At 38.3% G+C, this 50,737-nt stretch carries 33 protein-coding genes; 4 read left to right on the top strand and 29 right to left on the bottom strand.

From position 1 onward, the window contains the following. Positions 1-397: 397 nt before the first annotated feature. The 3 genes from AW17_RS09560 to AW17_RS09550 are packed head-to-tail and all read right to left on the bottom strand — an operon-like array spanning position 398 to position 12,850. A complete protein-coding gene (locus AW17_RS09560) occupies positions 398-2,398 on the bottom strand; it encodes an OmpA family protein (RefSeq protein WP_029275913.1) in 2,001 nt (666 codons plus the stop codon). Positions 2,399-2,406: 8 nt separating this feature from the next. Next, positions 2,407-3,408 (bottom strand): PorP/SprF family type IX secretion system membrane protein, encoded by a 1,002-nt coding sequence (locus AW17_RS09555; protein ID WP_029275912.1) that lies wholly within the window; start codon positions 3,406-3,408, stop codon positions 2,407-2,409. Between the two features lie 37 nt (positions 3,409-3,445). Then, positions 3,446-12,850 (bottom strand): gliding motility-associated C-terminal domain-containing protein, encoded by a 9,405-nt coding sequence (locus tag AW17_RS09550; RefSeq protein WP_167343658.1) that lies wholly within the window; start codon positions 12,848-12,850, stop codon positions 3,446-3,448. Between the two features lie 243 nt (positions 12,851-13,093). On the opposite strand from AW17_RS09550, the gene AW17_RS09545 reads away from it, so the two are divergent. Further along, positions 13,094-15,685 carry a hypothetical protein gene (locus AW17_RS09545; protein ID WP_029275910.1) on the top strand — a complete coding sequence of 864 codons (2,592 nt, stop codon included), beginning with the start codon at positions 13,094-13,096 and terminating at the stop codon, positions 15,683-15,685. A 555-nt stretch (positions 15,686-16,240) separates the two neighbouring features. Here AW17_RS09545 and AW17_RS09540 read toward each other — a convergent pair. From AW17_RS09540 to AW17_RS09415, 26 genes are all read right to left on the bottom strand, one after another. Next, entirely contained in the window at positions 16,241-17,080 is an 840-nt protein-coding gene (locus tag AW17_RS09540) for an OmpA/MotB family protein (RefSeq protein WP_029275908.1), read from the bottom strand. Between the two features lie 108 nt (positions 17,081-17,188). Further along, positions 17,189-17,848, bottom strand: coding sequence for a DUF2461 domain-containing protein (locus AW17_RS09535; protein ID WP_029275907.1), 660 nt, complete (start codon positions 17,846-17,848; stop codon positions 17,189-17,191). A gap of 85 nt (positions 17,849-17,933) precedes the next feature. Next, the gene (locus tag AW17_RS09530; protein WP_029275906.1) at positions 17,934-18,332 is read right to left on the bottom strand and encodes a hypothetical protein; all 399 of its coding nucleotides are present in this window, start codon (positions 18,330-18,332) and stop codon (positions 17,934-17,936) included. Between the two features lie 4 nt (positions 18,333-18,336). Next, positions 18,337-18,609, bottom strand: a complete 273-nt coding sequence (locus AW17_RS09525; RefSeq protein ID WP_029275905.1) for a hypothetical protein — start codon at positions 18,607-18,609, stop codon at positions 18,337-18,339. 116 nt (positions 18,610-18,725) lie between these two features. Beyond that, complete coding sequence (locus AW17_RS09520) at positions 18,726-20,096, bottom strand: DUF4302 domain-containing protein (protein ID WP_167343657.1); 1,371 nt, start codon at positions 20,094-20,096, stop codon at positions 18,726-18,728. A gap of 3 nt (positions 20,097-20,099) precedes the next feature. Continuing rightward, positions 20,100-21,488 carry a substrate import-associated zinc metallohydrolase lipoprotein gene (locus AW17_RS09515; protein WP_051691732.1) on the bottom strand — a complete coding sequence of 463 codons (1,389 nt, stop codon included), beginning with the start codon at positions 21,486-21,488 and terminating at the stop codon, positions 20,100-20,102. A 14-nt stretch (positions 21,489-21,502) separates the two neighbouring features. After that, positions 21,503-22,963, bottom strand: a complete 1,461-nt coding sequence (locus tag AW17_RS09510; RefSeq protein WP_029275902.1) for a RagB/SusD family nutrient uptake outer membrane protein — start codon at positions 22,961-22,963, stop codon at positions 21,503-21,505. A gap of 13 nt (positions 22,964-22,976) precedes the next feature. Further along, positions 22,977-26,603, bottom strand: coding sequence for a SusC/RagA family TonB-linked outer membrane protein (locus tag AW17_RS09505; protein ID WP_083488669.1), 3,627 nt, complete (start codon positions 26,601-26,603; stop codon positions 22,977-22,979). Positions 26,604-26,952: 349 nt separating this feature from the next. Then, positions 26,953-28,113: a FecR family protein gene (locus AW17_RS09500; RefSeq protein WP_029275900.1), complete on the bottom strand. Its 1,161-nt coding sequence runs from the start codon at positions 28,111-28,113 to the stop codon at positions 26,953-26,955. 62 nt (positions 28,114-28,175) lie between these two features. Next, the gene (locus AW17_RS09495) at positions 28,176-28,775 is read right to left on the bottom strand and encodes an RNA polymerase sigma-70 factor (protein ID WP_029275899.1); all 600 of its coding nucleotides are present in this window, start codon (positions 28,773-28,775) and stop codon (positions 28,176-28,178) included. Positions 28,776-28,999: 224 nt separating this feature from the next. Continuing rightward, positions 29,000-29,542, bottom strand: coding sequence for a DUF420 domain-containing protein (locus tag AW17_RS09490; RefSeq protein ID WP_029275898.1), 543 nt, complete (start codon positions 29,540-29,542; stop codon positions 29,000-29,002). A gap of 89 nt (positions 29,543-29,631) precedes the next feature. Next, positions 29,632-30,327: an SCO family protein gene (locus AW17_RS09485; protein WP_029275897.1), complete on the bottom strand. Its 696-nt coding sequence runs from the start codon at positions 30,325-30,327 to the stop codon at positions 29,632-29,634. Next, the gene (locus AW17_RS09480; protein WP_029275896.1) at positions 30,327-30,680 is read right to left on the bottom strand and encodes a cytochrome C oxidase subunit IV family protein; all 354 of its coding nucleotides are present in this window, start codon (positions 30,678-30,680) and stop codon (positions 30,327-30,329) included. The genes AW17_RS09485 and AW17_RS09480 overlap by 1 nt, the downstream gene beginning before the upstream one ends. 25 nt (positions 30,681-30,705) lie before the next feature. Then, positions 30,706-31,413, bottom strand: a complete 708-nt coding sequence (locus AW17_RS09475) for a cytochrome c oxidase subunit 3 (RefSeq protein ID WP_029275895.1) — start codon at positions 31,411-31,413, stop codon at positions 30,706-30,708. A gap of 31 nt (positions 31,414-31,444) precedes the next feature. Continuing rightward, on the bottom strand, positions 31,445-32,023 hold the full coding sequence (locus tag AW17_RS09470; protein ID WP_029275894.1) for a cytochrome c oxidase subunit 3: 579 nt from the start codon (positions 32,021-32,023) through the stop codon (positions 31,445-31,447). A 3-nt stretch (positions 32,024-32,026) separates the two neighbouring features. Beyond that, complete coding sequence (gene cyoE, locus AW17_RS09465; protein WP_029275893.1) at positions 32,027-32,935, bottom strand: heme o synthase; 909 nt, start codon at positions 32,933-32,935, stop codon at positions 32,027-32,029. A 12-nt stretch (positions 32,936-32,947) separates the two neighbouring features. After that, complete coding sequence (locus tag AW17_RS09460) at positions 32,948-34,006, bottom strand: COX15/CtaA family protein (protein WP_029275892.1); 1,059 nt, start codon at positions 34,004-34,006, stop codon at positions 32,948-32,950. 83 nt (positions 34,007-34,089) lie between these two features. Next, complete coding sequence (locus AW17_RS09455; RefSeq protein WP_029275891.1) at positions 34,090-35,970, bottom strand: cytochrome c oxidase subunit I; 1,881 nt, start codon at positions 35,968-35,970, stop codon at positions 34,090-34,092. A 23-nt stretch (positions 35,971-35,993) separates the two neighbouring features. After that, positions 35,994-37,226: a cytochrome c oxidase subunit II gene (locus AW17_RS09450; RefSeq protein ID WP_036669515.1), complete on the bottom strand. Its 1,233-nt coding sequence runs from the start codon at positions 37,224-37,226 to the stop codon at positions 35,994-35,996. A gap of 69 nt (positions 37,227-37,295) precedes the next feature. After that, the gene (locus tag AW17_RS09445) at positions 37,296-38,519 is read right to left on the bottom strand and encodes a hypothetical protein (RefSeq protein ID WP_029275889.1); all 1,224 of its coding nucleotides are present in this window, start codon (positions 38,517-38,519) and stop codon (positions 37,296-37,298) included. Between the two features lie 16 nt (positions 38,520-38,535). Next, on the bottom strand, positions 38,536-39,141 hold the full coding sequence (locus tag AW17_RS09440) for a c-type cytochrome (RefSeq protein ID WP_029275888.1): 606 nt from the start codon (positions 39,139-39,141) through the stop codon (positions 38,536-38,538). Then, entirely contained in the window at positions 39,113-39,649 is a 537-nt protein-coding gene (locus AW17_RS09435) for a DUF3341 domain-containing protein (RefSeq protein WP_029275887.1), read from the bottom strand. The genes AW17_RS09440 and AW17_RS09435 overlap by 29 nt, the downstream gene beginning before the upstream one ends. A gap of 2 nt (positions 39,650-39,651) precedes the next feature. Further along, on the bottom strand, positions 39,652-41,124 hold the full coding sequence (nrfD, locus tag AW17_RS09430; protein WP_029275886.1) for an NrfD/PsrC family molybdoenzyme membrane anchor subunit: 1,473 nt from the start codon (positions 41,122-41,124) through the stop codon (positions 39,652-39,654). A gap of 26 nt (positions 41,125-41,150) precedes the next feature. Then, positions 41,151-44,183, bottom strand: coding sequence for a TAT-variant-translocated molybdopterin oxidoreductase (locus tag AW17_RS09425; protein WP_029275885.1), 3,033 nt, complete (start codon positions 44,181-44,183; stop codon positions 41,151-41,153). Positions 44,184-44,231: 48 nt separating this feature from the next. Next, entirely contained in the window at positions 44,232-45,527 is a 1,296-nt protein-coding gene (locus tag AW17_RS09420) for a c-type cytochrome (RefSeq protein WP_029275884.1), read from the bottom strand. Positions 45,528-45,782: 255 nt separating this feature from the next. Then, entirely contained in the window at positions 45,783-46,763 is a 981-nt protein-coding gene (locus AW17_RS09415; protein WP_029275883.1) for a deoxyhypusine synthase family protein, read from the bottom strand. A gap of 230 nt (positions 46,764-46,993) precedes the next feature. Between AW17_RS09415 and AW17_RS09410 the strand changes: the two genes are divergently transcribed. Genes AW17_RS09410 through AW17_RS09400 form a run of 3 tightly spaced genes read left to right on the top strand, consistent with a single transcriptional unit; the run spans position 46,994 to position 50,672 of the window. Next, entirely contained in the window at positions 46,994-49,297 is a 2,304-nt protein-coding gene (locus AW17_RS09410; protein WP_051691730.1) for a glycoside hydrolase family 95 protein, read from the top strand. Continuing rightward, a complete protein-coding gene (locus AW17_RS09405) occupies positions 49,297-49,593 on the top strand; it encodes an RICIN domain-containing protein (protein ID WP_029275881.1) in 297 nt (98 codons plus the stop codon). Before AW17_RS09410 ends, AW17_RS09405 begins: the two co-directional genes overlap by 1 nt. Beyond that, a complete protein-coding gene (locus AW17_RS09400) occupies positions 49,584-50,672 on the top strand; it encodes an RICIN domain-containing protein (protein WP_342421662.1) in 1,089 nt (362 codons plus the stop codon). Before AW17_RS09405 ends, AW17_RS09400 begins: the two co-directional genes overlap by 10 nt. Positions 50,673-50,737: the final 65 nt, after the last annotated feature.

The raw sequence follows: 50,737 nt of genomic DNA, 5'->3' as shown, positions 1-50,737 counted from the left end.
TGAGCCATTGAACGTCCCCGCTAAATGTTTCCTCTCCTGTAATCGCGCTTACACTTGACAGAACTCATTCAGATCTCCCGGGGTAAGACAATCTACTTCCTATGGATGTGGCCTCTGTATTTACGTAATAGTCCCCGTGCAGTATCGGGCTTCTGTTTGTTAGGCAACATCACCCGGACTGAATCCGCCTCATATACAGTTTCTGTTCGTAAGCCCCCATATTTGCCGCCGACTTCCTTCAGATTCGCAGTCACCCACGACACCCTTGTCTTAAGCTAACACTTCCTACTGCAAGGCGTGTTCGGGACTTTAACCCTATAGTCGATTGCCATGCCCGGCGCACCGAAAAAGCCATCTTCTTTTTAGGAAGATGGCTTACCGGGATCTTAATTGTATTTTATTTTTTGGTTACTTTAAATTCTGTTCTTCTGTTTTTTGCTCTTCCTGCAGGATTATCTTTTTTCTTGCGTTTCACTACGATTTCGTTGGGTGCAATCGGCATTGATTCTCCATAACCTTTAGAAGTCATTCTGGCAGCGGCAATTCCTTTACTTTCTAAATAGTCTGTACAAGATTTTGCTCTTCTGTTCGATAGATCTAAGTTGTACTCATCAGTTCCAATATTATCCGTATGAGAACCCAACTCGATTTCCATTTCAGGGTTATCTTCCATAATTGGGATCAGGAAGTCTAACACTTTTTTAGAAGGCTCGGTAAGTTCGGCACTGTTAAATTCGTAATAAACATTATCCAATGCCATTGGGATACCTATTCTGAAAGGGCTTAAACAGTAATCTTTATAAATTAAGGTATCTGCTTTTGCCAATTCTTCGTAAGTATAGTTTTTGGTTACCGCAAAGTAATTATCTTTCGCAAAAAGCAATTTGATTGGTCTTTTCGAATCTACTTTAAATTTGTATACACCATCAGTGCCTGTCGTAATTTTCTGAGCACCTTCTGCATTGGTAAGCGTTACATTTGCCCCTGCTAAAGGCAATTTAGTTTTACAATCGGTTAAAATACCTGCAATTGAGAAGTATTCTTTTTTCACTTCAAATACCTCTAAACAGCAAGATGATTCGCGATCAGAACTAATATAACCTTTTGTTCCTTTAGCATCAGTTGCGGTAAAGTAAAGATCATCTTTTGAAGAGTTAAACGGATAACCAGCATTTTTTGGCTTGGTCCAATCTACAAGATCACCTTCTGATTCAAAGAAATCGAGACCACCAAGACCTATTCTACCATCGGTACTGAACAATAACTTTTTGGTTAATGGGTTGTAGTATGGTGCGCGTTCATCATCTTCTGTATTAATGGTTGGGCCAAAGTTTACGGCCTGACCTAAAGATCCATCTTCGCGAACAGTGCAATACCAAAGATCGTACTTACCATAACCACCGCTTCTATCAGATGAGAAAAGCAGGAATTTACCATCGCTGGTTACAAATGGTTGAGTTGAATTAAAATCTTTACTATTTACCTGTAAGCCAACCGGTAGTGGGTCTGCCCATTTATCACCTGTTTTTTTGGAAGAATAAATGGCATATTTTTCTTTATCCTTCCAGGCTGTAAAGTACACTGTATTTCCATCAGGAGTAAAAGTAGCAGCAGCAACTTCCATGTTTTTAGGGAAACTGATATCGATTTTTCTCACCGCAATATCAGCCGAAGTTAATTCGTCCTTAGCTGTATAAATATTATTTAGGAATGGATTGCTTTTAGTTGATACCTGAACTTCTCCAGCACCTGTTTTAACCATGTCTTTTTTACTACCTACAGCAACCGGACGGGATGAAGTAAAATACAACTCGTTGTTGATTTTAACAAGAGCATAATTAGAGCCTAAACCATTTACGTTAGCTGGCATTTTTTTGATTTGAACCATACGTGGGAAACGCATTTCTTCGATCGCAAATTTGCAAGATTCGATTTCCTTTTGGGCATCTTTTACCAAAACATCACCAGGATTTTTTTGGATAAACTGCTGAAAGGCATCAATAGCCAGGTTAAATTTTTTATTTGCCCTTAAGCTTTCTGCATAATAAAATAGCGCCTTTCTAAAACGTGTATTGGTAAAGGTGATCGCTACTCCGTAATACTTCTCTGCCTCATTAAATTCTCTGTATAGCCGGCTAGATTCGGCAAGGTTATAGATCGATCCTTCATAATCTTCTATCACTTTATCATCAGTTGCTGATTTTCTTTCCTTACCATATGGCAAAATGACCTGACTGCTGTCTCCAGTAATTTTTAAGGCTTTTTTATAAAAAGTAGATGCTGCGTAGTAATCCTTATTTTCGAAATAAGTATCTGCAACCTTTTTATAATTCACCACATACTGTGCATTTGCAAAACCGCCAAATGCCACTAACAAAAAGAGTAATATTTTTTTCATTTGATTAATTATAAACGTGGACAAAAGAAGTTTGGACCAATAAGGCCGTTACGGCCAATTAATGATATCGAAAGCTCTAAACCACCGTTACTGTTAGCAGCGCGGTTGAAAGTAGAGGTACTAATATCGTAACTTAAGCCGAAAACCATATTCTTTAACTGTAGGCCAACAAAGGCAATTGCAGCATCTTTATTACGGTAGTTACCACCAAACAAAATGTTTGCTGATGGATTAACGTTAAGCTGAGCATAAGCACCTAAAGATACCTCATTTGTATTACCCTGATACATAAGCAATGCATTGGGTACAATATCCAATAACGCTGAAGCCTTGATCCGCGCACCGCCGTGCGCAGTAAAACGAACAGGGATACGTGAATTTGAACCAGAGAAACGATCCTTAGGGCGCGTTAAGTGTGCTGCACTTGCTCCTAAGAAAACGTTTACACTTTTGTTGGGGTTACCATCAAAATACATGATACCTGCATTTACATCAGGAGCCAAAGAAGATTGAGATGAAAGTGTTTCGCCGCTCATCATACCACCATCATAACCTGAAATTGGATTAAACTGGTTACCAAACCTCGCCTGAGAGAAATCGAAACTGCGGTTAATTACACCAGCTTGTAATCCAAAGCTCACCATCTGTAAACCTTCGGCACCAAACCTTAAACGGTACGAACCTGATACCAGGGCAGACAGGTAGTTAAAATCTAACTCTCCTGCCCTTTGGTTTAAAATGCTTGCACCAAATGCAAAGTTCTTTTTTGGCGCCATATCGAACGATGCACCGCCTGTTAAGAAAGAACTGTTTAATGCACTCCATTGTTGTTTAAAGTTTACAGTTGCACGGTAATCGCCGTCTATTACCCCGGTTAAGGCCGGGTTAAGATATAACGGGTTTGCATAATATTGTGAAAAATGCGGATCAGTTTGTGCAAAGGACTTAGCTGTGCACAGCAGCAATCCCAGCACTGCAACATATATTTTTAAAGCCGATAGTATTTTCATGGCCTTTGATTTTATCTGTTTATAATTAATCCTCTTCTTATCTAATCAGCGTTACTGTGCCTTTTCTCAATGATGTTGTTCCATTGGTGAATGTAATATCAACCATGTACGCATACACTCCGATCGGTTGATTTACTCCTTTAAAAGTTCCATCCCATCCATTTGCTACATTATCTGATTGGAATATCAATTGACCCCATTGTGTGAAAATACTCATTTTGGCACTTGATATGGTATTACCATAGATTAAGAAGGTATCGTTTTTACCGTCGTTATTCGGTGTAAATGCATTTGGTATGTAAACCTGATCTCCAAAAGGATTAGCTGCTTTACCAGTTACCGGAGTAGAATTTGCGCTGGTTTGGCACTCAAGCTGACCTCTGGCCCGTACAATAATGGTTACACTTTGATCTGGTTTCAAGCCTGCTACTAAATAAGTTGTTCCAGTTGATCCGCTTGTTGGGTTTACCCATGTTAAGCCATTATCTTGAGAAACTTCGTAAGCCGTAGCGCCAGCAACCACAGCCCATGCAAAGGTTACACTGTTTGGTGTTGTACTTTGCACCACTACTACTGGTTTTTCTAATACCGGCAGTACATTAACCGTAACGCCTGTTCTTGTTGGACTAGCACAACCACCCACAGCTATTGCCTCTACGTAGTAGATTGTGGTAGCAGTTAAGTTTGGTGTAGTAAAGGTTATACCTTCTGCCAGTACAGGACCGCCAGAGCTTGCAGCATACCATCTGTAAACTAATCCCGTTACCGGGTTATTAACCGTTAATATGGTTGAACTACCTGCGCAAAGTCTTCCATTTGCTGCTGTTACCGATGCTGGTGCAACTGGTACTGGTAGTGCAATTACATTTACCGGAGTTCTAGATGATGAGATACAAGTTCCATTTGCACCTTCAACATAGTATGTGATGTTTGCATTAACCGCAGGAGTGGTAAAGTTTACGCCTGTTCCAGCCAATGTTCCGCCCACAGCTACAGTGTACCAATTGTATGTTACACCTGTTTGAGGACTTGTTACCGTTAATACAGCTGGGCTTCCGGTACAAACATTAACCGATGTTGAAGCTACCGTTGGCACTGTTGGTTTTGCGTTAACAGTAACCGTTACTATAACACGGCCACCATTGTTGTTACAACCTCCAGTTCCGATTGCTAAAATATAGTAATCTGTTGTTGCAGCTAAGGCTGTTACATTGAATATTGTGCCAGTGAATAATAAATTACCACCAACCGCTGCAGTGTACCATTCGTAAGTAACACCTGCCTGTGTATTCGTTACTGTTAGGGTGGCTCCATCACCTGCACATATGCCTCCATTTGGAACAGATACCACTGGGTTGTTTGGTAATGCATTTACGGTAATGGCTACTGCCCTTGCTGTTGCTGCAGTATTTTCACATTTATTATCGCCTTTAACCGTTACATAATAAGTGGTGGTGCTATTTAAAGCTGGAGTAGTATATGTTGCTCCAATGAAACTTACATTGGTTAAAGCAGCATCGCTATACCAGGTAAATACCGGATTGGTTACTGTTGCAGATGTTGCAGTTAATGCGGCCGATGATCCTGCGCAAGCCGCTGTGCTTCCGCTAAGAATAATATCGGTAGTAGTTGCCAAAGGATTAACGGTTATTGTTACCACTTTGGCATCTGCGGCACTGTTTTCACATCTATTGGCACCTTTAACAGTTACATAATAAGTAGTAGTGGCAGTTAAACCAGTTACTGTGAAAGTTGGACCTGTAAATACAACGCTTGTTAATGATGCATCACTATACCAGGTAAATACCGGTTGGGTAACCGTAGTACTCGAAGCCATTAACATTACGGTAGAACCCGAACAGATTTGAGCATTGCTTACCGCAATATCTGCAGAAGTTGCAAACTCTTTAACTGTTACGGTAACAACCTTAGCATTTGCAGCTAAATTCTCACATTTATTATCGCCTTTAACAGTTACATAGTAAGTGGTGGTTGCATTAAGCGCAGGTGTAGTAAAGCTGGCACCTACATGGGCCACTGTAGTTAAAGCTGCATTGCTGTACCAGGTAAATACTGGGTTAATTACTGTTATTGTTGAAGCAGACAGTGCCGCTGTAGATCCTTTACAGATTGATGCAATTCCGTTAATGGCAATGTCTGAATCAGTAGCCGAAGGATTAACCGTAATGGTAATCGATTTTGCAGTAGCTGCTGTATTCTCACATTTATTATCGCCTTTAACCGTTACATAATATGTGGTGGTTGCATTAAGTGCAGGAGTAATAAAGTTAGCTCCTGTAAACGCTACAGTAGTTAAAGCCGCATCACTGTACCAGGTAAATACTGGGTTGGTTACTGTTGTACTTGTTGCATTTAAAGTAACTGAAGAGCTTCCGCAAACGGTACTTGTTCCAGCTAAGTTAATAGCTGCAGCGGTAGCAACAGGATTTACCGTTACCATAACCTCTTTTGCATTACCTGCTGTGTTTGCACATTTATTTGTTCCGCTAACGGTAACATAGTATTTAGTAGTTGCGGTAATGGCTGGTGTATTAAATACTGCACCAACAAAAGCAACCTGTGTTAAAGCAGCATCAGTATACCAGGTAAATACCGGACTGGTTACTGTTGTACTGGCTGCAGTAAGCACCGCTGTACCAGAAGCACATAATGATGTTGTTCCAGTTATCGTTACATCGGCAGCAACTGCTGATGGATTAACAATAATAGAAACCTTGGTACGTGTTGAGTTTGAACAACCTGTTCCACTTACCGCTTCAACATAATAATCGTATGTTCCTGCTGCAAGTGATGCAGATGTAATAAAGCTACTGTTGTTGGTTACCAACATGTTGCCACCTGTAGCAGCATCGTACCAGTTATAAGTAATACCTGCAACAGCCTGTACACTTAAGGTAGCAGGTGAGCCGATACAAGTTGTAGCTGGGTTGGTAGTTGATGGAATCGGTGCTACTGGTGGAGCTAAAATAGTTACCACTACTTTGGTTCCTAAAGTCTCGCAACCATTAGCTGTTGCCGTTACTGAATAGGTATAAGTACCAAGAGTTAAAGCTGGGTCTGTTGTGAAAGTTGCTCCATCTTTTCCTGCTTGATAGGTGGTGCCTAAGTACCATTTGTATACTACACCAGCTTGCGGATTCTGAACACCTAAGGTTGCAGATGATCCTTGACAAGCACTTGCTGTAGCTGCGGTAACTGTTGGTGTGGTGATTACACGCTGTGCATAATCTAAATTAACAGATGTTAATGCGCCTAAAAGACCTGAGCTTAATCTCAATTCTGCTCCATCAAATTTACTTGTTGGAACGAAGGTTAATATAGCAGACGTACCACCTGGTAATAATTTTAAGCTGATTAATGGGTTAGATATAGAAACAGCATCGTTATTGCTGGTTGTGCCCTGGAAAGTAGTTACCGTTAAGTTGTTTAACACCCCTACCGAAAGCAATGCACCCGGAGTGGTAATTTTCATTCTTAAAGTATCACCTACGTTTGATAATCCTGTAAAGCCAACCTGGTGATAAACAGATGCACCTAGCAATCCCACTGGTATAACCAAACTAGATCCTGTGTTGATATCGTTATCAACCGCAAAAGTTGGGTTGAAAACACCAGCCAATACAGCTACTCCCGTTACACCGCTTGCAACTGTTGTTGTAGCCGCTCCACAAGGTGTGGTTATAGGTGTACCGTTAGGAATTACAGTAACGGTTACAGTTGCCCTGCTTGTTGCAGTACAGCCGCCAGGAATAGTAGCTTCTACATAATAAGTAGTAGTTGCGGGTAATTGTGGCGTTACATAAGTATCACCCGTATGTACCGGAATTAGTCCGTTTACGGTGGTGTACCAGTTAATGGTTGCACCTGCTGTGCTCGAAATTGCTTTTAATACGGCAACAGAACCTTCACTGATGGTTACTAATGGTGGTGTAATTACCGGAACATCAATGGTTCCTAATATAATTTTGCCCTCTGTTCTGGTTGATGAAGCACCGCAACCATTAACTGCTGCTACAAAATAACTGGTATTTGCAGTAATTAAAGGTGTTGTAAAGTTATCGCCAGTGAATACTAAGTTTCCACCTACCGCAGCATCGTACCAGTTATAAGTTGTACCTACAATTGGATTTTTAACCTGGAAAGTAACAGCTGTATTCGGACAAGTATTAACAGATGCTGATAATAGATCTGGTGTTACCGGTGCTGGGTTTGTAGTTACATTAACTACGGTTTTATAGCTTACACAACCAGTTGCAGAAACTGCGGCAACGTAGAATTTAGTATCGCCTGTTAAAACTGGGGTAGTAAATATGATACCATCTTTACCAGTTAAGTAAGTGCCTGTGGCATCGTACCATCTGTAAGTTAAACTTGCTGATGGGTTGCTTACCTCAAGCTGAGCGGTTTGGCCCACACAAGCCGTAACATTTGCTGATGCTACAGTTGGTGCAACCAAAATATGTTGTGCGTAATTTAAATTGATTGATGTTAAAGCACCTAATAAACCAGAGTTTAATCTAACTTCTACTCCGTCGAAAACATTCGTTGGAACAAAAGTGATTAAGGCCTGGGTATTACCGCTTAACAACTGAATATTGATTGAGTTATCATTTAACAATTTAGAATCACCATTACTGTTGGTCCCAACATAAGTAGTAACGGAAGCGTTTCCTAATAACGAAAGTGATAATAGTTTTCCTGGAGATGATACTAAAACACGTACCGTATCGCCTACTTTAGATAATGATCCAAAACCAACTCTTTGATAAACTGATGCACCAAGCGCTCCTACCGGCATTATCAATGAAGATGCGGTTTGGGTATCGTTATCAATAGCTAATGTTGGGTTAAACACACCTGATAATAAAGCTACACCTGTAACACCATCAACTTGTGTTGTTGCTGCCTCGCATGGTACTGGGTTTGGAGATCCATTTCCATCAACTGTGATGGTAACCTGTACACGGCTTGCAGAAGTACAACCATTGGTAGAAACTGATTCTATATAATAAGTTGTAGTTGCCAATAATGGAGGAGTAACATAAGTAGCTCCTACATAAACTGGTGTAGTTGAAGTGTTAGAAGTATACCAATTGAAAGTATTGGTTGGATCTGCTGAACTAGCTGTTAAAATTGCAGTTTGTCCTGCGCTCACTGTTGATGAACTTGCAGTGACTACTGGTAAAGCCGGACGAGGATTTACCGATACTGCTGCTGCTGCTCGTGTAGTGCTTGTACAGTTTCCTTGAGATGCTTCTACATAATAAGTAGTAGCTGCTGTTAATGCTGGTGTTGGAAATACCGCACCAGTGAATACTAAGTTTCCACCTACTGCAGCATCGTACCATTTATAAGTTACAGCAGCATCTGGATTAGCAACCGATAAGGTTGCTGATGATCCTTCACAAACATTAGCAATTGTGGCTAATACTGGTGTTGGTAATGCTGGTGTAACGGTTACAATTACCGGAACTCTTGTTACGTTCGGACAACCGCCTTTGCTTACTTGAATATAATAAGTTGTAGTAACGGTTAAAGCTGGTGTAGTAAATGTTTCGCCAGTACCTAATTGTGTACCACCGGTTGCGGCATCGTACCAAGCTAATGTTGTACCACCGTTCGCTGTTGCAGTTAAAGTTGCTGTACTTCCGGCACAGATGGTTTGTGCACCCGCTGTTACTGTTGGGTTAGGATAAATTACGGTTGCACCATAAACATCTAAACTGGTTAAAGCTGTAACTAATGCACCGAAACTAACCTGTACCCTATCGTAAGCACCACCTGCTAATATAGTTGCAGCGAAGCGGTTACCTGATAACAACTGGAGATTTAATAGTCCGCCGTTTAATTGTACTGTTCTTACAACTGTAGTACCATTTAATACGGTTACGGTTACGTTGTTTAAAAGACCAACATCAGTTAAACCAGTTGGCAAAGCTAAGTCTAAACGAAGACTATCCGTAGCTGTTCCAACGTTAGGGAAAATTAATTGTTGGTAACCTGAGCCACCTGCACCTGCTGCAAGAGATATCCTGGTAAAGTTAGAAGGATCAGCATCAGTAGAATTTCCTGCGCTGGTTATACCGCACAATAAACAAATTCCGTTTATACCAGAGTTTTGCGAATTGGCAGCGTTACATGCAGTACCACCACCGTTATTTAACACGGTAACGGTTACTGGTACCCGGCTTGCACTTTTACATCCGCTGGCATTTGTAGTTTCTACATAATAAGTAGTAGTCGCCGATAATGCTGGCGTAGTAAATGAAGTACCTGCACCCACCTGTGTTCCACCTGTAACAGCATCGTACCATTGAATGGTATTTCCTGCATCAGCTGTTGCTAATAAAGTAGTAGACTGTCCGGCGTTAATTACCTGGCTGTTTGTGGTTACCGTTGCAGTAGTTGCTGGTGGGTTAACCGAAACATTAACTGCAGTTCTCGAGCTTACTGCAGTTCCAGATACCGCCTCAACATAAAATACTGTTGGAGCAGTTACCGCAGGTGTTACAAAAACGCCTGTATTATTGGTAACTAGTGGTGTACTTCCGGTAGAAGCATACCAGTTATACGTTACACCAGCTTGCAAATTGCTAACGCTTAATGTAGCTGAGCTTCCAGCACAAACTGTAGCTGCAGCAACCACCGGCGCATCAACCGTTACAGTTAAGCTATAAGCTGTTGTTGCTTTGTTTCCGTTTGCATCTGTTGCAGTTAAAGAGATGGTAAAAGTTCCGCCTAAAGTTGGTGTTCCCGTAATTTCTCTTGTTGCAGTATTAAAACTTAACCCCGGAGGAAGGTTTGTTGCTAAATAAGTATATGGAGCTGTTCCGCCTGTTACCGCTGGTAAGGTTTGTGTTGGGTAAGGTGTATCCACAATACCGTTTGGTAGTGTTGCACCTGGTAATGATAAAACACCAATTACTTTAAGTGCATAAGTATTACTTGCGGTTCTGCCTTCACTATCTGTTGCAGTTACACCGATCGAATAATTTCCGGCCTGAGTAGGTGTTCCCGAAACTTCTCTTGTTGTTGGATTAAATGTTAATCCTGCAGGAAGATCAGTAGCTACATAAGTATAAGGACCAACACCACCTGTTGCAGCTGGCAGAACCTGGGTAGCATAAGCTACATTTTCTGTTCCATCCGGCAAGGTTGCCGCTGGCAATACCAATAGACTATTTACAGTAATGCTATAATTTGTAGTTGCCGTTTTTCCATCAGCATCGGTTACCGTAACGGGTACGGTATAAGTTCCTGGTGTTGTTGGTGTACCAGTAATGGCCCTGGTTGACGGATTAAAAGTTAAACCAGGAGGAAGACCTGTTGCCGAATACGTGTAAGGTGTTGTTCCACCAGTTGCACTTGGAATAATCTGCGTAGTATAAGCTGTACCAGTTGTGCCGTTAGCTAAGGTGGCTGTAGGTAATAACAATGGATCAGTAATTTTTACAGTATAATTTGAAGTAATGGTATTACCGTTCGCATCAACAACTGTAACTGGTATCGTATATATTCCAGGTTGAGTTGGTGTTCCGGTGATTTCTCTTGTTGTCGGATTAAACGTCAACCCTGGAGGCACACCCGTTGCACTATAAGTATATGGTCCTGTTCCACCGATTGCAGCTGGAATAGTCTGCGTTGGATAAACTGTTCCTGTTACGCCATCAGGCAACGCACCTGGAGTAAGTACCAATGCTGCCGTAACAGTTAAATTATAAGTTGCAGTTGCTTTACAGCCTTTACTGTCTGTGGCCACAACATCGAAAGTTGAATTACCTGTTACAGTTGGTGTTCCCGTAATGGCACCAGTTTGCGATAAGGTTAAACCAGCCGGTAACGCACTACCAGCAGCCAAAGCATAAGTATAACCCGCTGTACCGCCAGTAGCTGCATCTAATTGTTTAGCATAAGCAAAGCCTGGTGTTGCGTTAGTTAATGTTGCCCCATTAAAAATAATTTGTGGGTTTACTGTAATTACAACAGGAATCCTTGTTGATTCGGCCGTACAGCCTACTCTTCTGGCAGCAACGTAATAAGTTTTAGTAGCGGTTAATGGAGGTGTAGTAAAAGTACCATTAAAGGCAACGGTGTCTACTGGTACTCCACCTTCTATAGCCTCATACCATAGCAATTCGTTGGTATTTGGCGTAGTCGCATTTAAAGCAACTGTACTATTATAACATGAAGAAATTGCAGTGCTTGTTGGTGTTGGCCTACCCGCAGAACGGATTACCCCATAAACATTAAGCGTTTGTGTAAGATTTAAAGTCGCCGCCGAACCTAGTGTTACCTTCACCCTGTCGTATACTACATTTGCACCTGGAGAAAAAGGTATCGATACCGGCTGTCCGCTATTTAATAGCCCTAATAAATCTAAATTTAAGGTTGTTGGTACTGATCCGGTATATACCAGGGTACCGCCATTATATGCCGTTATCGAAATATTTTGTAAAACTCCTGCTGTTAGCAACGCAGAGGTAGTACCAAATCTCAGGTTAATATCATCACCTGGATTTGATGGTGTTGCAAAATAAAAATTTTGGCTAATGGATGAACCCGCGCTAAGTATACCTAAACTAAGTTGAGAAAAATTATTTGGGTCCGAATCAATTGCCCTTTCACTATTGGTTACACCCGAACTGCCCAATTGCAAGGCATCGAGCGTAATACCGGTTCCTTCATACCCTGTAGTAAATGCCTGGGCACAAGGATCAATTCCACTACCGTAAAAGGCATAGTAAACATCTGTATGTTGTGTTGTATTAAGTCCTACTAAAGCACTTGTTATATCTTTTACATAAACCCTGTCATAAGTTGCTGTTGGTGTTATTGCAACGTAAAAAAAGCCATTGGCATCTTTAACTAATCTTAAATTTTGATTTGGAAAAGCACTGGTACTTGATCCGCTAAGCACAGTTGTGCCACTCGAATTGCGGGCACCAACTTCGAAAGCGTGATTACCCAATGCAACACCTCCTAATACATCAGCCAGTAATCCTCCAAGATTTCCGCCTAATAAAGCATTTAGCACATCTGCATCAAAATTAATTCTCACATAAGAAGTTGTTCCTGCCGGAACATTTCCAGGAAATTTAATTTCCAGCTCTCCTGTGTAAGCTCCAATATTAAGCGCTAAACCACTTGACGATTTTACAGTTGCAAACGTATTATCTTGCAAAATTGCATTTCCGGCATTGTCTACAGTAGGCGTATTATAGCAGGGACTAAGGTTTAAACCACCACACCCCACCAAAGAAGACATCCCATTGGGGCTTAAATTACTTACAGTATTTGCATAAATTTTAGTTTGCGAATACGATTTAGCGGAGAAGAGCGTTAATAGCGTTAATAGAATGATGATTGCAACACAAGTATTGCGGATTATCCCTATCCGGGACGAGAAAGTATGGGTTTTCATCATGTCAGGCGTTATTTTAGAGACTTACTATGTGCTAATGCCGCTATTCAGTAAAATGTTCTGCAGGGCATTATATAATGACAAATCTAAATCTAGAATAGCATCCTGTCCTATCCATTGCTATTCATTTTTATGCAATTCGTTTCATTCATTTTATTCATACAGGGCTTTCTTTATGAATAGATTTCCTCAATTGTGGAATTATGATGACATTAGCGCTAAGTCATCCCCATCTGTTAATTAATGAATGCTAACGATCTCCTTATCGAACTCAGGAAGTTTGTCCTTATAAAATCTGGTTTGAGAAATATCGACCCATCTCATTGTAAGACTATTTCCGAGTATGTATTTCAAGAAACCAAAAATTACGTAAGTGAAACAACTATCAAGCGATTTTTTGGCTTTGCGAACACTTTACATAAATTCTCTTTATTTACTTTAAATAGCTTATCACAATATATAGGCTATAACGATTGGGACTCATTTTGTAAAGACAAGGAAAACCAAGCTACCTCCATTCAAAATATCTGGCAAGATTTAAAGCTAAAAACACATGCTATTACAGAGATATCGTTAATTGCAAATAAAAATAATTCGGGCGTTCCATTCAATGCTACCGCCAACAGAAGTTTTTTTTACCCTGATTTTGATTATTTCTTAAAAAATAACTACCAGTTTACAACCATAAGTGCTCAACCTAGCCAGGGAAAATCGATACTGCTTGCACACATGATAGAGTATTTTTTCTTATCAGAAAATGCACTCTACAAAAACGACATCGTTTTATTGGTTAACTCTACCAGTATTAATACCATTATTCAAACTGGAAATACTTTAAAAGACTGGTTTTTAAAAGAATTTAAGTTTGGGAGCCTTACCGAGTTAATCAGTTTTTTTAAAAAAAATCCCGAAAAGAGAGAAGGCCGTTTCATTATTATTGTTGATGGTATTGATGAACATTTAGCAAGAAGTAATTATTTTAAAACCTTTATCGACTTTTTATATAGTATTGAAGAAAACAACTTTGTTAAGCTCGCATTTGGCTTGCGAACGAATAGTTGGATTAATCTTCGGCCTGCTGTTTACGGTTCTGCATCTTTAACTAAAGCCTGGTATACGGGCTTATTTTATGATGAGGAAACCCTAAGTAATGTACCATCGTTAAATGTTGATGAGGTACTCTACACCTTAAGCAATATAGAAAACAAAATTATCAACCGGGCAGATGTAAGCCTGCCCCTATTAACTCAGTTTAAAACACCATTCTGGTTACAGGTTTATTTCAAGCTCAAAGATGAGAACCACCATCTTGAGCTGAGTAATCCTTTATTACATTATGAATTAATTAGCTATTTCTTAGAGAAACGCGTGTTTCTGGCAAAAAAAAGCACCGAAAAAGTATTTCTCCTTAAAAAAATAAGCGATAGCATTTCAGAAGGAAATAAGAAATTAAGGGTTTCTAAAGAAAAAATCCTGAGTTATATCAACTGTTATCCCGATGCATACGAAGAACTTTTGCATGCCGGGATCATCATCGAAGAAAAAAGATTAAGTACTGCCATCCCTACAGAAATTGTCCGCTTTTTAAACGACGATATTTATACCTATTTCCTATTTATACAGATCACTGATAAGTTTGAATACAGGCCTTGCAAATCATTTTTCGAGCACATATTAAACAGTTTCCCTAGCCAAACCTCGCTAAGAGACTATATACTTAACTGGGCAATTAGGTTCTGTATCACCAGAAATGAGATTGCAGCCTTAAAAAACATTTTCAGGCTGCCATTTACCAACATTGAAAAAAACAGTGCTTTCGATTTTATCTGTTACGTGTCTAAATACGAACTTGGCAAACCCAATTCTAATTTCAATAAGTTAAGCATTGGCGTCGATTTTATCGACATTATGGTTACAGGGCGAACCATGAGCAACCTGTATAAGGAAACCATCAAAACCATTTCAGAGAACGTATTCAATGAAGACATTCAGATTATCCTGCACGTAATAGAATGCAACGTTAATCTAATTGATGTGGACAAAGTAGCTTTAGCCAATACCATGCAGCTGTTAAAGCGGAACTACAAAAGATTAAATGAATTGTTCCCAATTAATCCTTATGATTTAATTCTTTATTTCTACAATAACCTGGTTAATAAACCTAACGAGAGTAAAACCCTGGACGACAAAATAATAAAACTTTGCCAGGAGATAGATCAGAGTAAACCACAGAAAAACGAAGAAATCACTTCTACCGAAATACTCTCTTACCGCTTGGTATTAATTACCTTATTTTCTCAAAAAAGCTATGCAGAATGCCACCGCTTTATTATGGCTATTCTGACTAAGTACCCCAATATTTTTTATGTAAGACATTCCGTTTTCTCTTCTTTTTTACTGCTTCACTTAGGTCAAACCTATATCAAGCTCAACTATTTTAAAAAAGCGCAGCGCATTATGCAATTTGTTGATAAAATCATCAGCAGCGATTACACCTATTATACCAATTTTATATTGGCCAGCTTTAGTGTTTTTAAAGCCAACTTTTACATCGCTACACATAATTACGAACAAGCACTTATCGAAACTAATATCGGCTTGGATATTACGGGAAAGAATGATTTTAAGATGTTCGAGATTGCCCTGTTATTAAGTAAGATCGATACCCTAAAACATACCGAAGAATCAGAAGAAGTATCAAACGTAATTAAAGAATTGTTAAACTTTTTAACGGTATATAAAATCTCAATGCCCGATTATTCTAACCTAAGCAGTTACGAGTTCGAGCATACCTTTAAAATTTTAAAATCGTACCACAGGCATCAAAACCTATAAAAAGCCCTGCAAATGTTGCAAGGCTTTTTCCAAACGCATGTCATTCATCTCCTAAGTCGACAATCCTTTTTTTATGGAGCGCAGGGCCTGTATAAAATATTAAGTTTCTTCCCGTTTTACGCTTCGCTTCCTCGTTGCTGCAGGGTACCGCTCAATGTCATTAAGTTAAGGAGAAAACAAAAAACATTGTCATCCTGTCCAAAGGACTCCTACGGAGAGCCTGTCGAAGGACAAATGTTTTTTCGTTTTCGACTATAGAAAGGTCTTCGACAAGCTCAGACTGACAACGGCATAGTACTTAACTTAATGACATTGGGGTAACGCTGCTACCGGGGCTAAATGGCAAAAACAGTTTTTCATTTTTAGGGTTGCAGGGTGCACAAACTTTGTTCTTAAACCCGACAGCAGCGGCAGCCTCCGATTCTTCTATCGGAGCTACAGCGAATGGCGGGGCTGAGTGCCTCCAAGAACCACAGGCCATTCGTTTCCTAATTTGAAGAACAGTGAGTATGTTTATTTCGGTCGGTGAGACACCAACCAATAGCGTATTATATCTTATTTAATCAGGTTGTAAAGCTCATCCAGCTTGGGCGAAAGTACAATCTCTATCCTTCTGTTTTTGCTTCTTCCATCTGCATTTGCGTTGGTACCCAACGGTTGGAATTCGCCCTTACCTGTAGCTGTCATCCTTACACTTTCTACCTTCTCATTCTCTGTTAAATAACGTACTACAGAGGTGGCCCTCAACACACTTAAATCCCAGTTATCTTTAATCTGCCCCAGGTTATTTATTTTCTGGTTATCGGTATGACCTTCAACAGCAATGTTTATCTCCGGTTGTTGTTTTAATACATTGGCCAATTGGGTCAGGGCCTGTTTTCCTTTTTCATCAATGATAATACTTCCCGAAGGGAACAATAGTTTATCCGTTAGCGAAACATAAACTTTACCATTTTTAATCTCTACGGTTAAACCACTTTTGGTAAAGCCCAACAAAGCCTGTTGAAGTTTTTCTTTCAATGCATTGGTTGCCTCATCACGTTTACGCAAAACTTCTTCTACTTCCTTTAAACGTTTTTCGCGGGCAGCTAAGTCTCCAGATAGTTTGGTAATTTCTGATGACGAATTATTTTTAAGCTTTTTATAGCTCGCATCCATTTTATTGTAATTGTTCTGCAGATCGCGAAGTTCTTCAGCCATTAAGGTAGTATCCTTTTTAAGCTTACCTACTTCTTTTTCTAAATTTTCGATTTTAATTAAGCCTTCGTTAAAAGCAGTATATAGCGAATCCTTAGTGCCCAATAAGGCTTTGTACTTTTTAGGCGAAAGCACAACACAAGAGCTAATTGAAGAGATAAATAAGAGCAGCGCAAATGCAAAAACGGTATTTTTCATATTTATTGTCAAGATTTGAGTATCAAGTATCAAGACCTTTTATAGTTTGAACATTGACTATCGGTTATTGATTATTTTGGGTGTTAGTCATTGAAAATTAACAATTGGTTATTGCTCAATGGCATTCCGTAAAAATGCAACTAATGGTTGAACTGTTTTAAAAGAACTTATCAACTTATTAACGAGGTTTGGTTTTAAAAATTCTTCATCATCGATTTTTGTAGTGGCCTCGAAGCTTTTCAACTTTAAAAATCCGATGTTTGGATCAGCTGGATCATAACCTTTAGGTGCATTTTTAAGGGCGTTGTCAACACCTAGTTTAAAGTTTTTCTTAAAGGCTGCGTGGTTAATAATTTCTTTAAAATCGCCTATATTATAATCAATCTCTTGTCTGATCAATTTTAAATGTGGTGCATCCGGCATCCAATATCCGCCGGCAATAAAGCTTTTCTCCGGTTGAATATGAAGATAATAACCAGGCTCGTTCCCTCCTTTTTTAGTAGAGAACCATATACCGAAGTTATTTTTATAAGGATCTTTATTTTTGCTAAATCGAACATCACGATAAATGCGTAAAAGACATTTCTTTGGATCCATATCTGCCGAAAGCATTGGATCTATTTTGGCCAGCTCCGGGATAATCTTGGCCACAAGTTCGAGTACATCAGCCTTTGCATTTTCGTAAACTTCTTTGTTGGCGGCAAACCATTCGCGGTTGTTATTCTCCGCTACGTCTTTTATAAAACTAAGGGTTTCTTTTTTAAGCATACAGTTTTATGGTTAACTGGTTAATTGTTTTAATCGGTTAACCTAACAATTAACCAGTTTATACGATTTAAACGATTAACCAATACTACTTATCATAATATGGCTTATACTTAATGTTCGGCGATAAAACGTGGAGCAGTATAATTCTCGAATAGCGATAGTTAAACGGATACAGAATAAAACAACCTGCAAAAATAACGATCAGATAAGGCCAGAAAGTTGCATCGGTAAGCGGACCGAAAAATAAATAGGTGATGAAACTGGCGAAAAGCATTTCGATTACATTCATCGCATAACTTACATACATGGCTGCATAAAAGTAACCAGGCTCGATTTCTATGCGTTGTGCGCAATGTCCGCAAATTTCTTTGGTATGCTGAATGTTCCAGCCGTACATACTGCCTGTAAAAATATCTCCTCTACGGCAATGCGGACACTTACAGTGTACAATGGCATAAAGTTTTGAGGTAGTTTGCTCAGACATACTTTTAATTTAAATTAAAAGGTTCCTTTTTCATATTAAGGTGCACATTCTTTTTGCGGTATTTTTTATACCAAACCACACCAACAATAACAGCCATTAAATAAGGAAGAGATAAAAGATACAACACACCTGTATTTAAGCCTGCTGTTTGTGTATTGCCGTTTTTAACACCTTGCTCGGCATTAATGGTACACATAGAACATTGGGCATTAACACTGGGACTTACCGTGAATGTAAATACCAATACAAAAAGGATAAAAATTGCTTTCTTCTTCATTCGTTACAAATATAAGCATAAACGCTTGGAGGGGTTTAAAAATTATGTCATAAAAAAACCCTTGCTTTTTAGGGCAAGGGTTACGGGAGAGAAGATTAAAATTAGATTCTAATTAGTTATAATGTTCCGTATATAAACGAACTACCATCGACGGTACGGTAAAGACCACCAAGTAAACCTCCGCTTGGGTTTATACTAGTTACCCAGTCGATTTTAAATGGCCCTGATAAAAAGAATTTTTTAACACCATCATATTCAGTTCCACGTGCAGTCCAGTTAGCGTCATAAACAGGATTTGTTAAAGTAATTACTCCATCAGTTATCGAATAATTAAATGTTGCATTTGCGCTGAAAGTTGTGGTACCATTATTTGGGCTGATATTCACCACTGCAGTACTGTTGCTCGTTAAAGCAAAACTGATTCCTACTATTGTTCTTGCCGGAGTCAAAGCAGCTAATTTAGCTACCAATGCCTGATAAATTACATTAAATTGAGAAGTAACTCCACTTGGTAACAAGGCTCCTCCAGCTACTGGAGATGTGCCGCCAATACTAATTTTTCTATAGGTATAACTACTCGGAAAACCAAATAACAATGGAAGTGGGGTTAATGGTATCGGGCTTGATTTAATAATATATTCTTTGCCTGCAGCATCATACATTGCGAGAGTGGTTGCATCTTTCCAGGCAAACTTAACCAAAGTAATACCTTGAAAAACCAGACCTGTCGAAGTCATTGAAATTCCATCAGTTGTTAAGGCTATTTTATTCGTAGCAGAAACAACCGTTGTACCATCGGCCAATATACCAGTTAACGTAGCTCTTTTGCCACTGGCAAGAACATTGGTAAAATTAACACTTAACCCAGCTTTAATTGTAGCACTACCAGAAACTACTTCAATGTAAGGATTTTGTGTGGTGGCAAAAAATGATTTAAGCCTATCAGAAGATGTTTTCAATCCTTCAGCAGTATATGCTGCTTTTTGGGCAGCAGTAGCCTTTACCATAGCCAGGGTTTGGCGATAAGCCTTGCCTATAAAAAATATGCTATCGACTGTAGCGCGCGAATAAGTAAACTCTACATCACTTTTATAACCGGTATTTCCAGCTCCACCAAAAACACCGTTGTTCGGGTCGGCCAGCATTGAAATATAATTATAAGTATCGAATATTAATTCGGTACCTAAAACAGCTTTAACCCTAAAAGTAGACTTACCCAGTGTTTTTGCAGTATTATCATTTAAATCTGCATACATGGTAACATTTTGATTTGCATCAAAAGTCATATAAAATCCGTAAGCACCACCCGCATTTGTAGGTAAGGTTGCTATCCAGCCATTAGGTGCTGAAGTTAATGTATTAGTAACTGAAGCAATAGATTCAGCTATTCTTTCTTCTGGCTTCTGATCAAAATCAGAAACAAAAGAATCTTTTTTACAACTTGCCATAGCCAGGCAAATCATAAATAAATATAATATTCTTTTCATCATTTATAATGTTTGACCTAGTGAACCAAAAAAGTAATTAGTAGGAGTTCCGCTTACATACATACCACCAAAATTATTAAAATTGGCATTATCGATAGTTTTAGGCATCCAATCTGCTATAAAGGTCTTTCCTATTAAATAAGCTTGAATTGAACTTGTAAAACCAGCCGTAAATAAAGCCGCATTTGCATAGCTACCTGTAGTACCTGCCTGCGCAATCTTTGTAAATGTTACAGCTCCGGTAGTAGCATTTATGGTATAAGAAAAAGTATAGTCGGCAAAAAATTGTGTACCGCCTGCAGCTGCAGTAAATGCCCCCCTTACTGTTAATGCTGTGTTAGACTCAAAGCGAAATTGTACATAATCCAAGTGATATTTACTGGTAGCACTATAAGCCAAAACAGCAGCTTTAAAGTTATTATATGCAGTAGTAAATTCAGTTGACATTGGATTTGCGGTGTAAAGCGGATCTTCTAAATTTATTGTCATTGTTTTAAATAAATTTTGCCCCATCCAATAAGGGAAACTTGATGATGATAGCTTATACGTATTTCTAACTACATTCTGAATTTCCCTTTGTAATGCTCTAAAGTCGACGCCTAAGTTTATGGTAAAATATTGTACAACACTTGCTTCTTTAGCTTTTAATGCCGCTTTACCCACTGCAGTAGAGGCATTTGCACGGGCATCAAACCAGGCTTGGCCAAGCACTAATAAATGTGATGTAGTTTCTGCAAAATCTTCTCCCGGCTGGCTTGATGCATAAGGACTTACGTAACCGTTATCTCTTGCTGCTGCATCAGCTACAGTAGTCCAGGTTGCCGTATATGTCGACTTTGTAATGGTTTGAAAGTCAGTAGGCATGGCAACCAATTGATTTAAAATATGCGTAAATTCATGATGAATAGTTCTTAACTTTCTGGTTACAGCATCTGCATTATTTGCGTCAAAATTATTTAAATCGTAAATGGTAACACGCTTTGCGGCAGATGCAGTAGCTAATATCATCGACCCATCAGTTTGGTAAGCTCCTGAACCATATAGTACCCATTCTTTAGGTAGCATTTTTTTAATAAATGGAATACCTGCCACTTTTTTATACGGATCGATAAAACCTTCTAATACAGTTTGCATCTGCGGTTGAACATTAGCCGGATTAGCCGGACTAACCACTTTATCATTATCCTTGTAAAAATCACTATAACGATAAATTACGTCCATATTGTAGGGATCCAAGAAATTAGTTTTTAACCAGTTATCCAATGCGGCATTGGCTACAGGATTATCAACATATTTTGTCAAATCGATATTAGCTGAATCTTCTTTTTTACAAGATTGTATTGTTGTAAACAATAAAAACAATCCTAATATTCTTATTAAATTTCTTTTCATGATATTCTTATTAATTATCTAGGATTTAATGGCACACCAGAAAGTCTTGCTTCTTCAGGAATTTGAAATACTCTTTTGTTATCATCAGCCTTCAATTCGATAAATGTTTCATTACCCTGAGCATCAATGATATTATGTTTAACCGTCATTCTGGTACGGAGAATATCAAACCATCTAATTCCTTCCTGCAGGAATTGTGCTTTCTTAGTATCTAAGATTAATTTAATTAAACCATCTTTTGGATCGGTTATACCGTAATAGGTCGCGATTTTAGATAAAGTAGCTGCGTCGCTAGGTGTATATCCTCTTACGTAAGCAGCAAGTCCTGTATTAATATCGGTTAACGACTTATCAAACTGACCTAATTGGGCGTAAGCCTCTGCCCTGTTCATTAAAGCTTCATCGGTTGTAAGTACAGGAGACATTAAATAAGTAATACCAATGTTTGAAACCTGGTTAGTTACATAAAAATATTCTTTATACTTATATGTAGTATAACTTGGCTTCGTATAGAAAAGAATTTTATTTGCAAATGCTTTACCTGTTATATTGGTACCAGTACCAAACATTTTAACTAAAGTTTCGCCATAGCCATATCTTGGCGAAGTTAATCTTTGATAGCTAGAATACAGGTTTATTAACAGTAAGTTATATTTCTGATCTGAGCGTGTAAAAGCAGCCTGAAAATCAGCTGAGCTCATATCGTATAGAGCACCATTAATGGGTCTGATAATACTCGCAAAGTTTTCAGTTGAAATTAAAGAAACATGATCTACTACCTTTTGCCATTCACCTTTAAATAAATAAAAACGGGCAGCAAATGCATGCGCTGCAGCTGGGGTAAAATGATATTTTGGAACCTTATAAGCAGATGCAGAAAGTAAAGCCATCCCATCTGTTAAATCTTTCTCGATTTTTTGATAAGTGGCAGCAACTGTCTCCCTATCATATTGTTTAATTACAACCGTTTCAGGGTCTGTTACATAAGGAATACCAGGAGAGTCATTTGCTCCTCCAATTACATAGGCTTTTGCATAGAATGTAACTAACATAAAATGTGCATAGGCCCTTGCTACTAAAGCCTCGCCTTTATATGGTAATGCCGATGTACCAAATTTATTGGTTTCAATAGCCTCGAGTGCCTGATTTGCTGCTGAAATAGCCTGATAACAGGTATTCCAGTAATTAGATGGCGAACCTCTGTCAGCGCCTAAAACATCGTCCCAGTAATAAGGTTTACTGGAAACATCCGATAAGGTTCCAACGCCGGAGCCTTTATCTTCAGCGTTATCAGATGCAGCCTCAGCGAAAGTGTAATAATCGCCTTCAGGATATGCTGTAGCTACTAGCTGTGCTACTTTATCAACCGAATTAATTTCAGTTCTATTGTCAGGTGCTGTATCTAAATATTTGTTACATGATACTAAAGTAACAGCTCCAAAAAGAACAGCGTATTTTAATTTATTAAATTTCATACCAAAATATCTTTTAAAATCCAACCTTTAATGATAATGTGTATTGTTTAGGTATTGGCAGGGCCACGCCACCATTACCAAAAAACTCAGGATCTTGTCCATTTAATTTTTTATCCGAATACAACAAGGCTATATTGTTACCCACAAAAGATATAGACGCATTCGACATATTTAGTTTAGATGTGAATTGTTTAGGCAAATCATAGGTTAAAGATATTTGCTTAAATCTGATGAAATCACCTTTTGCTACCCGTTCTGTTGAAAAATTATAAATATTATAAGGATAAACAGCAGAGGTAGTAGCCCCCGTAGCATCAGTAACCAATCTTGCGGCTGTATATGGATCCAATATTGACGGAACGCTTGTAAAGGCTTCATCCCCAGGTTGTACCCATCTGTTTAGCATAGATTTAGTCATAGAATAAATATCAGGGTAACTAGAAGAAAACTCTTGTGCTAAACGCACATAATTTCCTGCAGCAAAAGTGAATAAAGTAGATAAACTGAATTGTTTATACCTGAACTGGTTGTAAAAACCTCCCGTTAACTTCGGATCAATAGGCCCTTCATATTTTAAATTTGCCACCTTAGTACTTTGCAGATACACATAAGTGTTTTTTCTCCCGCTTTCATCAATAAAGTATGGATAACCAAAATTATGATCTAAACCTGCGAATTGAAGTGAGAATAAACTGCCTTGCGAATAACCAACTACAGAACCTCCATTGTCGCTAACCAGGTCAAGAATTCTAGGTGTATTTTGTAATTCTGTAATCTCGTTTTTGTTGTAAGCTGTGTTAAATTGAGTTCTCCATTTAAAATCACCGCTGGTAATTGCATTACCACCTAAGGTAATCTCAATACCTTTAGCTTTCATTTTACCATAATTAGCATCTTTTGTATATTCTCCGCCAATACCCGATGTTTTAATACTTCCAATTAAATCATAAATATTTCTTTTATATAAATCAACTGTTAAATTAACCCTGTCTTTTAAAAATGTTAAGTCAATACCCAAATTGGCTTCTTTTAATTTCTCCCAGGTTAATTCACTATTTGCCAGGCTTGATATATATGTAAGGGTTTCTTTCTCATTTTCATAAGGTCTTCTACTTAATCTGTTATAGAAAATAGCGCCCGAATTATTTGCGTTACCAATATTGGCAACCAAACCATAAGTTCCTCTAATTCTGGCTGAAGACAATACAGTGTTATCAATCCAGAAACTTTCCTGATCTACATTCCATGCACCTGAAACGTTCCAGGTTGGCAACCATCTTGCTGTTCTGCTTTTACCCATTAAATTCGAGCCATCGTATCTGGTTGTAGCATTAAAACTATACTTATCTTTATATGAATATGCTGCTCTTAAGGCAAATGCTGCAAAACGATCTGCCCCATAACCCATACTGTAATAAGGTGCATTTGATTCCTGAGCTTTCTTAAAATATAGATAGTTTGCATTAACAATTCCGCCATTATCGTATTGATAGCCAACTCCGTCAAATTTAGAGTTTTGACGATCTATATATCTTACCTCCATTGATCCGAAAACATTTAGGCGATGATTTTCATTAAATTTCTTATCAAACTCAAGGTTCTGTCTGAAATAATAATTCTTTAAATTATCATAAGTAACATTATAAAATCCTCCCTCAGGTAGGGTTACCACTGGTAACTTAGTTAAATCTTCAGGATTGGTGTACAAAAATGGATTATCACCTACTGTTGTAGCGTCCTGAGCTGCTCTAAATGCCAAGGCCATGTTGGAATTTTCTTTAATGTAGTGCTTACGATCGGTTTTTGCATACCTATAGGCTCCATCAATTGAATAAGTTAAAGAAGGAATAATTTTATATTTTAGCCCTCCCTGTACTTTAAAATCAATCTGACCCAGTTCTAAATAATTATTATCCAGCTCGTTTAAGATATTAAAAGGTGCATAGTTTCTGTTAAAATACTCCAGGCTTCCATCTTCGTTATATGCAGTCATGGCTCTGCTTGTATTTAAAGCATAAGAATATGGGTTGATATCGAAATTTCTTGAAAAAGTTCCATAAACAGGGTCCGAATTACGGGTTAAAGTTCCCGGAGCTTTTTGATCGCGGACGGAGCCGTTGATGATGAATTCGCCACTCAACTTATTACTCATTTTAAAGGTTGATCTTAAATTACCAGTAAAACGATCTACACTATTTCCAATAGTCTGACCATTATCATGCAGATAAGAGGTAGAAGCGTAGGTTTGAAATTTCTCTGTACCAGAAGAAAAACTCATAGAATGCTCTTGTAGCAATGAATTTTTAAATAAAACATCAAACCAATTGGTATTGGCATTAGCATATCTATTTAAAAACTGAGCACGATCTGTTGCTGTGTTTTTTAACGCATAGGTGTCTGTTGCAGCATCATAATCATATAAAGCATTATACATTTTGTAAAATGGACCACCATCTGCTCCTCTTGAAGCCGAGGTATGCTGAAAATAGCCTTTGTTCAACATCTCCATCATAACAGACATCTGATCAGCTGAATTTAGAACATCAAATTGATTATAATTAGGCTTTAAGTAGGTTGTAAAATTACCAGTATAGCTAATTCTTGGCGCCCCTTCTGTTTGACGGCCTTTTTTAGTAGTAACAACAATTACCCCGTTCATTGCACGCGCGCCATACATGGCTGTTGCTGCAGCATCTTTCAGGATATTGAAGCTTTCAATATCATCAGGGTTTAAACCTGCAACTGACGATCCGATTAGCGTATTAGCATCACCGGTTGATAAAGCATCATTTGAGATATTAACCACATCTTCCAGGATAATTCCATCTACTACCCAAAGCGGTTTATTATCACCAGAGATAGAAGTAGCACCACGCACGCGAATTTTCGGAGCTGCACCAAAAGTACCCGATACATTCTGTACTGATACACCGGCAACCTGTCCCTCTAACATACGGCTGATATCTGGCACACCATTACGCTGTGCATCGGCCGCTTTTACCTGAGTGGCAGATCCTGTAAATAACTTCCTATCTATTTGTTGGTAACCTGTTGATACCACATTCACTTCGTTAAGTTGGGCAGCATCTTCTTCTAAGGTTACATTAATAACCGTTTTACTGCCAACAGGTACCTCGAGTGTTTTGTAACCAATAAAGCTAAAGGTTAAAACCGCACCGTCTTTTACCGAGATGCCATACTCGCCCGATCCATTGGTTGATACAGCATTGGCTGCTCCTTTTTCGCGCACACTAACGCCAGGTATTATCGCTCCATTTTTATCCCGTACTTTACCCGTTACTTTTACAGCGATAAAATAACCAACTACTTTATCGAAAATACTCTTTTCTTTAGGTTTAATTAAGATTGTTTTGTCTTCAATAGTATAGGTTAAATCCCGACCAGAAATAATCTTGTCCATTATCTCTTCTATAGTCGCATTATTAAAGTTGGCATTTAAAGTAGTAGTACTTTTAATAGTGTTAGTCGATAATAATACATCGTAACCAGATTGCTGTCTGATTTCCCTAAACATTTTTTCTAATGTTACATTTCTTTCTTTTAATGTAACCAGCTGGCCAAATGATGCAGCACTTACCTGCATTAAAGAGGCAAGTAATATGACCGTAACTAACTTCATAATTAATAGCAATTTAGGTATGTAGCGTCGATGCGTACATAAAATTCTAATATAAATTTTGTACATTTAATAGTCTGTTTTTGTGCGAAGCGCAATAAAGTTTAGACGCCAAAAAGCGTTTCGCGGTTATCCAAGAAATAATTGATTTTAATCGATTCCGGTTTACGGAATAGCTAAACAGATAATAAAGGGGGTGTTGCAAGCACTCCTTTTTTATTTATTCAACTTTTGAATCGTCAGGAGGTTTGTCGAAGTATATTCATTAGTTGTTAGTGGTTTTAGGTTATTGTTGATTAATTAGTTTTGTTTTTAGAGATAAAGGTTAGTTACGGTCTTCATCTTTTTTCGGTTATTCTTTATAGACAATAACTTTATTGCCTTTAATATCGAAACGTACTTCACCAGTTTGCTCAAGTTTGGTTAACACTTTCGATATTTTTTCAAAACGGCTTACCGTTCCGTAGTACATCACATTTTTTGCATCCGCATCTGCGTATTCTATTTCTACATTATACCAACGGGCAACTTTACGTAAAATGCTTTCTTGCCGTTCGTTATTGAACATAAAATAGCCGTTTTTCCATGCTATTGCTTCATCAACATTTACTTCTCTTACATCCATGCCAGAAATGGATACCAAAGATTGCTCGCCAGGTTTAAGCACCTCGCTCTCATTGGTCGTATTATGTGAAACTCGCACACTTCCTTCCAACAAAGTAGTTTTAGTTACCCTTTCATCTTTATAGCTATTAATGTTAAAGTGCGTACCCAATACCTCAACAGACTGCTTATCGGTTTCTACAATAAAAGGATGTGCTGCATTTTTAGCTACTTCAAAATAAGCCTCCCCATCCAATTTCACCAAGCGCTGTTTAGCCGTTCCGATATTTAACGAATACTGAATTGAAGATGCTGCATTTAGCCAAACAGTAGAACCATCGGGCAACTGGATTTGCCATTCGCCACCATTTGGGGTCGAAATGGTATTTAATCTCACATCATTTACATTTTCTGATTCAGCCATGTTATACACCAATTGACCATCGGCAGTTTTGGTGATAGAGAAGCCGGCTTCTTTAGCAACATCACCATTCATCGCATCTGAAAGCGAAATTTTCTTTCCATCGGCCAGAGTGAGAATGGCTTTGTTTTTTCCCGGCGCCACGTCAGTAGCAAAAACATGCTCTTTCTTTTTCTGTAAAGAAAGGTAAGCGGTGAATGAAAACACAATAAAAACAACTGCAGCAGCAGCCCATTTTAAGCGCTTCATTAAAATCCGTTTAGGCGATCGGCTTGGTTTGTCTACAGCCAAAATTTTATTTAGAACCGGATTCCATTTTTCCTCAACAACATTAGGCGCATGTTCTTCTTCTGCGATAATCATTTTCACGATTTCATCAGAAAGCAATGATGTGCTGTTTTCTGCTAAAACTAAAAGTTCTTCCCTTTCGGCCTCGCTTAAGGTCTTAGCTGTAAACTGTTGTAAGAGATAATGTATACGTTCTTCCATAAAGATTCTGATACTAAGAAGCAGCAAAAGAAAATTAGGACTATCGGGATATTAATTTTTTTCTATTTTATTTTCAAAAAGAAAAAAACAATTGGGAAAAAGAATACAATCCCATGTTGATCGAGGTGTATACGTATCGATTTAAGGGCTATTACCAGGGCATTTTTAACCGTATTAGGCGAGATATTGAGTATTTCTGCAATTTCAGGTATGGTTTTACCATCGCGTCTGCTCAATTGGTATATATTTTTGCGTTGATCAGGTAATTTTTCAACAGCAACGGCAATAATTTTCGTTACCTCGTTTAAATTAATAGTTTCTACAGTATTGTTATGGCTATTTTGTTGCTTAGCCACAAATGCATCAACAACTCTATCTTCTTTTAATTTTTTACGCAGGTAGCTTAAACATTCATTAGAAACATATTTATAAAGATAAGCCTTCACATTCACTACATCAGCTAATTTATCGCGATTTAGCCAAACCCTTAAAAATGAATCTTGAATAATTTCTTCGGCTGCATCATCAGATTTGGTAAACTTAGCGGCAAAAATTTGGAGTACAGGAAGGTATTTGAAGAACAAAACAGAAAAAGCCTGCTCATCTCCTCCTACGATTTTATCAATCAGCCCATCATCTTTGTCTGCGTTGCTTAGCGCCATAAAATTAGTTCATCACAATTTGCTATGTCTTCCATTATTCTGAGGCGTAATAATAAATAGATTTGTCATTAAAGAGAAGAAAGATTTAAACTAAAACATTTTAGTATGATAATAGGCTTCTTTACCAAATATACTGAATAAGAAATTTTAGTCGGTAACAAATTAATTAAAAATAAAACCCCCACTTTTTAGGGTAGGGGTTCAAAAGTTAAGGTAGGACAACCTTAGTATGAATAATATGGCGAAATCATCAAATAAACCACTACGCCTGTAATGGCTACATAAAGCCAAAGTGGGAAGGTAATTCTTGCAATTTTTCTATGGCGATCGAAACGCTCGGCCAATGCCCTTACATAAGTTACCAAAACCAGTGGAATAATGGCTATTGACAATAGGATATGCGTTAACAAGATAAAGAAGTAGGCATACTTAATAGCTCCATCTCCGCCAAATTTGGTAGATGGGGTAGTCATATGATAAGCAATGTACATTACCAAAAACAATAAAGAACAACCGATAGCGGTTTTCATCAAGTTTTGGTGCAATTGTATTTTACCGTTTTTTATGGCCCATACAGCCACTACCAACAGCACAGCTGTTATTCCATTAATGGTAGCATATATTGGCGGTAAAAATGGCAACGTAGGCGCATCTATACCTAAATCTTTCAGCTTTACCACAAATAAAAAGGCTACTGCTACGGGTATAAAAATAGAAAGAATGATGATCCACTTGCTATACTTTTTCTCAATTGGGCTATTTTCCATGAGTTTTTAAAATCTCTTTTATATTATTATTATTTTGTATCGACTTCGGAGTCTAAACGCTAAGTCCTAAACACTAACCGCTAAACCAATTACCTGCCGTCTTTAACATTCCTTAAATACTCGGCAATAAGTACTTTTATTTCATCCTCCAACCTGGCATTTGCTTCAGCATTATCGGCATCATAAATTCCGCGTATACGGTGTAGATTATCAATAAGTACTATTTTATTACTAAAAATAAAATTGGTTTTCTCTTTCGTTTCATCTGCAACTACATCAAGCAGCAAACCTTTTCTGATTAACGGATAAGTTTGAATGGTATCGCTAACCAGAAAATCCCATTTTCCAGCTTTTGCATTAAAATGTTCGGCAAAATCTTTTATTCTACCTTTATCAAGTGGATCAACAGACAGGCTTAAAAACTTAACCAAAGATTTTTGCTCATACCCATCAGATAATTTCTTGATGTATTTACTTGTTTCCTGGTTGTTGGCGCCGGTATAAAATAAATTTAGTACCACAATCTTGTTCGCGAGCGATTTCCAGGTAATGGTATCGTTATGTTGGTTTACGAGTTTAAAATCAGGAACCAGGTGATAAATGGTATCTGGTATTTTTTTCCCTTTTACGTTATGAAAGGTTGATGCGACAACTTTCTCACCAAAGATGGGTAAACTCTTATACCTGTTCTTTGCAAAGTGTGGCAATAAGTAAAAAAACAAAAATCCCGGTATAGCTAAAATGCTTACCAGGATTATTACCTTTTTTATAGGACTTCTTTTCATTAATGGTTCATCATGTGGATGTTTAAAAACCCACCTTCTGTTAACATTAAAACAATAAAGTAAATAATGAAAATAAATGAAACAGTTAACGCAAGCTGTAAGCCTAATTTCTCATATTTTAAGTGCATAAAATAGGCTACAATATAAAATGCTTTTAACAAAGTTAAACCAATATAAATGTAGTTACCCACATGCTGAGTCATAATTCCTTTTGGAATTAATACCAGCGCTATGATAAATTCAATTACGGTAATTAATAAAAGGATTCCAAAAACTTTCCAGATTTTACCTTTTGATAAACCTGCATGATCCCCGTGCCCGTGCTCTTCTGTTGTATGTGTATGCTCTGACATAAAAATATTTTTATAATATGATAAATTAAACCAAATAGAAGAATGTAAATACAAACACCCATACTAAATCTACAAAGTGCCAGTATAACCCAACTTTTTCAACCATTAGGTAATGTCCTCTTTTTTCGAAAGTACCATTAATCGTCATGATTAAAATGATGATGTTGATGATTACTCCACTGAATACGTGGAAACCGTGGAAACCTGTAATGGTAAAGAATAAGTTTGCAAACTGTTGTGCAGAAACTAAAGATACTTCACCGTTAAATAGATGTTCTAATGTTTTTAATGGAGGAATTTTACCCCAGCCAAAACCTTCGTTAAATAGGTGCGTCCACTCAATGGCCTGACAACTCAAGAACATGAGGCCACCAATAATGGTTGCAATCATCCAGCCGATAACTTCTTTTTTAGAGCGTCTGTGACCTGCCTCTACCGCTAAAACCATGGTTACCGAACTCATGATTAAGATAAAGGTCATGATACCTACGAAAACTAATGGAGCGCCATGTTCTGCAATGCCTGGAATAGATTGAAAAACCTTATCTGGAGCTGGCCATGTTAATTTAGAAAAACGCTGAGCGCCGTAGTAGATCAATAAAGATGAAAAGGTAAAAGCATCTGACAAAAGGAAAAACCACATCATGATTTTACCATATTCTACCGACCACGGAGAACGACCACCATTCCATGGTCCGGTTTTAACTTGATCTAATTGTGATACTGCATTCATTTGGAAATAGTATAATAGTTTGTTAACAAATTTAACGGTTCAAAAGTAAAAAAACATACAGATATATCCATAATATATCTATAAAATGCCAAAAAATAGAAGCAATTTCCATTCTGTATTGGACTTTGGCAACAGGCAGACTTTTATAACTTCCTGCTAAAGCATTAATAATAAGGCCAACACCACCAATAATGTGTAATAAGTGCATGCCAGATACCACATAAATAAATGATATTGCTGCGTTATTTCCTACCAGGGTTGCACCAGTTCTTACCATACTTCCCCAGGCATTAAACTGCATTACTCCAAAAGCGATGGCCAAGATTACGGTAATCCACAGCATATTGCGCTGTAAGCTGAAGTTCAGTTTCTTTAAAGCCTTCGATGCAAGCACCAAGGTAATGCTACTGGCAATAATTACCAAACTAGAGTAAATAAAAGCATCTGGTAAAACCAAACCATGTCCCTTTCCCTTCGAAGCGGCAAATACCAGATAATAACTGGTAAAACCACCAAACATAATTGTTGATGATACCACAAATAACCAAACAATAAATTTCCTTGGTTTTGGGTCAAACGTATCCTGCATCTTTTCCATTGTTAGCACCATAAATTATTTTGCTATAAAATTTAATAATAAACCCAACTGTACTGCCGGGATGTAAAAAAACGAACAGAACATTACTTTCTTGGCATCTGCCAATTCTCTGCTCATTAAAAGTTTAAAAGCCAGCCAGCTAAAAATAAGTCCGGCTATTAATGATAAACCTGCAATGTAATATCCACCAAAACCATATAGCGTTGGCAGTAAACTTACCGGAATTAAAATTAATGTACTTAAAAAGGTAAGCAAAGCAGAGGTTTTATCTCTTTTCTTAGTAGGTAACAACCTAAAACCTGCTTTCTTATAATCATCATCCAAAACCCATGCAATTGCCCAGAAATGTGGAAACTGCCATACAAACTGGATTAAAAACAGAATGCCTGCAATGTAATAATCAATTTCGTGGAACATTTCGGCTTTTAAACTGCCAAATGCTGCTAAATACCCGATAAGCGGTGGTAAAGCACCTGGAATAGCACCTACAAAAACTGCTATTGGCGATTTTCTCTTCAATGGTGTATAAGCAAATGCGTACAACAGGATCGAAAATACAGAAAGTAAACCTGTTTCGAGATTCAATTTTCCCAATAACCAGGTACCTAAAAATGCCATAAAAACACCCAGGATCAATCCTTGCCCGGTAGTCATTCTGCCTGCTGGCATAGGGCGATCTTTAGTTCTAGACATTAACTTATCCAAGTCTTTCTCTATAATCTCATTAAAGCAGTTTGCAGCAGCGGTTACTAAAAAACCTCCAGCAATCAATATTAACCAGTTTCCCCAATCGATACTAGGGATATGGCCTCTACCCACCTGCATTTTCTGTCCGATCAAAAAAGAGATCGACGCCGAAAACACCACCGTAAACGATAGCCTGAATTTGATAAGTTTAGAAAAATCTGAAAGATATTGCTTCAATTTTCTTAAATATTATTGTTTATATGTACTTGTTCGGTAAACCAATAAGTACAGGTAAAACTGTAAACTAAATAACAGCGTAGAGAACAAAATGTGCAATGCCTGCGCTGCCGGTGGAAAAGCGATATATGCTAAAGCAAAGCCACTTAATAACTGTATGAGGAGCGTTATTAACATAAACCTTGCGGTTAACAACGGTGCAGCCTTACCACTAAAACGGTCGATAACCATTTTATACACTACTGCATTGGCAATGACTACGAGTATAGCTAAATCACGGTGATAAGAGAATACTTCTCCTACTTTCGAAATCCATGTATTCTTGCTTCCGTAAGAGAGCGACTTTGCAATAACATCTACTGCTTCTCTAACCTCGGTTCCTAAAACAATCTGAACGATACTGATTAGGAGGGTAAAAAACAAAAATCCTTTTAACCACGCTATCCGGTACATAATTACCGAAGGCGCTTTATTCAATTGCTTCGCATAATTGTAGGTATAAATAGATATCGCCAAAATAACCAGCGCTAACAACATGTGTACGGTTACCACCCATTGTGCCAGGTTTGTAGAAACCACTATCGAACCTAACCAGCCTTGGTATCCCACTACAAAAAGATTTAGGATACTGAGTACGATAATTCGTTTGGCCGTTTTTCGGTAGGCAAATGAGTATACAACTGTTAAAAACAGGAATATCCCCGCGGCTACCCCAGCCAATCTGTTCAGATATTCGGTCCAGGTTTTAGTTGGATTAAATTCTTCAGGTATGGTGATACTCTTATCATGCCTAATACTATCAGCTAAGGCTACTTTGCCCATGTTTTCCAGATATTTGGCAAACTTTTCATTCTTCTTTAACCTACCTGCTACGTATTTCTCTTTATAATTGGCAGGAAGTTGCGATACATCAGTTGGCGGAATGTAACGATCGAAACATTTCGGCCAATCCGGACAACCCATGCCAGACCCTGTACTGCGTACAATACCTCCGGCAAGTATAACCAATAGCGTAACTACAATGGTTATAAGATTAATGCTAATGAAACGTTGTTCTGATCTGCTGACCATATATCTATTAAGATGAAAAGGGTATCCGGATAAGCAGAAACTTAATCAGATACCCCTTTTAAAATTGTATTTAAGCTTATAAACTAGCTCTTGTTTTCTGCAACAGGGTTAGCTAATTCCCAATCTTGCTGTATTTTTTCTGCTTCTGCATTTCCTTCAAAATCGTGAGGTAAGTTAGAGCTCATGGTTTGAGAGAAAGGAACTGTTTGAGGAATAAAATCTTCGTGATGTCCTGGTTTGCTATAATCATATGGCCATCTGTAAACTGTTGGGATTTCCCCTGGCCAGTTACCGTGTAGGTGTTCTACTGGAGCAGTCCACTCTAATGTATTCGATTCCCAAGGATTTTGAGGAGATACTTTTCCTTTAAAGATTGAATAAAAGAAGTTAAATAAGAACGCTACCTGAGCTAGTGCTGCCATAATAGCTGCCCATGTTACAAATACGTTAACAGTTAACCATTTCTTCATAAATTCAAACTCGGTAAATGCATAGTAACGACGAGGTACACCATCTAAACCTAAGAAGTGAAGTGGGAAGAATACCAGGTAAGCTGCAATGAAAGTTAACCAGAAGTGTAAGTATCCCAATTTAGCGTTCATCATTCTACCAAACATTTTAGGGAACCAGTGATACACACCTGCAAGCATACCAAAGATTGCCGCAGATCCCATTACCAAGTGGAAGTGGGCAACAACAAAGTATGTATCGTGTAAGTTAATATCTAATGAAGCATTTCCTAAGAAGATACCTGTTAAACCACCAGAGATAAAGAATGAAACTAAACCGATAGCAAATAACATTGCTGGCGTAAAACGGATGTTACCGCGCCATAATGTAGCTAAGTAGTTAAAGGTTTTTACTGCCGATGGTACTGCAATAATCAATGTGGTAATCATAAATACACCACCCAACAATGGATTCATACCGGTTACAAACATATGGTGACCCCATACGATGAATGATAATACGGTAATACCAATTAAAGAGTAAACCATCGCATGGTAACCAAAGATTGGTTTACGTGAGTTTACTGAGATAACTTCAGATGAGATACCCAATGCAGGCATAATTACAATATATACCTCAGGGTGACCTAAGAACCAGAATAAGTGTTGCCATAAAATTGGAGAACCACCTTCATTTGGTAAAATATCTGTACCCATTACGATATCAGACAAGTAGAAACTTGTTCCAAAACTACGGTCGAATACCATTAATACCACCCCAGCTACAAGAACAGGGAAAGATAAGATACCTAAAATAGCGGTTAAAAAGAAAGCCCAAATGGTTAATGGCATTTTCCAAAGGTCCATACCTTTAGTACGCATGTTTAAAATTGTACTTACGTAGTTGATACCGCCCATTAAAGATGATGCTACGAAAAGTACCATACTGATTAACCACAAAGTCATACCCATTCCAGATCCTGGCATTGCTTTAGCAACTACCGATAGTGGCGGATAAACCGTCCAACCACCAGATGCAGGTCCTGTTTGGATAAAGAATGATGACATCATCACCACACAAGCAGTAAAGAAGAACCAGTATGAAAGCATGTTCAAAAATGGCGAAGCCATATCTCTTGCCCCAAGTTGAAGCGGAATAAGTAAGTTACTAAATGTACCACTCAATCCGGCGGTTAGTACAAAGAATACCATAATGGTACCATGAATGGTTACCAAAGCCAGATAAAAGTCGGGTTTAATACGACCACCTTCTGCCCATTTACCTAAAAATGTTTCTAAGAAAGGGAAGTTTTGATCTGGCCATGCCAATTGAATACGGAATAAAATTGATAAGCCCATTGCTATTACCGCCATAATAATACCGGTAATCAAAAATTGCTTAGCAATCATTTTATGATCCATACTAAAGATATACTTTGAAATCAAAGTCTCTTTATGATGCCCATGATCAGCGTGATCGTGATTGTGTTCGTCGTGTAATGCTATTGTTGACATAATTCGTTCGCTCCTGCTTAATATTATTTATTTAAAGCCATTTGGTTAGTTTTCGCAGCTGTAGAATCTGTTGCTGCTGAATCTGCTACTGATTTTACAGGCGCAGGTGCCACTGGCAAATTAAATTGTTTTCTTAAATCGTCGTTTAAGTATGTTTTCTGTTCTGCTATCCAAGTTTTGTATTCAGCTTCAGAAACCACACGTACCACTTTTTGCATGTTGTAGTGACCTGATCCACAGATTTTAGCACATAAGAAAAGGTACTTAAAGTTTGGATCGTTGGTTTCTTGCTGCATCTCTGCAGTAGTTTTAGTAGGCGTAAACTCAAATATAGTTCTCATACCCGGTACAGTGTTTAACTGTACTCTAAAATGAGGCATATAAAAACTGTGAATTACATCTTTACTGGTTAAGATCAGCTTTACAGGTTTTCCAACCGGAAGAACCATTTCATCAGCCATCTCATCATCGCGGGAGTTGATATCTTTGAAATCGATACCCAATGTATTGGTAGCTGTAGTTAACTTGTAGTTTTTGTTCCCTACTATTCCATCAGCTCCAGGATAACGGATAGACCATTTAAACTGCTCAGAAGTAACTTCTATCTGTAATGGTTTGTTGTTTGGATCTTCAACTTTGAAGAAAATAGATCTCCAGGTTAAGAAACCCATTAATACCAAAACAGTTAATACTAAAGCCGGAACGATTGTCCAGATTTTTTCGATGGTATTATTGTGTGGGTAGTAGTAAGCTTTTCTTTTAGCTGAGTATTTATAGATGTAAGAAAATCCGAATAATAAGATGTGCGTAACTACAAATACAATGGTGGTAATGATTAATGTTAAATTAAACATCTCATCAATTTTCTTTCCGTGCTCAGATGCCGCATCAGGAAGTAACATCGCCCCATGTACTGTATATTCCCAATATACACCATACAAACCGATCACTAAAAACAGCGCAAATAAACTTGCGTGTACCCTGTTCCAGTTAATGCCAACAGATTTACCTTGTGCTTCGCGGCTTAATTCATATACTCTTATTGCTTTACCAATAATTGCAATGAATAAGCATACGGCAAGGAAAACCAGAATATAAAATATTACCGATTTATAAACCTCGCCCATATCAACCTTCGGTGCCGCGGCAGCACCTGCTGCTGCATCTTGCGCAAATACGCTAGTGTTTGCAAAAACAGTAATCAATACTGCTAAAGCTGCGGTCGTTTTATTCGTTATAAACTTTCTTAAACTCATTTTCTTAAAAGTAGTACGCTGTACTGCTAATTATAATAATAATTAAATATTTGCTCTATCTTATCACCGCTATAGCTGATGATGCAAACTTTCTTGTAATAATGGGTGATTCTTTGCTATTAAAGGCTTTTTGCTTAATGATGTTAAAACCGTAAAGGTAAACAATCCTACAAAACCTAATGCAGTACCAATTTCAATGATCCCAAAACCATTATGTCCTTCTTCTACTGCTCCTGGCATAATCATTTGGTAGTAATCTACCCAGTGACCTAAAAGTACCACAATAGAAACGAACAATAATTTTGCATCTGTTCTTTTGTTATCTCTGTCCATTAATAATAATACTGGCGCTAAGAAGTTCATCGCTAGGTTTAAGAAAAACCAGAACTTGTAATACTCAAAGCGTTTGTAGAAATATACAGTCTCTTCAGGCATGTTTGCATAGTAGATCAATAAAAATTGAGCAAACCATACATAAGTCCAGAAGATAGAGAAACCAAAAATAAACTGACCCAAGTTGTGCAAGTGGCTATTGTTAACCCATTGCATATAACCAGCTCTTCTTAACAAGATAAGGATAATGGCGATAGTAGCTAAACTACTTACCCACATAGCCGCGAAGTTATACCAACCGAACATGGTTGAGAACCAGTGCGCTTCTAATGACATTACGGTATCGAAAGCAAAAATCGGTGTTGTAAAACCGTAAATTACCAAGAAGATACAAGCATTTTTAAAGCTCTTTCTGTAAGCATTTAAACCACCTGCTAAATCTTCGTTATAAGAAAACTTAACAAACATGATCGAAAATATACTATAGATCCCTAAGAACACCACTTGGCGGCCTAAGAAAAAAGGTACATTTAAGAACACCGATTTACCAGCGATAATAGAATCATAATTAGCACTGTTTGGATCTGTTAATCCGTCAGCATGCCAGTGATGATATAAGTTGTGTGTGTATAAACCTGCTGAAATAATTACAACAAGTATTACAGCTGCTATTGGCAATGTTTTTGCCATAGCCTGTGGTACACGTAAAATTGATGCAGACCAACCTGCTTGAGCTACATATTGAACAGCAAGGAAAAATGTACCCGACATACAAACGCATGCAAAGTAATATGCCATAAGCAACAGGTTAGCAAAAGTACGCTCGTGCATCACTTTATCACCAGCTAAGAAACCATAAGCAACAGCTGCAATACCTAAAGCGATACCAACTATACTTAATGTTTTTACTTTACCTGTAAACTCAAACTGTTCACTAAAATTAATATTGTGAGTTCCCATTTATATTCTGCTTTACTTATTGTTGTTTTTGTAATTCCTGAACATACATCACCACTTTCCAACGATCTGTTGGTGAGATTTGCGAAGCATGCGAACCCATATTATTTACACCGTAGGTAATGGTGTGGTAGATTTTACCAGCAGTAAGTGCTTTCATATCTCCACCTCTCGACGAACTTCCTGAGAAGTAAGAAGGTACACCATTAAACTTCTCAATTTTAACCAAGTGTCCTTGTCCATCACCTTTTTCTCCGTGGCAAGGGCTACAGAAAACTTTGAACAAATGCTGACCTTGAGCCAAATTAACAGTATCAACCGGTAAAGGGTTAACCATGCTCACACCTGCAGCTTCATATCCTTCTTTTGTGTTAGGAAACTCATCATACTCTGTAAAACCTACTGGTTTAGTATGTGCAGGAGGCAACTGTGCCGTTTTACCATCTTTAAAATTCTTATTCGGTTGGTCCGGATTGTAAGCAATCGGATCATACATGTTTCTGGCATATTCTAAGCCAGTACTGCGTTTATCTTTACAAGCTGAAAAGGTAGCTGCAAAAGCGATAGCTAAAAACGCCGTGTAAACAAATTTATTCTTATTCATAGCTAATGTACTTCCTTTCATTATACTTTATTTCTAAAGCACCTGCATCTTTTAATAATCCATCAATTACAGTATGTTCTACATTGTCTTTTGCATCAACTGCAATTACAAAGCGATCATCTGTAGCTCTTAAATCCATCACTCTTGGTGCTCTTCCTGGAAATAAGTGTGTAGATGCATAATAAGTTAACACCATACCGAAAGCACAGAATAGTACTGTAAGCTCGAACATTATCGGAATAAAATCCGGTAATGCGAATGATGGTTTACCACCTATGTTTACTCTCCAATCGATTACTGCGCAAAAATAAATCAAAGCGAATGCACAGCAAGTACCGGTAATACCAAAGCAAAATGCTGCGATATCGATTCTAGATCTTTTAATTCCTAATTTGGCTTCTATTCCGTGTATAGGCATCGGTGTATATACATCATGAATGCTGATGTTATTTTCCTGAAGCTTTTCGATGCCGTGCATCATTTCGTCAGGATCGCCAAAACTGCCTAAAATATATTTGATATCACTCATTGTTATATTTTTGCGTAATCTTCTTGTTTAACACTATCAAATTTTTCTAAAGACTCTACGTATTCTGCAACGTATTCTTTATTCTCATGCCCTTCTTTAATCTGTTTCATTTTGGCTTGCTCACTTGCAGTTTTTAATAATAACTTAACTTCTGCTATAGCGATTGATGGTAATACTCTTAAGAACAATAAGAATAAGGTAAAGAACAAACCAATTGAACCTACGAATACGCTGATATCAACCCATGTTGGATAAAACATTGCCCAACTTGATGGAATATAATCGCGGTGTAATGAAGTAACAATAATTACGAAACGCTCAAACCACATACCGATATTTACTACGATAGATAAGATCCAGGTAGCACGGATGCTTAAACGGATTTTCTTGAACCATAATAGTTGTGGTGAGATTACGTTACAGGTCATCATCATCCAGTATGCCCACCAGTAAGGACCAGTAGATCTGTTAATGAAAGCGTATTGCTCATATTCAGAACCCGAATACCAAGCGATGAAAAACTCTGTTAAATAAGCCACACCTACGATAGATCCTGTTAAGATGATGATTTTATTCATCGACTCGATGTGGAACATGGTGATGTAGTTCTCTAAGCCTAATACTTTACGTGCAACCAATAATAAGGTTAATACCATCGCAAAACCTGAGAAGATCGCCCCTGCTACGAAGTATGGAGGGAAGATGGTCGTGTGCCATCCTGGAATTACCGATGTTGCAAAGTCCATTGATACAATCGTGTGTACCGAAAGTACAAGTGGTGTAGAAATACCTGCTAAGATTAACGACACCGCTTCGAAACGTTGCCATGTTTTAACGCTTCCACTCCATCCAAAAGAGAAGATAGAGTAGATTTTTCTACGTGTACCCACTGCACGGTCGCGGATGGTAGCGATATCTGGTAATAAACCTGTGTACCAGAATAATAATGATACAGAGAAGTAAGTCGAGATCGCAAACATATCCCACACCAATGGTGAGTTAAAGTTTACCCAAAGTGATCCGAATTGGTTTGGTAAAGGTAAAACCCAGTAAGCTAACCAAGGACGGCCCATGTGCGATACAACGTAAGTTGCGGCACAGATTACGGCGAAAATGGTCATCGCCTCTGCAGAACGGTTGATGGAGTTACGCCAGTTCTGACGGAAGAGTAATAGTACTGCTGAAATTAGTGTTCCAGCGTGACCGATACCTACCCACCATACGAAACCGGTGATATCCCAAGCCCAACCTACTGTTTTATTTAAACCCCAAGCTCCGATACCGTTCCAGAAGGTGTAGCTCACTGCAACCACCCAAAGTAAAGCGCCTAATGAAGCAAAGGTAAAACCAATCCACCAAGCTTTATTTGGCTTGTTTTCTACCGGGCCTAAAATATCATCCGTAATTTTTGCATACGTGATGTTATCTCCGGTAATTAATGGTTCTCTAAGTATTGATTCGTTATGTCCTGACATAATTTGTATTTTCTTTATACTAAAGCTTACGCTTGTACTGTTGTATCTGTGTTTCTAATTTTTGTCATGTAGCCGATACCCGGTTTCACATTGATCTCTTCTAATACGTAGTAGATACGCTCAGAACGTAATGCTTTTGAAACCTCTGAATTTGGATCGTTTGCATCACCAAATACAATCGCATTTGCTGAACAAGCTTCCTGACAAGCCATTTTAATATCGCCATCTTTTAATGGGCGTTTCTCCATTTTAGCTTGTAATTTGCCACCTTGTATACGTTGGATACACATAGAGCATTTTTCCATTACCCCTCTCGAACGTGTAGTTACATCAGGGTTTAAAACCAATTGGGTAAACTCGTTATTTAAATAGTTATCGAAACGTGAATCGTTCCAGTAGTTAAACCAGTTGAAACGACGTACTTTATACGGACAGTTATTCGCACAGTAACGTGTACCTACACAACGGTTATAAGCCATGTGGTTTAAACCATCACTTGAGTGTACAGTTGCCAATACCGGACAAACTGTTTCGCAAGGTGCGTGATCACAGTGTTGGCATAACATTGGCTGGTGAACCACAGAAACACGATCTAAGTCTTCTAACTTAGCAATTTCTTTCTCTCTGGTTACATCACCAGCTGCAGTTTCGTAGCTATAATAACGATCGATACGGATCCAGTGCATTTCACGACGACGGCGAACCTCATCACGGCCTACAACAGGAATGTTGTTTTCCACGTTACAAGCAACAATACAAGAACCACAACCTGTACAAGCATTCAAATCGATTGCCATAACCCAGTTGTTACCTGGTTTTTCGTATTGATCCCAAAGATCGTAATCTTTATGCTCGCCTTTTTCGTTACCAGCTCCAGGATTTTTCAAGTACTCCTTAAAAGTAGCTTCTTTAATCACTGCTCGGCCCTCGAAAGAGTGGTGAGTTTGTGTTTGAGCCAATTCGTAATAACCGCCTGTTGGGGTAATGGTTACCGAAGTAGCATATTGGAAAGTTCCATTTACAAAAGAAACAAAAGGGAAAGCATTTTTACCCACATCGTTACCAGCTTTACCAACTTTGGTACGGCCATAACCTAATGCGATAGATGCAGTTCCTTGTGCTTGTCCTGGCTGGATCAATACCGGAAGATCTACTGAATATCCGTTGCTCGCTTTAACCGTTACAACATCAAATTCTTTAACTTTTAATTTCTCGGCAAATTTTGGTGCGAGTGCAACATAGTTATCCCAGGTTACTTTAGAAACCGGATCAGGTAACTCTTGTAAGAATGCGTTGTTTGCATTTTTACCATCACGCATCGGGATGCTTTCGTAAACCTGTAATTCTACTTCTTTAGCTAAAGCTTTGCTACTGCTAACAATTGAAGTTGCAACTTGCGCTAAAGATTGAGTGAATGAATATGCTCCAGCAGTTTTTGCTGCTACAGTAACCACACCTTTTTCTAAAACTTCTTCCCATTTCAAACCAACAGCTGGTAACATTTTAGCTTCCCAGTTGCTGCGTACAAACTGATAGTAATCTTTAACCGGAGCATCAGCCCAGGTTAATAAACTCTCTTCAGCCTGGCGGCTATTGAAAACAGGGTTGATAGTTGGCTGAACGATAGAATAATATCCTTCGTAAGCGTTTGCATCACCCCATGATTCTAAGTAGTTATGGTTAATTGCAATGGCATCACAAGCGGTTGCAGTTTCATCAGCACGATCAGAGAATGAAATTTTAGCGGGAACCTTACCTAATGCATCAGTAAATGCTTTTGCATTTGCAGCATCGTAAACTGGGTTACTGTTTAAGAATAAAACAGCACCAACTTCGCCGCGGTTCATTTCAGCAACTAAGCCATTAAATTCAGCATCGTTACCTGCATATAAATAACAAGGGTTATCTAAATCGATAGTAGTACCATAACTTCCGATAGCGGCATTAATGGCATTTACTAAAATCTGAGTAGAAACATCGTTCGAACCACAAACTACAAGGCCTTTACCTTTAGCTTGTACTAATTCTTTAGCTACCAATTTAATTACTTTATCGGCAGTGGTGTTGTTACCTAACGTTCCGCCAGGTAAAGCACTTCCGGTAATTGCATTGTATAAGGCAATTAAAGCAGGTCCTTCTTCCGATAATTTAACCGGAACACGGGTATCTGCATTGGTACCTGTTAAGCTCATTCCACTTTCGAACTGAATGTGGCGGCTCATTTTTTTATTTTCTAACGATTTGTAGTTACGGTTAGCAGTATACTGAGCAGTAAACTCTTCTCCGCTAATCCAGGTACCTAAGAAATCGGCACTGAAACTTACAATTAAATCGGCCTTATCAAAGTTGTATTTAGGTAAAACTGCTTTACCGAAACTGTTTTGGTTAGCCTGGATAATACCAGTATAAGAAACGGCATCATACTGAACCAATTTAGCAGCAGGATATTTCGCAATAAACTGCGCAATAACTGCATTGGTTGATGGGCTGTTTACGGTTGATGCGACAATACGGATTTTCTTTCCACCTGCCTGTGCTTTTGCCAACTCGCCTTTTACAAAGCTGTCGATTTTTGCCCAGGTAGTTTCTTCAACTTTTCCATCTTTTACTAAAGCTGGTGCTTTTAGTTTAGATACATCATATAAATCTAAAACCGAAGCTTGCGCTCTTGCATCGGTACCACAATTAAACTGACCCGCATTTGGATTTGGTTCAATTTTAATTGGCCGACCTTCCCTTGTTTTAACCAAAATACTCTGGCCATTAAAGCTAGACGTATAATAGTTAGGAATACCTGGAGTAACTTCTTCAGGTTTTACCAAATAAGGGATAGATTTTTTTAACGGTGTACTTTGGCAGGCAGCTAATGTAACGGCACCTAAACCAAAACCTAACGCCTTTAAAAAGTCGCGGCGTGGGGTAACGGTACTTAACCCTGCTTCATTTAAAACATCTTCTATTGGAAGTGGCTCGGCGAATTCGTTTTTGTTATTCTTAACAAAATCGGGTGTATTGTTATACTCCTCTAAGCCTTTCCAGTATTTTTTGTTGCTTTCCATTTAAGCTATATTACTGTTTATTCGAACGTTCTTACTAAACTCTATCTATTAATAGTGGCATTTACCACACTCTAAACCACCCAATAACGCTGGTGTAATTTTCTCGCCTTTTTTAATCTTCTCGTGCGCTTCGATAACCTTAGCGTAGAAAGCATTATTTTTCTGACCAGAAATATCTGTTTCCTTATGGCAGTTAATACACCATTTCATGGTTAATGGAGAATATTGGTAAATTTCTTCCATTGTATTAACCGGACCGTGACAAGCGAAACATACAGGTTCTGTTGGTTGTAATCCTTTTGCTTTACGGATTGCATCTTCTGCAACAACTACGTGTTGAGAGTGATTGAAGTAAGCAAAATCAGGAAGGTTGTGTACACGTACCCATTCCATTGGTTTAGCTTTACTCTCATCATATTTCTGTGTTTCAGGATCGTAACCTAAAGCACTATAGATTTTTTTGATCTCTGGAGAAATCTCACCATCATATTTATCTCTTGCCTGAACAGCTTTATGGCAGTTCATACAAACGTTTAACGATGGAATAGTTGCATTTTTAGATTTAAATGCGCCGTTGTGGCAATACTGACAATCGATCTGATTGATACCAGCGTGCAACTCGTGAGAGAATTTAATTGGCTGAACTGGTTGGTAACCGGTGTGAACCCCAGTGTTCCACATGCCCATCCAACCGAATGAACCTAAACAGATGATTAAACACAAGATAAAGAACATTACAAATTTCTTGTTTTTGAACATCTTGCGCACACCTACCTTTAATGGCACATCTTCTTCAATCTCGATACCTTGTTTTTGTAAAATCAGGCGCTCTAACAATTTAGAAGCACGGCCTAAAATTACCAGGATAACAATCGCCAATACAACAATAGCCACAATACCTGCGATTGATAAACCTGAAGTAGATTCGTCTTTTACTGCAACAGCACCACCCGAAGGAGTAGCCGCTTTTGGCTCACCTTCTTTAATGTATGCTAAGATATCTTTTACTTTTGCATCATCTAACTCAGGGAAAGTAGTCATTGCCACTTTGCCGTTATCGTTAAACAATTTAACAGCTGCAGGATCTCCTGCAGCAATCATAGCCGCGTTGTTCGGAATCCATTTTAACAGGAACGCTTCAGGGTGACGATCGCTTACTCCTTCTAATGCCGGACCAATAACTTTGTGATCTAACGCATGGCACGAAGAACATTTTGCTTTGAAAAGCGTTCTTCCTTCTTTAGCATCCTGCGCATTTACGGTAGAAACCGCTATTACGGAAATTGCTGAAAATACGAATAACGACTTCCAAACGCTTTTTAAAATCATCGAGATATCTCTCATAATGAACACTTTATACTTATTTAATTTACTTTTTGTTGTGAAATTGATGCTGAACTAGGGGTAGCCCCACCAAAACTTGAACAAAAGTATAACTTATTAATAAATCCCATGACATAATAGTGACTGGAAATACAATTTATAATCATTCTAAACAAATGTCGTTTTAAGCCATTCAGGTAATAAAAATGCCCATTTTTGATATGTTATCTCCAATGGGCATACTAGAAACCAATTTGGTTTATTTATTTTTAATGATTATTGTTTTAATACCCAGGCAAACATTAACGGTGCTACAATTGTTGCGTCACTTTCTACAATAAATTTTGGGGTGTGGATATCTAATTTACCCCAGGTAATCTTTTCGTTCGGTACAGCACCAGAATATGAGCCATAAGATGTGGTCGAATCTGAAATCTGGCAGAAATAACTCCAGAAAGGAATATTTTCCATTTCCATATCCTGATAAAGCATTGGTACTACACAGATCGGGAAATCGCCGGCTATTCCACCACCAATCTGAAAGAAACCAATTCCTTTGCCACCGCTATTTGCAATATACCAGTCGGCTAACCAACCCATATATTCAATACCACTTTTCATTGTAGTGGCTTTCAATTCGCTTTTCATCACATATGAGGCGAAAATGTTTCCCATGGTAGAATCTTCCCATCCCGGAACTACAATTGGTAAATTCTTTTCAGCCGCAGCAAGCATCCATGAATTTTTAGGATCTATTTCATAATATTGTTCTAAGTCGCCGCTTAAAAGCATTTTGTACATAAATTCGTGCGGAAAATATCTTTCCCCAGCAGTATCTGCATCTTTCCATATTTTATGGATATGTTTCTGCAAACGGCGGAAAGCCTCTTCTTCTGGTATACAGGTATCGGTAACACGGTTGTAATGGTTCTCTAAAAGGTCCCATTCATCCTGTGGACTTAAATCGCGATAGTTTGGTACACGTTTATAATGTGAATGTGCTACCAGGTTCATAATATCTTCTTCAAGGTTTGCACCGGTACAAGAAATAATAGCCACTTTATCCTGGCGGATCATCTCTGCAAGTGAAATTCCCAATTCTGCAGTACTCATTGCACCAGCCAGTGTGATCATCATTTTACCACCTTCATCTAAATGCGTTTCGTATCCTTTAGCTGCATCCATCATTGCCGCAGCATTAAAATGGAGGTAATTACGCTCCATAAACTGAGATATTGGTCCTCTAGTTGTGCTCATTTTATTGTTTGTTTTTTATAAAGCCGCAAATATAGAGAAAAGTTAAAAGTTATTTATAAAGCATTTATTGGTTCACACCTAATTTGTAACATCACAACAAAGGGGGGTAAATTCTAGCATCCTAAACCATCAACTCACTGACCGCTAAAGCTAAGCATGAAATAGTCAAAATACCCTTAGTTATTTATATGAAAAATTAATACCTTGATGTTTAAACCTAACTAATACGTATGAAAAAAAACTTATTCTACTTTTTGTTGGTCCTTATTACATTTTGCACGGCAACAAAAGCACAAACGCTTACAGGACAGGCAAATGCACCCGCTGCGAAGCTAGCCCTATGGTATCGCACACCTGCTACAGACTGGATGACATCTGCCTTACCTATTGGCAATGGTAGAATTGGCGCCATGATTTTTGGGGGCATCTCTCAAGAACACGTTCAATTTAACGACAAGACGTTATGGACAGGTAGCAAAACCGTTAGAGGGGCATACCAGAACTTTGGCGATATTTATTTTGATTTCCCTAATATTACAACTGTTGCAAATTACAGACGTCAGTTAGATTTAGAAAATGCCATATCAACTGTAAGTTACGAAATTAATGGTGTAACATACACCCGCGAATATTTTTGCAGCTATCCTGATAATGTAATTGTGATGCGCTTTTCGAGTACTGGATCTGGCAACATCAGTTTTGATGCGAGCATGCAAGACACGCATTCCGCAACCCCCACATTAGCTGGAAAAAAGATATCGATAGCCGGAAATTTAACCTTGCTTTCTTACGAAGCAACCATGAGTTTGAACAACGATGGTGGCACCACCAGTATTAATGGAGATAAAATATCGGTAAATAACGCCAATTCGGTCACCATCATTTTATCTGCTGGCACTAACTATGACCCTGTTACAAGCACCTATTTAGGCGTTAATGCCGCTCAGTTGCACACCAATGTGGGCGCACAAAATGATTTGGCGGCTGCCAAAACTTATAGTAACTTACGTAGTACCCATATTGCCGATTATCAGACTTTTTTTAACAGAACCAGTCTCAACCTTAACGACACCAAGCCAACTATACCTACCAACGAGCTACGCACGGCTTATAACAGTGGCATTTATAATTCATTTTTAGATGTCCTTTATTTCCAATATGGGCGGTATTTGATGTTAGGTTCGGCCAGGGGAATGGCACTCCCATCAAATCTGCAAGGTTTATGGTGTAATAGCAATACTCCTCCTTGGCAAGCCGATATTCACTCTAATATTAATGTAGAAATGAATTATTGGCCAGCCGAAATCACTAATCTATCAGAACTGCACGCCACCTTTAACGATTATATTTACAATGAAGCAATGGTACAGCCTTCATGGCGGGCCATGGCTACCTCTACGGGAAACTCAGGGTGGACCATGAAGACACAAAACAATATTTTTGGCTACTCTGATTGGGAATGGAACCAGCCTGCCAATGCATGGTACTGTATGCATTTATGGCAACATTATGCTTTTACGCTCGACCAAGATTTTTTAACCAACAAGGCCTATCCGGTAATGAAAAGTGCCTGCGATTTTTGGTTGAGCCGTTTAATTACTGATAGCAATGGCAAATTGGTAGCGCCAAATGAATGGTCTCCAGAGCATGGCCCGCGCGAAAATGGAATTGCCTATGCCCAACAGTTAATTTGGGATTTGTTTACCAATACCATTAAAGCTAGCGAAACCCTTAACACAGATGCCTCCTACAGGACAAACTTACAGGCAAAATTGGCTTTGCTAGATAATGGAATAGTAATCGGAAGCCGAGGACAGCTTAGGGAGTGGAAGACTAGAGACGATGATCCAACTGAAAAACACAGGCATTTATCAAACTTTATGGCCTTATATCCTGGCAAAGCCATCTCACCTTTGATAGATCAAACCAATGCCGATGCTGCTAAAGTTGCGCTAATTGATAGAGGTGACAGTGGCCAGAGTTGGAGTACAGCATGGAAAATCTCAGCTTGGTCGAGATTACTTGATGGAAACCATGCGCATAGTTTGGTTAAATATGCATTAACCGAAACCTATGAGAATTTGTTCAGCGTGGGTCCACCCTTTCAAATTGATGGCAACTTCGGCACCACAGCTGGTATAACAGAAATGCTGTTACAAAGCCATCTGAACAAACTACAAATCCTTCCAGCGGTACCTACTACATGGCCAACAGGAAGTGTTTCTGGATTAAAGGCAATGGGCAATTTTACAGTAGGCCTTAATTGGAATAGCGGAAGCACCACTACCGCAACTATTTATTCTGGGTCTGGAAGCAAATGTACCATCTACTACAAAAATATCGCCAACGCAACAGTTAAGGATGGAAACGGCAACACGATTACATTTAACACTGTTAGCCCTAATGAGATTGACTTCCCTACTACCACAAGTAATACGTATACTATTTCGAATATTAATTTTCAGGTTGCTATCGCGCCTAATGCAATAGAAGACGGTATCTATAAATTGTATCTAGAAGAAGCGATAAGGTAATGACGGTAGTAAACAATGCTACTGCAGATGGCTCGAATATAGAACAGCGCACCTATAATGGCACTACTAACAACCAATTATGGATTGTTAAAAACCTGGGCAATGGATTGGTAAAAATCACCAATACGCAAAGTGGAAAGGTAATTCAGATAGCCGGTGCCTCTACAGCCAATGGTGCAGCACTCCAAATAGGAACCTACAATACACTTGCCAACCAACATTTTTCCTTATCAGCTACAGACAATGGCTATTTCCGAATTACACCATCGCAAAATAGCGGAAAGCCATTGACGTAAATGGGGGGAGTAGTGCCGATGGTGCTACGCTGATACAATGGAGCTACGGCGGTAGCACCAACCAACAATGGAAATTTGAAGCTGTACAAAATGCCATTGAAGACGGAACTTATAAAATAGTTTCGAGAAGGAGCAACAAACTCATTACCGTTGTGGGCAATGCAAGTACTGATAATTCTCCATTAGAACAACGTACCTACAGCGGATCGGGCAACGAACAATTGTGGACATTAACCAATATTGGCACAGGTTTAATCAAATTAACAAATGTACAAAATGGAAAGGCTATACAAATTGCAAACGCTTCTACATCAAATAGTGCTGCGGGGCAAATTGGCACCTATAATGCTTTAGCAAACCAACATTTTTCGCTAGCAAGTACCGACAATGGGTACTTTAGAATTACACCATTATTGGCCAGTGGGATGGGCTTGGAAGTTAACGGAGGTTCGAGCGCCGATGGTGCAACTTTGGCACAATATAGTTACAGCGGTTCAACCAATCAGCAATGGAAGTTTGAACCAACTCCCACTATGCAGTCTTTGCCCGCAAAATTAACATCGTTTACAGCTAAAATAAATGCCGATAAAAATGTATCCATTCAATGGGCTACCGCGACTGAAAGTAAAAACGATTATTTTCTAATAGAAAAGAGTATGGATGGTAAAAACTTTAACAAGTTAGGAAGTAATGTTTCTGCCAAAGGATCAAATTCAAGCTACACTATTGTAGATAAAAATGCCTCCGTTGGGAATAACTATTACAGATTAACCCAAGTAGATAAATATGGGCAAAATGAAATCACCCCTACAACTGTTGTGAACTTCGGTTTTAATAATTTTAAAAACCTAATTTTCCCAAATCCTTTAAAGGATAAGTATCTAACCATTAAAACCGAAACAGGTAACGAAATTGAAACCGTTGAGATTTTTAGTACAATAGGTGCAAAAATTCTATCTAAAAAAGTAACTAAAGATATCGATAACTCCTACCATTTGGTTTTCAACAATAAACCACCAGAAGGTATTTACCTAATTAAGGTTGGAAAAAAATATATCGGGAAGTTGATTGTTCAGTAATTCTTCGAATAAAAAATATTGAGCTAAAATGCCCCCAGAAGCTAAACACTTTCTGGGGGCATTTT

It is taken from the genome of Pedobacter borealis DSM 19626, assembly GCF_000708285.2.
GTDB classification, from domain to species: Bacteria; Bacteroidota; Bacteroidia; order Sphingobacteriales; family Sphingobacteriaceae; genus Pedobacter; species Pedobacter borealis.
The sequence above is the reverse complement of the archived record's forward strand: the minus strand, read 5'-3'. Positions and strand labels throughout refer to the sequence as shown.

What these genes read in the sequence shown, in the direction of transcription:
- AW17_RS09540 (WP_029275908.1), bottom strand. Translation starts at nt 17,080, where the DNA reads ATGAAAAATACCGTTTTTGCATTTGCGCTGCTCTTATTTATCTCTTCA.
- AW17_RS09500 (WP_029275900.1), bottom strand. Translation starts at nt 28,113, where the DNA reads ATGGAAGAACGTATACATTATCTCTTACAACAGTTTACAGCTAAGACC.
- AW17_RS09505 (WP_083488669.1), bottom strand. Translation starts at nt 26,603, where the DNA reads ATGAAGTTAGTTACGGTCATATTACTTGCCTCTTTAATGCAGGTAAGT.
- nrfD (WP_029275886.1), bottom strand. Translation starts at nt 41,124, where the DNA reads ATGTCAGGACATAACGAATCAATACTTAGAGAACCATTAATTACCGGA.
- AW17_RS09560 (WP_029275913.1), bottom strand. Translation starts at nt 2,398, where the DNA reads ATGAAAAAAATATTACTCTTTTTGTTAGTGGCATTTGGCGGTTTTGCA.
- AW17_RS09490 (WP_029275898.1), bottom strand. Translation starts at nt 29,542, where the DNA reads ATGGAAAATAGCCCAATTGAGAAAAAGTATAGCAAGTGGATCATCATT.
- AW17_RS09435 (WP_029275887.1), bottom strand. Translation starts at nt 39,649, where the DNA reads ATGAGTGATATCAAATATATTTTAGGCAGTTTTGGCGATCCTGACGAA.
- AW17_RS09470 (WP_029275894.1), bottom strand. Translation starts at nt 32,023, where the DNA reads ATGGTGCTAACAATGGAAAAGATGCAGGATACGTTTGACCCAAAACCA.
- AW17_RS09410 (WP_051691730.1), top strand. Translation starts at nt 46,994, where the DNA reads ATGAAAAAAAACTTATTCTACTTTTTGTTGGTCCTTATTACATTTTGC.
- AW17_RS09535 (WP_029275907.1), bottom strand. Translation starts at nt 17,848, where the DNA reads ATGCTTAAAAAAGAAACCCTTAGTTTTATAAAAGACGTAGCGGAGAAT.
- AW17_RS09460 (WP_029275892.1), bottom strand. Translation starts at nt 34,006, where the DNA reads ATGGTCAGCAGATCAGAACAACGTTTCATTAGCATTAATCTTATAACC.
- AW17_RS09445 (WP_029275889.1), bottom strand. Translation starts at nt 38,519, where the DNA reads ATGGGAACTCACAATATTAATTTTAGTGAACAGTTTGAGTTTACAGGT.
- AW17_RS09450 (WP_036669515.1), bottom strand. Translation starts at nt 37,226, where the DNA reads ATGAGTTTAAGAAAGTTTATAACGAATAAAACGACCGCAGCTTTAGCA.
- AW17_RS09550 (WP_167343658.1), bottom strand. Translation starts at nt 12,850, where the DNA reads ATGAAAACCCATACTTTCTCGTCCCGGATAGGGATAATCCGCAATACT.
- AW17_RS09495 (WP_029275899.1), bottom strand. Translation starts at nt 28,775, where the DNA reads ATGGCGCTAAGCAACGCAGACAAAGATGATGGGCTGATTGATAAAATC.
- AW17_RS09525 (WP_029275905.1), bottom strand. Translation starts at nt 18,609, where the DNA reads ATGAAGAAGAAAGCAATTTTTATCCTTTTTGTATTGGTATTTACATTC.
- AW17_RS09425 (WP_029275885.1), bottom strand. Translation starts at nt 44,183, where the DNA reads ATGGAAAGCAACAAAAAATACTGGAAAGGCTTAGAGGAGTATAACAAT.
- AW17_RS09485 (WP_029275897.1), bottom strand. Translation starts at nt 30,327, where the DNA reads ATGAAAAGAAGTCCTATAAAAAAGGTAATAATCCTGGTAAGCATTTTA.
- AW17_RS09530 (WP_029275906.1), bottom strand. Translation starts at nt 18,332, where the DNA reads ATGTCTGAGCAAACTACCTCAAAACTTTATGCCATTGTACACTGTAAG.
- AW17_RS09510 (WP_029275902.1), bottom strand. Translation starts at nt 22,963, where the DNA reads ATGAAATTTAATAAATTAAAATACGCTGTTCTTTTTGGAGCTGTTACT.
- AW17_RS09520 (WP_167343657.1), bottom strand. Translation starts at nt 20,096, where the DNA reads ATGAAAAGAATATTATATTTATTTATGATTTGCCTGGCTATGGCAAGT.
- AW17_RS09480 (WP_029275896.1), bottom strand. Translation starts at nt 30,680, where the DNA reads ATGTCAGAGCATACACATACAACAGAAGAGCACGGGCACGGGGATCAT.
- AW17_RS09420 (WP_029275884.1), bottom strand. Translation starts at nt 45,527, where the DNA reads ATGAGAGATATCTCGATGATTTTAAAAAGCGTTTGGAAGTCGTTATTC.
- AW17_RS09515 (WP_051691732.1), bottom strand. Translation starts at nt 21,488, where the DNA reads ATGAAAAGAAATTTAATAAGAATATTAGGATTGTTTTTATTGTTTACA.
- AW17_RS09440 (WP_029275888.1), bottom strand. Translation starts at nt 39,141, where the DNA reads ATGAAAGGAAGTACATTAGCTATGAATAAGAATAAATTTGTTTACACG.
- AW17_RS09455 (WP_029275891.1), bottom strand. Translation starts at nt 35,970, where the DNA reads ATGTCAACAATAGCATTACACGACGAACACAATCACGATCACGCTGAT.
- AW17_RS09405 (WP_029275881.1), top strand. Translation starts at nt 49,297, where the DNA reads ATGACGGTAGTAAACAATGCTACTGCAGATGGCTCGAATATAGAACAG.
- AW17_RS09475 (WP_029275895.1), bottom strand. Translation starts at nt 31,413, where the DNA reads ATGAATGCAGTATCACAATTAGATCAAGTTAAAACCGGACCATGGAAT.
- AW17_RS09555 (WP_029275912.1), bottom strand. Translation starts at nt 3,408, where the DNA reads ATGAAAATACTATCGGCTTTAAAAATATATGTTGCAGTGCTGGGATTG.
- AW17_RS09545 (WP_029275910.1), top strand. Translation starts at nt 13,094, where the DNA reads ATGAATGCTAACGATCTCCTTATCGAACTCAGGAAGTTTGTCCTTATA.
- AW17_RS09415 (WP_029275883.1), bottom strand. Translation starts at nt 46,763, where the DNA reads ATGAGCACAACTAGAGGACCAATATCTCAGTTTATGGAGCGTAATTAC.